The following is a 56,697-nucleotide window of genomic DNA, read 5'->3' as shown; positions in this document are numbered from 1 at the left end:
ACCACGGGGTATCCCCCACCTACCGCCGCGTCCTCGACCACTTCGCCCCTAAGGAACTACTTGGTCTGACGGCCACGCCGGAGCGCATGGATGGGCGGAACGTTCAGGATGAGTTCTTCGACGGCCACATCGCCGCGGAGATGCGTCTCTGGGAGGCGTTGGAGAACGATCTACTGAGCCCCTTCCACTATTTCGGCATCAGCGACAACACTGACTTCAGTTCCCTCCTCTGGAAGCGGGGGGCCTATGACAACGCCGCACTGAGCAATCTGGTGACCGGCAACGACGCCCGTGCCCGCCTGATCGTGCGGGCCGTGCGGGACAAGGTCTCCGATCCCGGCAACATGCGTGCGCTCGGCTTCTGTGTGTCCGTGCAGCATGCGGAGTTCATGGCCGACTATTTCCGCCGGGCCGGCCTCGCGGCGGAGGCAATCTCGGGTACCACTCCCCGGCCCGAACGTGAGGCTGCGCTGGAAGCGCTGCGCGCCGGCGAGATCCAAATCATCTTCTCCGTTGACCTCTTCAACGAAGGCGTCGATATCCCTGACGTGGACACCCTGCTCCTGCTCCGGCCGACCTCAAGCGCCACGGTCTTCCTTCAGCAGCTGGGCCGCGGTCTGCGCCGGACTGCTGAAAAGCCGGTGCTCACGGTGCTCGACCTGATCGGCATGCACCGTAAGGAGTTTCGGTTCGAGAACCAGTTCCGGGCGCTCACCAACCTCACCCGACGCAGGCTGCAAGATAGCGTCAGAAACGACTTCCCGCAGCTGCCCTCTGGCTGTCAAATCGTCTTGGAGCCCAAGGCCAAGGAGATCGTCTACGAGAACATCCGCAACCAACTCGCGGTGAATGTGAACCAGCTTGCCCGAGAAGTTGCCGACTACAACCAGCCTCGCCTGGCCGACTACCTGCGCGAGAGCGGGCGAGAGCTGAAAGAGATCTATCGGAGTGGCAACTCGTGGACCGGTCTTCTCCGCCGCGCCGGCATGCTCACCGATCCCGCACCGGACGGCGAGGCTGAGCTCCTCAAGCGCGCCGCCGCCTTCCTCCATGCAGCCGATCCCGCCCGCGTCGAGGCCTACACCCGCCTGCTGACTGACACGCCACCCGCGTACGCCGAGCTCTCACCGCGCGACCAGGCCTTCGCCCGCATGCTCTTCTACACGCTGTGGCCGCTGGCCAGCTACCCGGACTACCAGGCCGGACTGAACACCTTGCGACCTCAGGAGGCGGTACGCAGCGAGCTGCGGCAGGTGTTGGCATACGGCCTTGAGCACACCGACCACGTGCCGGTATCCCTCGTCGGGCCGCTGACTCAGCTCCCCCTGACGGTGCACGCTTCGTACACCCGCGAGGAGGCCCTCGCAGCACTCGGGGAGGCCGTGATCGGAGGGCTGAGGCCCGGGCACTTCCGCGAGGGAGTCCGCTGGTGCGAGGGGATCCAGGCGGATGCCCTCTTCGTGACCCTCGAGAAGGATGAGCGGGACTTCTCCCCGCAGACCCGGTATCGGGACTACGCTATGAGCGACTACCTGTTCCACTGGGAGTCGCAGAATCAAACGTCAGAAGACTCCCCCACGGGCCGGCGGTATCGAATGCACGCCGAGATGAACACCCATGTCCTGTTGTTCGTCCGTCGGTACAAGACGAATGACATCGGCGGGCCACATCCATGGATCTTCCTGGGGCCCGCATCGTACGTCGAGCACAAGGGGAGTCGCCCGATGGCAATCACGTGGCGCCTGCAACATCAACTTCCGGCAGACGTCTGGAGCTACTCCTCAATCACCGCTAACGCCGGGTAGCTCACCTGAGGCAGCCGGATCAGCGTGATCACGAGGGTTGCGAATCACATCACCGGCGATGTCCGCAAATACATTCGCCGCCTCGACCATCCTCATCCTGCCACCATCCCAAGCAGACCAGCCCACAGCGCCGGCCTGCAGCTTCTTCAGTCCATCAACCACTGTCACCAGCTCTTTCAGCAACAACTGCCCTGCCACCGTTACACGCCTTGGCCCGAGTAGCCTCAGGTTCCAGATAGCAGCGTTCAGCGCCGTTGTCCGTTGAACAAGATCCTCGAACTCGCTCTCCTGGACCTGTCCGCCGCGTCGCACTCGGTTTGCCAACTTCAGCAATGGATCCTTGACGTCAGAGTGGGCACTCAGCAAGGCCACATAGTTTTGCCTACGTTGCTCCCGCAGCCACTGCTCCTCGCTCAACGTGGCTTGCCCCTTCACCTGCAAGTCGGCCGCTTCCACGGTCTTCTGCCCGCCAAGAAGACCACCCACGAATGACCCGCCAATGGACCCGAGGAGACCAGCAATTCCAGCAAGCGCGGCGGCAATCCCCTGATCCATTACTCAGCTCCTCTTCGGACCCACGTCAAGGTTACTCGAAGGCAGGAAAGTTGCCCCGAGATCTACTGTCGAGCACTATCCTATCCAGCATGAGCATGCCCATCCCCACGTTCCAGCCAGGCGAGGTACGCACGCGCACAGAGATCCGAGGCGAGCTAGGGGGCAGCCCTCAGGGTGGCATCTGCCCATCGCCGTCGAAGGAAGCTGTACTGCTTTACTCAGATAGGAGCTCCGGCGAGCGATACGGCTACCGCGACGGGTGGTTGAGCGAGGAGGATGAGTTGGGACCCATCTTCGAGTACACCGGGCAAGGCCGGCGAGGGCATCAGAGTTTCCTTGGAACGTATGGCAGCGGAAACGCCGCCGTCCTCAATCACGCCCGGAATGGACATAGATTGTTCCTCTTCACCGCAGAGGGTCGGGCACCGGGTTCTGCCGCCAAGACGCATCGCTACATCGGATCGTTTAAGCTTGATGCCGCAATCCCCTACGACATTCGTGAAGCGTTAGACGACGATCGTCAATTGCGAAATGTCATCGTGTTTCGACTACGCCCCATCGGCACCTACGACCCCTCCCCGGCGGATGCCATTCCGTTGGTACACGAACCCCAAACGAGGTTCGTCCGCTATGCGCCAGAGAGCCGTCCAGTAGCGCCAGTAGATTTCTACGCCCAGCGCGAAAGCTCTACCGATCCTGCGGTTATCGCAGCTCAACTCCGCGCAGACCTAACCAACGAACTGGAAGCAGATCTCTACAATCGAAACCACGAGGTAGGCCGCCTGCAGCACACCATCGATTCAATGACAACGGATCTCTTCTACGATGCCGACCAGAACGACATCTACGAACCAGTTAGCAGTACCGCCCGTCACGCGATACAAGGCGCACTGGGCCAATTGCTCGATATCAGCCGTCAAGTGGTACTCCCAGGGCGCGACGAACCGGTCCGCCTCATGGTGCTCTCACCTGGAATTCCTAGCCCTAGTGTGCAGCAGTTGCTGGCAGACCACCAGATAGGCCTCACCTTCCGCAATGAGGACGGATCATTCACAGAGTTGCAGAGCGGCGGACGGATCCGCCGCTCCGACGGCAGCACCGACTTCTGCACATACTGCCCTGCCCTTCGCGCACCCGAGTGAGACGTCGCAAAGTCGATCAACTCGAGGCTTGCTGCAGGTTCACCAGTTCGCTAGCCGTCAACTCCAGATCCGCGACCTGGAGCAATGCTGGCAGCTGCTTCACCGTTCGTGCCGATGCAATGGGGGACACCACGGTCGGCTGCGCTGCCAGCCATGCAAGGGCAACCGTTGCCGGTTCCGCACCGTGAGCCGCGGCTACCTCGTCCAAGGCTGTCAGAACGCGCCTGCCTCGTTCGGTTTTGAGGTACTCCACCGCCTTGCCGGCTCGGGCACTCTCGACCTGGCCACCGCCCGGGCGGTACTTGCCCGTCAAGAAGCCCGAGGCCAGGGCATAATACGGAACTGCGCCCAGGTCCCACTTCGCTGCTACCGACTCTAGGTCGCCCTCGTATGTGTCTCGGGAGACCAAGTTGTAGTGCGGCTGGAGGGCTGTATAGCGGGCCAAGTTGGCGGATTTGCTTGCCTGGAGGGAGGCCTCCAGGCGGGACGGCGAGATGTTTGATGCGCCAAGTTCGCGGACCTTGCCTGCCTTCACCAGGTCGTCCAGGGCGGCCATGATCTCTTCTACCTCGACTGACTCATCGTCGAAGTGGGTGTAATAGAGGTCAATGTAGTCCGTTTGCAGGCGGCGGAGAGATTCTTCTGCGGCTGACTTAATGGTGGAGGCGGCTAGGCCCTTGTGGGAGGGGTGGGCCCCTACCTTTGTTGCCACGATCACTGAGTCGCGGGTGCGGGTACCGCGGGATGCTATCCAGTTGCCGATCAGGGTTTCTGACTCGCCGCCGGAGTTGCCTGGGACCCAGGCTGAGTAGGCGTCGGCGGTGTCGATGAAGTTGCCGCCAGCGGAGGTGTAGGCGTCGAGGACGGCGAATGACTGGGGTTCGGGAGTGTCCAATAGACGGCGGATCCGATGATCAAGGAGACGCCTGATGAGCGAGACCATCACCGAGCACGAGTCCGTGGAGGAGCCGGTCGTTGAGTCGGCCGCGGGGGCGGTGTCGGACGAGCAGTTGGTCGCGATGCTGGTCGATCGTGCCCGCTCCGACGGGCTGCAGCTGACCGGGGAGGGCGGGCTGCTGCAGCAGTTGACCAAGCGCGTGTTGGAGTCCGCCCTGGAGGGCGAGATCACCGATCACGTCGGCTATGACAAGCACGACGCGGCCGGCCGCAACAGCGGCAACTCCCGCAATGGCACTCGGTCGAAGACGGTGCTGACCGACGTCGGACCGGTCGAGGTGAAGGTGCCCCGTGACACCGCCGGCACGTTCGAGCCGCAGATCGTCAGGAAGCGGCAGCGGCGGCTGACCGGCGTGGACGAGATGGTGCTGTCGCTGTCTGCGAAGGGCCTCACGCACGGGGAGATATCGGCTCATCTGGCCGAGGTGTACGGGGCGGAGGTGTCCAAGCAGACGATCTCCACGATCACCGACGCGGTGATGGAGGGCATGGCGGAATGGCAGGCCCGCCCGCTCGATCGTGTCTATCCGGTCGTGTTCGTGGACGCCATCAACGTGAAGATTCGCGATGGTAAGGTCGCTAATCGGCCCATCTACGTGGCGATGGCCGTGACCGTCGAGGGCACCCGGGACATTCTCGGGATCTGGGCCGGCGACGGCGGTGAGGGCGCCAAGCACTGGCTCCAGGTCTTCACCGAGCTGAAGAATCGCGGAGTCGAAGACGTCCTGATGCTTGTCTGCGACGGCCTGAAGGGCCTGCCCGACGCGGTCGAGACCGTCTGGCCCTGCACTGTGGTGCAGACGTGCATCGTTCACTTGATTCGCAACAGCATCCGTTACTGCGCTCGCCAGGACTGGGACAAGGTCGCCAAGGATCTCAAGCCCGTTTACACCGCGCCGAGCGAGGCCGCCGCAACCGAGCGGTTCCTGGAATTCTCCGGGAAGTGGGGCGGCAAGTATCCGGCCGTGATCAAGCTGTGGTCCGACGCCTGGGCAGAAATGGTGCCCTTCTTGTCCTTCGACGTCGAGATCCGCAAGGTCATCTGCAGCACGAACGCGATCGAGAGCGTGAACGCCCGCATCCGCAAGGCGGTCCGGGCCCGCGGGCACTTCCCGTCCGAGGCCGCCGCGTTGAAGTGCGTCTACATGGCGCTGATGAGCCTGGACCCGACCGGCAAGGGGCGACGCCGCTGGACGATGCGCTGGAAGGCGCCGCTGAACGCGTTCCAGATCGCCTTCGACGGCCGCCTCACCCCCACCGACCAGCGATAACTCAACAACCAAGATCAGCCGTTTACTTGACACACCCACTCGACTCGACTCGATCGTCCACGTTCGTACTCGTCGTCGCTGGATCGGGTGGCGTGGGTAGGGGTGTTTGCGTGTATAGGTGCAGGCCGCATGCGGGGGGACGTTTCCGCTGGGTGGGGATTGGGTGACGGGGGGCTCGCCCGCTGTCAGTAGTCTCCGTGATCTGTGCTGGGCCTCGGAGCAACTCCCGTCGCAACTTGTAGGGCAATTCCTCCTCGGCGGCCGGGGTCCAGCACGGGTGACTTTGAGGGCGGGCTGCGTGGCGGCTACAGAGGCGGCGGACGTCTGGGCGTGGCTGCGGGACGCCGGCTTGTTGCTCGGCGTCCCGCAGGCTCACCTCCCCCGTTTCTGTTAAGGCGCCTTCGTCACCGGGCCGTTGAAGAGGTACGTCGCGCTGTCGGTCAGGGCGCCCCGCTTCACCGACGGGGGGCATTCCTCGTCTACGCCCTTCGAGGGTTTGCAGGTCGAGGCGTCGAAGGAGGCCGCTGCGGTGTGGCGGGTCTCCAGGAGTTGGCCCGTCCGCTGGTTGATGATCCAGTGGGGGTCCGTGTGGAGGCCCTCGCCTCTCAAGGGGCGTTGTTTCCAGGTCACCTCGATGCCCGGTCTGCCCTCGGTGTCGCGGGTCTTGCCTACCAGGTCCAGGCCTGGGGTGCGGGCGATGACGCGGTACAGGGTGGCGCGGGTCCTGGGGCTTGCCGGGGAGAACTCCAGTAAGTGCGTTGCCTGCTGGATTACTTGGCGGTCTGCTGCTTTGCCTGTAGCTCCTGCTGCGAGCTCCCTGCGTAGGGCCTTCGGGGTTGTGGGGAGCTGCTTCAGGGCGGACCAGTTGAGCTGCTTGTCGCCTACCTTCCAGAGCAGTTCCTTGCCGTTTGGGGCTCGCTTCTTCCCTATCGCCGTTGGGCTCAGGATGTGGGTTTCTGTGCGGTATGTGCCGTCCGCGGTTCGTTCCTTTGTGGTGATCTTCCAGTACGGGCCCGTGCCCGGCGGCTGTGATGCCGCGTTGTCGGCTGCGGAGTTGAGGAAGTCTGCCGCTGCTGCGCTGTTCGCCGGAGTGTTGGACCCGTCCAGGCTGATCACCGGGATCGCTGCCGCTCCCGCGGCCACCGCCGCCACCGTGATCGCAGCAGCGATCAATCGGCCTCGGCTGCCCAAGCGCTGCCTGGGTTCCTCCCCAACCGCCTCCTCACGCACCGCCATCCGTGCCGCCTCGACCACCTCCCCTCGCGGCGGCGCCACCTCCCCCGCCGTCACCAGTTCCGCTGCGCCCGGAAAGTCGAGTACGTCCTTACTCGTCGTCGTCATGAGAGTTCTCCCGTCAGCGGAGTGAGAATTGCGATGCCGGACAGCTCCGCGCGGAGCCGTGTGCGGGCCCGGTGCAGCCGGGAGCGGGCGGTGCCGGCGGGGATGCCGACTACGGCGGCTGCTTCCGTTGGCGTGAGTTGTTCCCAGGCCACCAGCAGGAGTAGTTCGCGTTCCACCGCAGGCAATTCGGCGAGGCTGCGGCGGAGCCGTGGGGCCATCGCCGCCGCGTCCAGGCGGGCGTCCACCGCCTCCCACGGGTCGCCCGGCGAAGACCCGCCTGTGAGACGGTGCGCGCCGCGAGCCGTCTGTTGCCAGTGTTGCACCAGTACGTTCCGCGCTATGCCGAAGAGCCAGGCTCTCGTCGAGCCGCGGGCGGCCACGTACGCGCGACGGCCTGCGAAGGCCCGTAACCACACCTCCGATAGCAGATCGTCGGCCGCCGCGGGAGCCCGGCGCGCGAGATAGCCGTGCAGCGCGGTGGAATGCCGGTCCACCAGGGGCTCGAAGGCCGATGGGTCGCTTACGGAGCGGGCCAACAGGTGGTCGTCGGTGCTGTCATCCATGCCACTCCCCTCCAACAGCCGCCACCACGGCGGCCTCACCCCTACTTGCATTCTGGGGCGGGGAGCGTTCGGGGAGAGCGTCCAAAGACGTATGCAGAAGCCGACGGCCCTGGTGTCGGGGGGTAGGCCACCAGGGCCGCCGGCGGTTTCTGGGGGCGCGGGGAAGCGCCAGCGGGGGACGGGGGTGTTGCGGGGGTGGTCGGCGGGCGGGACAGGGGTGAAGCCCGTCCCGCCTGCCGCCGTTCAGGCAGCGTTGAGCTGCCGCCCACCGGAGCCAAGCGGGGGAAGTTGCTCCGGTGTCGCGCCGTTCCTCAGTGGGACGGACGGGTGTGCGGCCCGGTCGTCAGATCCCCACGCCGTTCTTGCGCAGCCACGGCATCGGGTCGACCGGGTCGCCGCCGCCCGGGCGGACTTCGAGGTGGAGGTGGGGGCCGGTGACGTTGCCGGTCGCGCCTACGCGGCCGATGACGTCGCCGGTCGTGACCTTGCCGCTGGTCTTGATGATGGAGGACTGGTGGCAGTACCAGATCTCCGTACCGTCGTCGAGCGTCAGGATGGTGCGGTAGCCGTACGAACCCGCCCAGCCGGACTCCGTGATGGTGCCGGAGTGCAGGGCCTTGATCGGGGTGCCGGTGGGGGCGGCGAAGTCCTGGCCGGTGTGGGTGGTGGCCCAGTGGGAGCTGGTCTCGCCGAAGGTGGCGGTCAACGTGTAGTTCGAGACCGGGACGATGTACGACGCCGCCAGCTTGCGCAGGCGCTCCGCCTCCGCCTTGCGGCGGGCCTCTTCCTCGGCCTTGCGCTTGGCCTCGATCGCGGCCTTCTTCTTCTCCGCGAGTTCCTTCTTCTTGGCCGCCTCGGCCTCTTCGGTGGCCTTCTGCGCCGCCGAGGCCTGCATGGCGACGCGTTCCTTCTCGTCGGCCTGCGCCTGCTGCGCCTCGGCCTGCTCCATGATGCGGGCGCGCAGCGCCTCGCCGGAGTTGGCCTCGCCGGAGGCGACCTCTTCGCTGCTGAGGCCGGCCTGGGTGAAGGGGGTGGTGGTCTTGGTGCCGGGGGCCGGACCCTCGTCCTCCTGCGACGGCATCAGGTCGCCGACGCCCGGGAGGGATTCGGCGTCCGGGAGGCTGTCGTTGACCTTGCCCGCGACGTCGGAGACCGGGCCCATGTCCGGCATGGATATCGCGACCGGGGGCTTGGACTGCGCCTGGGATATGGAGGATCCCGCGCCGACCGCCGCTATGACACCGACGCCGAGGACCGCACCGCTGCGCGCCATCGAGCCGCGCTGCTTGGCAGGACGACGGCGGCGGGACGACGGGCGGAAGCCGTCGTCGTAACCGGGGTCCCAGTCTTCGTAGGGACCGTCGCTGTATCCCTCGTCATAGCCGTACGGGCCCGGCTCGTAAGGGTCGTACTGAGCCTCGGGACCGGGGCCACGCCTATAGGACGCCACGCGGGCGTACTCCTTTCCTTCCTTCTCGCCTACCGGGTTAGCTGACGGGTTCGGAGCAGGAAGGTCTCCTACGGGCGGCCTCTGGCGGGAGGCTGTCCGATTCACCCCAAGGAAGTTGGTTCCCCGGTTCCCTCGGTGTCGCAATGCATGGTGCTGGTCTTGCTGTTGTTGATCTGGCGTTCGCAGCTTCTGCAGTTGTTTCACTTACGGGATTCGGCGACGGCGCACGGTGCCGCCTCTTGCGGCGGCAGTGACGACCGCGCTGCGTTATCGAACGCTAGTAGAGAGAGGGGTCTGATTCCAAGTCGTTCAGGGGATTGACTCAGCCATCTGACAATGACGTTACGGATATCAGGCGGCAGAAGCGGACAAGTTGCCGCCACCGATGGCTAGAAGTAGGTCACGGCCGTTAAACGATCGTGCGGTACTTGTTATGCGGAGGGCGGGTGATCCGTCACGGTGCGTGATATCGCGAGCAGCGCCGTGTCGTCCGCGGTGAGCCCGCCGGTGTGCCGGGCCACATCCTCTATGAGGCCGTCGAGCAACTCCTCGGGCCCGCGGAAGATCCGACCGCCCAGCCGCTCGTACGGGTCGTAGAAGCACCCGCGCCGGTCCCGCGCCTCGGTGACGCCGTCGGTGAACAGCACGAGGGTGGCGCCGGGCGGGAAGTCCACCTCGACCGTTTCGTCCGGCCAGTGGCCGAGTTCGGTGACGCCGAGGGGCAGGGAGGCCTCCTCGGGCTCCACCTTGTGTACGGAGCCGTCGGCGTGGAGGACGAGGGGGGCGGGGTGGCCGCGGTTCACCACCCGGAGAACGGAGCTGCCCTTGGTGAACTCCGCCAGCACCGCCGTCGTAAAACCCTCGAAGCGGTCAAGTCCCTCCCGCCGCACGCCCTCCCGCAGCAGCGCCGCGTCCAGCCGGGCGGCGAGGCCGGCCTGGTCCGGCTCCTGCTCCGCCGCCTCCCGGAACGCGCCGATCACCACGGCCACCGCCTCCACCGCGCCGAGCCCCTTGCCGCGTACGTCGCCGACGATGGCACGGACGCCGTACGGGGTGTCCTGGACGGCGTACAGGTCGCCGCCGATGCGGGCGTCGGCGTCGGCGGCGATGTAGCGGGCGGCGACGTTCAGGCCGCCGATGCGGTCCTCGGGGGTGGGGAGGACGGCGCGCTGGGCGGTCTCGGAGACGTAGCGGGCGGAGGCGAGGCGGCGGTCGGCGCGGGTGGAGAGGCGGTTGACGATGATGGCGATGAGGCCGATGACGGAGGTCGTCGACATCTCGGTGATCGCGTCGGGCTGGACGGCGGTGCCGTTCCACACGTCGAGACCGATGTCGGTGGCGAGGGTGGCGACGACCACGGCGATGGTGCCGCGCAGCGTGTAGAGGGGCGCGGCGATGAGCGGTGCGGCGGCGAAGAAGGGGGAGGCGGTGAGGCCGGGCGGGGTTATCCGGTAGAAGATCGCGCCGGCGACGATGAGGATCGGCGGCAGCACCTGCAGGATCAGGCGGAGCGGCGTCAGATCGCCGGCATCGCCAGTGGGTCCGTCACCTCCTCTCTTCCGCACCCCTTTACCCTCGCCCGGGCTCGGGGGTGCGGCGAGTGGATGACCGCCAGCCGGGTCACCCGTATCCGCGTCCCGGCTGGCCGCGCACCCCGGCAAGGGCGAGCGTGGAGTGTGGCCACTGCACCCTCCTCGACACCCCGCGTCGTGCGCCGGCCGGTCGACCGGGCCCGGTTCCTGTTCGACGTCGCGGTGGTCGCCGCGCTGCTCGGCGGGGCCGTGCTGGTACGGGCCGCGCCCGGGCTGCTGATCGGGCCGATCGTCTTCGCGTCCGGGGTGGTGATGGCTCTCGCGCCCATCGCGGCCGCCACCGAGCGGCTGCTGCGGCGCGAGGGGCGGCTGGTCACCGACGGGGTGCTGGCGGCGCTGATCACGTATCTGGCCGCCTTCGGGATCAATCTGCTGGTGCTGGGGCCCGGCCCGGAGGCGCTGCGGGAGGCGGTCGCCGAGGTGCCGGGGACCGGCCGCGAGGTCGCGCCGCTGCACCTCTACATCGCCTGTGTCGTCGCCTTCATCACCCTCGTCGGCTTCGGCGACCGGCTCTGGCTGCGCAACGCCGCCTGGACCGGCCTCGTCGTGACCGCGGCCGCCGCGCTGGCCGGGCATGACGCGACGCTGATCGGGGTGGTGGCGTCGTTCGCGCTGGGCCGGGCGGTGGCGTTCGGGGTGCGGTGGCTACGCGGCAGCGTGGAGCTCAGGCCGACGGACGCCGATATCGAGGGGGCGCTCGCCGAGGAGGGTTACGGGCCCGGCGACCTGGATGTCGTCGTACTCGACCGGGACCGGGCGACGGCCGGGCTCGGCTACCGGCTGTACCAGTGGCTGCGGGTGCGCAGGGCGGCGCGCAGCGAGGGCTTTCTCGGCTCGCTGCAGGCCGCGGTGGAGCAGCGGACGCTGCTGTCGCTGGCGGTGCGCGACTCGGGCATCCGCACGCCGCGATTGCTGCTGGTGCGCAAGCTGAGCCCGGATGCTGTGCTGCTCGGGTACGAGCATCCGGACGCGCGGCCGCTCACGGAGGAGGAGGGGGAGGGGGAGGCGCCCACCGACGAACTGCTCCACAAGATCTGGGAGACCGTCGCCGAGCTGCACCGGCACCACATCAGCCACCGGCGGCTGTCGGCCGGGGCATTCCTCGTAGGCGAGGACGGCGCGGTCTGGGTGACCCGCCTCGAAGCCGGCAGCGTCGCCGCCGCCGACCTGCAGCTGCTGCTGGACGACGCCGAGCTGCTGCTCACCTCCGCGATGCTGACCGATCCGGTACGCGCCGTGGCCGCCGCCCGGGCCGCCATCGGGGACGAGCGGCTGGCCGCGCTGAAGCCGCTGCTGCGGCCGGCGGTGTTCAGCCATGAGACCCGTACCGAGCTGAGAAAGCACAAGGGCCTGCTCGACGAGATCGGCAAGCAGGTCGACGAGCTGGCGCCGGCCGCGCCCGAGCCCAGGGCGGCGTTGAAGGGGGCTGCGATTGAGCGGCTGCGGCCGCGGACGATCCTGTCCGGGCTCGGCGGGGCGATCGCGGTGTACTTCCTGATCGGGCAGTTCGCCGGGCGGTCGCTGGCGTCGATGTTCACCGGGATGTCGTGGCAGTGGGCGCTGCTGGCGCTGGCGGCGACGGCGGTGACGTATGTGGCCGCGGCGATGGGGATCGCCGGGTTCGTGGCGCAGCGGCTGCCGGCGGTACGGGTGCTGCTGACGCAGCTCGCCGCCTCGTTCATCAGCCTGGTGACGCCGGGGGCGGTCGGCAGCATCGCGATCAACACCCGGTTTCTGCAGCGGGCCGGGGTGCCCGCCGGCGTCGCGGTGACGAGCATGGCGGTGTCGCAGGTGGTGGCGCTGCTGGCGTTCGTGCTGCTGCTGATGCTGCTGGGGTCGATCTCCGGGTCGTCGCACGGGACCGGGCTGCCGCCGTCGTCGGTGATCATCACGGTGCTGCTGGTGGTGGCCGTGATCGCGGTGGTGGTGGCGGCGGTGCCGCGGCTGCGGCGGTTCGTTACGGAGAAGGTGCGGCCGTGGTTCGCCGGGGTGGTGCCGGCGATGCTGGAGCTGCTGCGCAAGCCGTGGCGGCTGGCGGTCGGGGTCGGTGGGGCGTTTCTGCTGCCGCTGGCCGGGAGCCTGGCTCTGTGGGCGTCGGTACGGGCCTTCGAGCACGACCGGCCGGTGTCGTTCGCGACGGTGGCGGTGGTCTATCTGATCGGGAAGTCGGCGGGCTCGGTGGTGCCGACGCCCGGGGGGCTCGGGGCCGTTGAGGCGGTGCTGTCCGGGGGTCTGGCGGCGGCGACCGGGGTGTCGGGGGCGACGGCGTTCTCGGCGGTGATGCTCTTCCGGCTGCTCACGTTCTGGCTGCCGATCCTGCCGGGGTGGGTGGCGACGACGTGGCTGCAGCGGCGGAATGCCGTATGAGCAGCGGTGTGCCTACTCCAGGAAGCTCAGCAGGTCGTCCGCGTGCTCCTCTTCCTTCGCCAGGACCTCCTCCAGCACCCGCCGGGTGGTGGGGTCCGCGGTGCCGATCCAGTTGATCATCTCGGTGTACGACTCGATGGCGATCCGCTCGGCGACCAGGTTCTCGCGGATCATCTCCGTGAGGTCGTCGGAGGCGACGTACTCCGAGTGCGCCCGCCCGGCCACCTTCGCCGGATCCATCTCCGGGGTGCCGCCGAGCTGGGTGATGCGGGCGGCGAGCTGGTCGGCGTGCGCCTGCTCCTCCTGGGAGTGCTCCATGAACTCCGTGGCCACCGGCTCCGCGTCCAGGCCCTTGGCCGCGAAGTGGTGCTGCCGGTAGCGCAGCACGCAGACCAGCTCGGTGGCGAGGGCGGTGTTCAGCAGCTCGATGACCTTGTCCACATCGGTGCCGTACGAGGCGGTCACCGGGCCCTTCATGATGTCGTCGCGGGCCTTGTCGCGGAGGGTCTGCACGTCAGTCAAGAAGTCAGCCATACGGCCACTCCACCCGATCCCGGGCCGCACTCGGGACAGCGCCGCGCACCTCCCCACCCGACTGGAGCACACCGCGCGGCTCCCGCCCTGCGGTCCACGGGCCGCCGCCCGACCCTGGACCCATGAGTAACGGGAGCCCCACCCAGCCCAGCTTCCTCGCCGAGGTCAAGGACGCGGTGGGGCCGCGGTCCGCGCTGCTGGTGCTCGGGGTGCTGGCGCTCGGGGTGCTGTTCATCGCCTCGTACGCGGGTGCCTTCCACGATCCGAAGCCGAAGGACGTCACGTTCGGGGTGGTGGCGCCGAAGGAGGCCAGGGGCGAACTGGTGGGCAAGCTGGCCCGGCTGCCCGGGCATCCGCTGAGCCCGCGCCCGGTCGGCTCGGTCGACGAGGCGGAGCGGCAGCTGAAGGACCGCAAGATCGACGGGGCGCTGGTGGTCAACCCGCTCGGCGGCAAGACGGATGAGCTGCTGGTCGCGAGCGGCGGCGGCTCGTCGCTCGCGGACGCGCTGCATGTGGTCGTCGGCGAGGTGGAGAAGGCCGAGAAGCGCGAGCTGAAGGTCGTCGACGTCGTCCCGGTCGAGAACCGCGACGCCCGCGGCCTGTCCGCCTTCTACCTGGTCGTCGGCTGGTGCGTGGGCGGGTATCTGTGCGCGGCGATCCTGGCGGTGAGCTTCGGGTCGCGGCCCGCGTATCCGCGGCGGGCCGTGATCCGGCTGCTGGTGCTGGCGGTGTACGCGCTGACTCTCGGGCTGCTCGGCGCGGTGGTGATCGGTCCGGTGCTGGGGGCGCTGCCCGGCAGCGTGGTCGGGCTGTGGGGGCTGGGCGCGTTGGTGGTGTTCGCGGCGGGTGCGACGACGTTCGCGTTCCAGGGCGCCTTCGGGGTGATCGGCATCGGGCTGACCGTGCTGGTGATCGTGATCGCGGGCAATCCGAGTGCGGGCGGCGCGTATCCGTATCCGCTGCTGCCGCCGTTCTGGCGGGACATCGGGCCGGCGCTGATCCCCGGGGCGGGTACGTGGGCGGCGCGGTCGATCGCGTACTTCGGCGGCCGGGCGATGACGGGTCCGCTGCTGGTCCTGGGCGCGTGGGCGGTGGCCGGGGCGGTGCTCACGCTGGTGCTGTCGGCGCTGCGTCACAAGGAGCCCCTCAGCAGATGAAGTCCGCCCCGGACGGCAGCGGCCGCGCATGCAGCACGTCGAGCCGGGAGACCGCGCAGGTCGCCACCGCCTGCAGGCAGTGCAGGCCGCGCGGGCCCGATTCGGCGATGGCGGCCGGCTCGACGAGCACCACGTGGTCGTAGCGGGTGCTCTTGCCGGGCGCGGGGGTGGCGGACAGCACGGTCACGCCGCTGAGGGCGATCTCGGCGTTCCAGAGCGCGCAGCTGAGCTGCTCCACCTCGGCGTCGGCCGCGATCACGGCGACCGGGCGGTGGTGGTGGAGCGCGGCGCGTACGGCCTGCACGGTGGCGGACACGACGTCCGGCACGCGGCGGACGGTGATGCCGGAGGTGGCGTAGGGGCGTTCCGGCATGGATATGACGGTCATCTGCGGCTGCCTCTCGTCGACGGGTCAAGGCGTGACTTGAGCCTCCGCCGGGCCGCCCACCGCGAACAACGACGGATTCGGCAACGGGCCATAACCGCTGGCTAATGACCGAGTTGGGATCGATAACCGGGCGCTAATGGCGCGTTGCCGAATTGGGCATTGCCGACGGCCCCGGGCCGCGCCGATCGTGGTCCCATGAGTCCCGCCAGCACCCCGGTGTCGATCACGTCCGTACGCACTCGTGATGATCAAGACGCGTGGTGTGCGGTGGTACAGGCCTCACTCGCCGCCGACCTGCCCGAGGAGCCGGTGCCGTCCCGGCAGCGGCTGCTGGCGCGGCTGGCCGAGCCGGGCGCCGGGGCCCGCATGCTGACGTGGCTCGCGGATACGGGTGAAGAGGCTGCGGCTGTCGCCTCCGCAAGGCTGATCGACCAGCAGGGACGCGACCACCTGGCCGAGATCGAGCTGCACGTCCACCCCGACCACCGCCGCCGCGGCATCGGCACGGCGCTGCTGCGCGAGGTCACCGCCGCGGTGGTGGCCGAGGGGCGCGGCAGCCTGGTCGGCACCGTGCCCGAGCAGTCCGCCGGCGATGTCTTCTGCCTGCGCCGCGGGTTCGCCCGGGAGCTGGTGCTGCATCATCTGCTGCTGCCGCTGAGCGATGTGCATCGCGCCTGGCTCGACGAGTTGGTGACGAATACGCGGCCCGGTTACGAGCTCACCGGCTGGGACGGGCCGGTGCCGGATGCGCTGGCGGAGTCGTTCGCGGCGGCCAAGGACGCGATGAATGACATGCCGGGTAGCGATGACACCCGTATCACCTGGACCCCCGACCGCCTGCGCGCCATGGCCGACGCCGTCGCCGCCCGCGGGGACCGGCTGCTCACCGTGGCGGCGGTGCACGACCGCGATGTCGCGGGCTATACGGAGCTGGCCGTCCCGGGCGACGGCGGCCGCCGGGCGCAGCAGTACGACACCGCGGTCGTGCCCGCGCATCGCGGCCACGGGCTCGGGGTGTGGGTGAAGGCGGAGATGTTGCGCCGGGTCCACGACGAGCATCCGGGGGTGGCCGAGATCGAGACGGACAACGCGGGCGCCAACGACCACATGCTCGCGGTCAACGAGCAGCTGGGCTTCCGCTCGTACCGCCGTAGCTACGTCTACCAGCTGGCGGTGGAGCGCCCGGGCTGAGTGCGGTGCCGGGCGGGTGGCACTGGGTTGCGATCACGAGAAGTGGCCCGGAGCCTCTGGACGTGCCCGACACCGCTGTCTCCGATACTGATGCATCGGTGTTGTTGTTGCAAGTGCTTCGCAATAAGCCGTTCAGGGGCGGTCAAGGCCCCACGTCTGCAGCCGGATGGCGCGCCCCTTCTCCTCGCCGTCGATCAGCGGCACGTCCAGCAGCCGGAAGCCGGCCTTGGTCGCGACCGCGACACTCGCGGCGTTCTCCGCCTCCAGCTCCAGGATCACCTGGTCCGCGCCGAGCTGCGTGAAGGCGTACTCCGCGAGCACCCGCACCGTCCGTACCGCAAGGCCCTGACCGCGGTGCGCGGGGCCGACCGCGTAACCGATCTCCCAGCCCTCGGGGGCGCGCCGTAGCATCCCCTCGCCGAGCGCGGCGCCGCCGTCGGTGGTGATGGCGAGCAGGATCGACGAGCCCTCGGCGCGCAGCTGCCGGGCGCGGTCGAGGCGGACCTGGGCCGCGGCGGCGTCGAAGGGGGAGACGATCGGGGTCCAGTACGCGATGTCGGGGTGGTCGAAGAGGTCGATCATCGGGGCCAGGTCCGCCTCGGTCCAGTCGCGGAGCACGAGGCCCTCGCCGGTGAGCCGCAGCTGCTCGGGGAACGGTGACGCGGTGCCGTTACTCATGACTGGGAGGCCTCCCTGACCTGGTCGGATACCGCAGAATAACTGGGCGTAGAGTGCGCCGTATGACAACCGGTGGGACGCCCTCTACGACGCCGCAGAACTACCTCTCGGACCTCTTCTCCCTGGAAGGCCGCGTAGCCCTAGTGACCGGCGGCAGCTCCGGCATCGGCCGGGCCATCACCGGCGCGCTGGCCCGCGCGGGCGCGGCCGTGGTGGTCGTGGCGCGCAAGGAGGCCGAGCTCGCGGCGACCGTGGACGAGCTGACGGCGCCCGGAGACAAGGGGGGCTGCAGGGCGGCCTGGGTCAGCGGGGATCTGAGCACGCGCGCGGGCGTACGGGCGGCGGCGGAGGCGGCGGTCGAGCCGTTCGGCGAGCCGGACATCGTGGTCAACTCGGCCGGCATCAACCTCCGGCCGCCGATGGGCGAGCTGAGCGACGACGTCTGGGACGCCACGATGGCGGTGAATCTGGAGGCCCCCTTCCTCCTCGGCGAGCGCTTCGGCCCGGGGATGGCCGAGCGCGGCTACGGGCGGATCATCCACATCACCTCGCAGCAGGCCCACCGGGCCTTTGTGCAGAGCGGCGCGTACGGGGTGTCCAAGGGCGCTCTCGAATCCCTCGCCCGCTCGCAGGCTGAGGCCTGGTCGCCGCACGGCGTCACCGTCAACACCCTCGTCCCCGGCTTCGTCATGACCCCGCTGAACCAGCGGCTGTCGTCCGACCCGGAGAAGGTGGCGGCGCTCGCCGCCCGTACGCTCATCGGCCGCAACGGCCTCGCGGACGACTTCGCGGGCGCCGCGGTCTTCCTCGCGAGCGCGGCTTCGGCGTACGTGACCGGGCATGCGCTCTTTGTGGACGGCGGCCTTTCGGTGCACTGAGGCACTCTGGCGCGCGTCACGCGTGCCCACCCTGACGCTATCTGGCAGCTTTTGCCCCATGTCAGCCACCGTCAAGGACACCGCTCCCCTGGCGCCGCGCGGCACGCCCCTGCGGCCGTGGCGGTCGAAGGTGCTCGCCTCCGGCGTGGCCGCGGTGTGCGTGCTCGCCGCGTACCACCTGGCCATGGTCTTCCTGGCGATCTCGCCGCCGAACATCCTCAAGGACCATGCGATGCGCCAGGTCAACTGGTGGATCTATCCGTGGTTCGAGCAGGGCTGGAAGATGTTCGCGCCGGAGCCGGTGGCCACCAATCGGGCCTTCGAGGTGCGCGTACGCGACGGTGCGCGCACCAGCCGCTGGCACAACCTCACCGCCGCCGACGACGCGCACATCCGCGGCAATCCGGTCACCAGCCGCCAGCACACCAACGTGCTCCGCCGCACCTGGGACGGCCTGCAGGGCCTGAAGCCGGCGAAGGGCCCGCGCAATGAGGCCGAGGCGATCCGGTTCGCGTACGCCCGCAATGTCGCCGTGCAGCGGATGACGGACCTCGGCTACCAGGACTTCAGCAAGATCCAGATCAGGGTGCGGCAGCAGCACGTCCCGCCGCACAACGCCATGAACAAGACCCAGCCCTGGGAGACGACGCGGCTGCCGTGGTGGGGCGTATGACCATCCGCGACCTCGCGAAGACCGGCGGCGGCGACCTGCTCGCCCTCCTCGACCGGCCGGTCGACTTCCTCCGCCGGATGACGCTGGAGCCGCTCGCGCTGTACTCGGCGGCGGCCATCCGGATCGGGCTCGGCGGCCTGTACGCGCTGTATCTGCTGCGCGAGTACCCGTACAACGACCTGCTGTGGGGGCCGGGTTCGCCCTGGTCGCCGGAGCTCGCCGAGCAGTGGCTGCAGAATTACGGGTGGCCCGGGTGGGTCGACGCCCTGTACTCGGTGATCATCACGGACAGCGAGGTCTGGTTCCAGGCGTTCTACCTGCTCGCGATCGTCGTCTCGCTGCTGTTCATGGCGGGCTGGCACACCCGGGCGCTGGCGGTCGCGCAGACCTGCTGCGTGATGGCGGTGTACACCCGCTCCTGGCAGGTCACCGACGGCGGCGACATGGCCATCATGCTGCTGACGTTCTACGCGGCCTTCATGGCGTCGGGCCGCCGCTGGTCGCTGGACGCGCGGCGGGCGCGGAAGCGGGACGTACCCAAGCAGTGGTCCGAGAACGAGGAGCTCCGCCGCCGCCTCGTCACCCTCCTCCACAACGGCGCCCTCGGCGTCTTCGCCGCGCAGGTCATGATGATCTACTGCGCCGCCGCGCTCGTGAAGGTGATGGGCCTGAAGTGGCAGGAGGGCACCGCCCTCTACTACATCCTGCACGTCAGCTGGCTGCAGCCGTTCCCGGCGCTGAACGAATGGCTGGCGGGCCCGGGACACCTCGTCCCGCTGGCGCTCCTCGCGTACGTCACCGTCTTCTCGCAGCTGCTCTTCCCGCTGGCGGTGCTGAACCGCACGGTGAAGTACTGCTGGCTGCTGGTGATGCTGGGCACGCACCTCGGGATCATCGTGACGATGGGGGTCTTCCAGTTCTCCGTCATCATGATCATCGGGGATCTGGTGTTCCTGCCGGACAGCTTCTGGCGCGGTGCCGCGCGCTATGTGCGGCTGCTGCGCAGCCCGGAAGGCTCGCGCCCGGCACCGCCCCCCGTGACGGTGCCGGGCCAGCCGCGGCTGGAGTCGCAGCCCGCGACTCAGCCCACCGGGCGCCGCCCGTAGACGTGCACCCGGTCGCCCTTCTTCAGCACCTTCCACAGCGCCTTGGACTCGGCGAAGCGGAGGTTGACGCAGCCGTGCGAGCCGGGCGGCTTGTAGACGCTCGAGTACGTGCCGTGCAGCGCCTGGCCGCCGTCGAAGAACTGGCTGTACGGCATCGGGGCGTCGTACAGCGACGACTGGTGGTCCTTGTGCCGCCAGTAGATGCGGTGCAGCCCGGTCCTGGTCTCGTAACCCGGCCTGCCGGTGCGGATCGGGACCGGCCCGAACAGCACCTTCTTGCCCTTCTGCACCCACAGCACCTGCCGGGTCATATCTACGCAGACGACGCGGGCGGCACCCGTCCGGCACCTGCCGTCCTTGTTGGGGTTCTTGCGGATCGTCGGCAGGAAGAGCTCGCCATGGGTGACGGGGCCCGCGTAGCCGGCGTCCGGCCAGATGTCCGCCTTCTTCTGGAAGGCCTGGATCGCCTTGCAGTCCGCCTTCGACTGCTTGCCGTCCACGGCCAGCCCCAGATAGCGCTCGACCTGCTTCTGGTACGGGCCGGACTGCCGCGTGCAGAACGGCGCGTGCTTGCCCGCCTCCCCCGGCGGCTCCGCCTCGATGTCCGGCAGCACCGGCAGCGGCTCGGGGGCCCGCTGGGCGCTCTCCAGGCGGGCGCGGCCGCGGGGGATCTCCGGGGCGATCGTGCCCTGGTCCGGGGTGTCCGCGTACGCGAACCGGTCGCTGCTGCCGCCGCCGGGCGGCTGCTGCTGGGCGTGGGCGGCCGGGGCGGCGGCGCCTGAGAACAGCAGGCCGGCCAGCAGCAGGCCGGTGAGGGCGGGGGACACGTGGGATGCTCCGGGCATCACAACTCCTCTCGGGGGTCCTACCGGAGTAGTTGTATGCCAGATATGCCGCTTTTCATCCTCTTTAGCCCGGGATCCGGCGTGTCCCCCCGCCCGCTACGCGGCCCTCGTCACGGGGCGAGCAGCAGGCTGTCGCCACGCTCCTTGGCGGCCGCGTAACGCCTGGCCACGTCCTGCCAGTTGACAACGGCCCACATGGCGTCGATGAAGTCGACCTTCTGGTTCTTGTACTGCAGGTAGAAGGCGTGCTCCCAGGCGTCGAAGACCAGGATCGGGGTGGATCCCTGACCGACATTGCCCTGGTGGTCGTAGACCTGCTCGACGATCAGGCGGCCGCTCACCGGCTCGTACGCGAGCACGCCCCAGCCGGAGCCCTGGGTGGTGGCGGCGGCCTTGGTGAGCTGCCCCTTGAAGCCGGCGAACGAGCCGAAGGACTCGGTGATCGCATCCGCCAGGTCGCCCACGCCGTCCTGCGCCAGCGGCTCGCCGCCGCCGTCGCCGGTCATGTTGTGCCAGTAGATGGAGTGCAGGATGTGGCCGGAAAGGTGGAAGGCCAGATTCTTCTCCAGGCCGTTGATCGAGCCCCACTGCTCCTTGTCCCGCGCCTCCGCGAGCTGCTCAAGGGTGTCGTTCGCGCCCTTCACGTAGGCCGCGTGGTGCTTGTCGTGATGCAGCTCAACGATCAGCGGGTTGATGACCGGTTCGAGCGCCGCGTAGTCGTAGGGGAGCTCCGGGAGCGAGTAGACCGCCATGTTCAACATCCTCCGACATTATTGCCACTGATGTGCAGTTGCACGCTAACAGCAACAGGTGGCGGGCGCCGATAAGGCATAGGTCCTAGGACCGGCGGATGGGTTCTTCCTGCGGCTCCGGGTTGCCGTGTTCGCCGAGCCAGCGGGCCAGCTTGCCGCGGCGGCCGATGGCCAGGAGGCGGCGTTCGGTGGCGTTGCGGGTCTGTGGGGTGGTGACGAGGAGGAGTTCGTCGCCGGCGCGCAGGACGGTGTCGCGGTCGGGGACCAGGCTGGTGCCGCCTCGGACGATGAGGGTGATGACGGTGGGCGGGGGCAGGCGGAGTTCGAAGATGGCGACGCCGTGCAGCCGGGAGCCGGCCGGGATGGTGATGGTGAGCAGGTCGGCGTCGAGGACGTCGAGCGGGGCGGTTTCGATGTGTACGTCCCGCAACGCGCCGGGTCTGGTCAGGCCGAGGGTGCGGGCGACGTACGGCAGGGCGGGGCCCTGGACCAGGGTGAAGATGACGACGAGCACGAAGACGATGTTGAGCAGGTGCCCGGCGCCGTCGACCTCGGCGACGATCGGGAACGTGGCCAGCACGATGGGCACGGCGCCGCGCAGACCGGCCCAGGAGATGAAGGCCTGTTCGCGCCAGGGGACGCGGAAGGGCAGCAGGCAGGCCAGTACGGACAGCGGCCGGGCGAGCAGCAGCAGGATCAGTCCGGCGCCGAGCGCGGGCAGGATGGCCGAGGGCAGGGTGCTGGGCGTGACGAGCAGGCCGAGCATGACGAACAGGCCGATCTGCGCCAGCCAGCCGGCGCCCTCGGCGAAGGACAGGGTGGCGGCGCGGTGGGGCAGTTTGGAGTTGCCCAGGACCAGGCCCGCCAGGTAGGCGGCGATGATGCCGCTGGCGCCCGCGGCGCCGCCGGCGGCGAAGGCGATGATGCCGAAGCCGACCGTGGCCAGGGGGTACAGGCCGGTGGCGGGCAGCGCGATGTGGCGTAGCGCGGCGACGCCGAGGCGGCCGATGAGCAGGCCGAGGGTGCCGCCGATGGCGAGCTGGTAGAGCACGTTGCCGGCGATGGCGGCCGGGTCGGGGAAGCCGTCGGCGGCGGTGCTGAAGACCAGGACGAGGATGATGGTGGGGGCGTCGTTGAAGCCCGATTCGGCTTCCAGCAGGCCGGAGACCTTCTGCGGCAGCGGCAGTGCGCGCAGTACGGCGAAGACCGCGGCCGCGTCGGTGGAGGAGACGATGGCGCCCAGCAGCAGGGACAGGTGCCAGTCCATGCCCAGCAGCAGGTGAGCGCCCGTGGCGGTGACGGCCACGGAGATCGCCACGCCGCAGGTGGCCAGCACCCCGGCGGGTGCCAGGAGCTTCCTGACGTCCTTCCACGGGGTGGTCAGGCCGCCGTCCACAAGGATGACGGCCAGGGCCGCGGTGCCCAGGGACTGGGCGAGTTGGGCGTTGTCGAAGTCCAGGCCGAGGACGTCCTCGCCGGTCACGATGCCGATGCCGAGGAAGAGCAGCAGGCTGGGCAGGCCGAGCCGGTTGGCCATACGGGCGGCGGCGATGCTGGCCAGCAGGACCACGCCGCCGATCAGCAGGCTGAAGTAGAGCTGCTGCAGCGTCATCTGTGAGCGCTTCTCCTGTGGCGCGAGGTGGCCTTTACCGTCCCTTGACTCGGGTTCATCGGCATCGGTGCTGACACCCATTTCGTACGTGGAATAGGTGCCATAACCCATGGACGCGGGCTCCCCGCGCAGGTCAGGTTGAGGGGGCGCCCGCAGCCGACGCGGCGCGAGAGGAAGTCGAGAGGTCCGGCATGAGCCCACCGGCACCCACCCGCATCCTGCTCGCCGACGACCACGCGCTCGTCCGCCGCGGCGTGCGCCTCATCCTCGACAGCGAGCCCGACCTCACCGTCGTCGCCGAGGCCGGCGACGGCGCGGAAGCCATCGACAAGGCCCGCGCCGAGCGCCCGGACCTGGCCATCCTGGACATCGCCATGCCCCGGCTGACCGGCCTGCAGGCCGCCCGCGAACTCAGCCGTGTCCGCCCGGACCTGCGCATCCTCATCCTGACGATGTACGACAACGAGCAGTACTTCTTCGAAGCCCTCAAGGCGGGGGCGGCCGGCTACGTCCTGAAATCCGTCGCCGACCGCGACCTCGTCGAAGCCTGCCGCGCCGCCATGCGCAACGAGCCCTTCCTCTACCCCGGCGCCATCAACACCCTCCTGCGCAACTACCTCGAGCGCGCCAGAGATGGCGAGGACATCCCCGTACGAGCCGTCACCCACCGCGAAGAGGAGATCCTCAAACTCGTCGCCGAGGGCAACTCCTCGCAAGAGATCGCCGACATGCTCTTCATCAGCATCAAAACCGTCGAACGCCATCGCGCGAACCTGCTCCAGAAGCTCGGCCTGCGCGACCGGCTGGAGCTCACCCGTTACGCCATCCGCACCGGACTCATCGAGCCATGAAGTGTGTCACCCTGCCCCGGCGATGCGGCGGTTGAGGTCCTGGACCAGGTTCCGCATCGAGATCCGGTAGATCTCGGCCCGGTGGTCGCCGACGAAGGACAGATGGCCGAAGACCTCCAGGACGACGAGGCCGTGCATATGGCCCCACGCGACCAGCAGCAGCGCGGCCGCGGCGGGCGGGAGGCCGTCGCCTGTGCCGTGCCGGCGCAGCTCGTCCAGGTGCGCCTGGAGTTCGGGTGAGAGCTCCGGGATGTCGGCCGCGGCGAGCTGCTCCTCGGTGAAGCCGCCGAACATCTCGCGCCGGAAGACGGCGCTCATCCGGTTCAGCGCCTGAGTGGTGGGCCCGCCGACAGGGGCCGCGTAGTAGCGCAAAGGCGTTCCGTAGAGCAGCTGGAAGAGCTCGGGATGGTCGATGGCCCAGCGGCGGTATCCCTCGGCGGCGACGACCACCCGCGAGAGTTCCGCATGCTCCGGCGCCGCGTCGACCGCCGCCTGCACCGCATCCGCCAGGCCGTCGTACGCCTTGGTGATCAGCACCGTCACCAGGTCGTCCCGGCTCGGGAAGTAGTGATAGAGCGCCTGCACCGTCATGCCGAGGCTCCGGGCGACCGCGCGCAGCGACAGCGCCGCGGGGCCGTGCTCGGCTATCTGCCGCTCGGCGGCTTCCACGATCTCCTGGGTGGCGGCGGCCCGGCGCCGCTCGCGCAGGGAGGGCAGGACGGCTGCGCGTTCATCGGCGGACATGCAGCGACCGTACGACGCCAACTCGGATCGGTCACCACCCTGTTGCCTGCCGCTCGAAAAATCTAACACTGCCAAAGATTCCCTACCCCCGTTAAATTTCCCGGAGGTTGCCCGCAGGACGCAAAGGAGAACGGGCGTGTTTGAACGCATAGCCGACCTGGCCATCCGCCGGTCCCGGCTGGTACTCGTCGTGGCCGCCGTGGCGGTGGCCCTCATGGGCGTCGCAGGCGCCGGCGCCTTCGGCAAGTTACTGGGCGGCGGCTACGACGACCCGGCCTCCCAGTCCACCCGCGCCGCCGAGGTCATCGAGGAGAAGTTCGGCGGCGAGACCAACCTGGTCCTGCTGGTCAGCGCCGCCGAAGGCCGTATCGACGCCCCGGCCGCCGAGCGGAGCGGCCGGAAGCTGGTGGCCGGCCTCAAGAAGGAGCGGCACCTGGAGAACGTGGTCGGCTACTGGGACACGAACAGCCCCAGCCTCCGCTCCAAGGACGGCCGCGAAGCGATGGTCCTGGTCCATGTGCAGGGCAAGGACGTCGAGCGCGACGAGAACGCCAAGGAGATCATCGACGGCTACACCGGTTCGTACGAGGGCGATCTCACCGTCAAAGCGGGCGGCGGCGCCGCCGTGACCAGCGAGATGGGCAAGCAGTCGGAAGCCGACCTGGTCCTGGCCGAGGCCATCGCGGTGCCGCTCACCCTCCTGCTGCTCCTGGTGGTCTTCGGCAGCCTGGTCGCGGCCCTGCTGCCGCTGGCGATCGGCTTCATCGCCATCCTGGGGACGTTCGCGGAGCTGTACGTCCTCGGCAGCGTCACCGATGTCTCCATCTTCGCGATCAATCTGACCACGGCGCTGGGCCTCGGCCTCGGCATCGACTATGCGCTGCTGATGGTCAGCCGGTTCCGGGAGCAGCTCGCGGCCGGGGCGAGCGTCGACGACGCGGTCCGGCGCACGGTGCACACCGCGGGCCGCACCATCGCCTTCTCCGCCGCCACGGTGGCGGCCGCGCTCGCGGCGCTGCTGGTGTTCCCGCAGTACTTCCTGCGCTCGTTCGGCTATGCCGGGGTCGGGGTCGTCGCCATCGCGGCGATCAGCACCCTGTTCGTCATGCCGGCCCTGCTCGCCGTCCTTGGCCCGCGCGTCAACAGCGGCCGGATGCCGTGGGCGAAGCCGGGCCGCGCCGCCAACCGGGCGCCGCTGTGGGGCCGGTTGGCCCGTACGGTCATGCGCCGGCCCGCGCTCACCGCCCTGCCCGTGCTCGCCGTGCTGCTCGCGGCGGCGAGCCCGCTGCTGGGCATCACCTTCGGCACCCCGGACGAGCGTGTGCTGCCCGAGGGCGCGGAGAGCCGCCAGGTCGCGGCGGCGCTGCGGGAGAACTTCACCGGCAGCGACGACGCGGCGGTCCACGTCGTCATCGACGGGCCGGTGGCGAAGGCCCGGCTGGGCTCGTACGCGACCGCGCTGTCCGAGCTCGACGGCGTGGTCCGCGTCGAGGCGAGCACGGGGACGTACGCCGACGGCCGGTCCGCGGCGGGGGAAGGGGCAGGGGCAGCTGGAGGGGCAGCGCAGACCGCCCTGGGTCGCCCGGACGCCCAGCGGCTCAATGTGGTGTCGACCCTGCCGCCGAAGTCGGAGGAGGCGCAGAGCCTGGTCAAGGAGATCCGGGCGCTAGACCCGCCTCCCGGATCACACCCCCAGGTGGGCGGCGTCGACGCCGTACTGGTCGACTCCAAGGACTCCATCGGCAGCCGCCTCCCGCTCGCGGTGGCGCTGGTCGCCCTCACCACCTTCCTCCTGCTCTTCCTCTTCACCGGCAGCGTGGTGCAGCCGCTGCGCGCCCTGGCCCTCAACCTGATCAGCCTCGGCGCCACCCTCGGCGTCATGACCTGGATCTTCCAGGACGGCCACCTCTCCGGGCTGCTCGGCTTCACCGCCCAGCCCATGGAGGTCTCGATGACGGTGCTGATGTTCTGCATCGCCTTCGGCCTGTCGATGGACTACGAGGTGTTCGTCACCAGCCGCATCAAGGAACTCCACGACGCGGGCGCCGACAACGAAACCGCCGTCACCGACGGCCTCGGCCACACCGGCCGCATCGTCAGCGCGGCCGCCTGCCTGCTGGCGGTGAGCTTCTTCGCCTTCGGCACAGCACAACTGAGCTTCATGCAGCTCTTCGGCCTCGGCAGCGGCCTGGCCATCCTGATCGACGCGGTGGCGGTACGGGGCGTCCTGGTGCCGGCCGCGATGCGCGTCCTGGGCCGCGGCGCCTGGTACGCCCCGGCCTTCCTGCGCAGCTTCCACAGCCGCTACGGCCTGAGCGAAGCCGCCCCGACACCGCCGACGGCCGCCCCGGGCCCGGCCGTGGCGCACGAAGGGCCTCCCCGCACCTTCCGCCGCACCGGCGTGGACGAGGCGCCGGACGTTGTTGAGTCCCCACAATGACCTGGAACGGCTGAGCCCGACGGTGGGCGTTTGTGCCTTGTCGCGTCCGCCTTGCAGTCAGCGCATGGGGCGGCGCACCCGACGGGCCCGTGGGCCGCCGCCGTCCAGCAGGCGCACGGCGCGGGAGACCGTCTCGTACGACACCGCGCAGACGTCGCACAGGTCCTGGGTGAGCAGCACATCCGGCGCGAGGGCGGCGAGGCGTTCGGTGTCCAGGGTGTACAACGATGAGCCGCGGTGCCTGGCGCCGCCGACCGCCTCGGAGATCTTCGAGCGTAGGGCGGCCCTCCCGGCGTCGGCGGCGGCCGTCCGCGCCCTACTCCCGCGCCACCGGATACGGGACGAAGGTGCTGGCGTTCTGATCGATGGCCAGCGCATGCCCGAGGGGTGGGGCGGAGCGTTGGGGGCATTCCAGGCGTTCGCAGACGCGGCAGCCGAGGCCGATGGGGGTGGCGGCGGCGGGGCTGTCGAGGTCGAGGCCGTCGGCGTAGACGAGGCGGTGGGCGTGGCGGATCTCGCAGCCGAGGCCGATGGCGAAGGTCTTGCCCGGCTCACCCCAGCCGCCGCGGTGCCGGGTGACCGCGCGGGCGGTCCACAAATAGCGCTGCCCGTCGGGCATTTCGGCGATCTGCACCTGGATCCGGCCGGGGGTCGTGAATGCCTCGTAGATGTTCCACAGCGGGCAGGTGCCGCCGGCGCGGGAGAAGGGGAAGCCGGTCGCGGACTGCCGTTTGGACATGTTGCCGGCCCGGTCGACGCGGACGAAGGAGAAGGGGACGCCGCGCAGCCTGGGGCGCTGGAGGGTGCTCAGGCGGTGGCAGACGGTCTCGTAGCCCAGGCCGAAGTGGTCGGTGAGGCGCTCGATGTCGTAGCGCGCTTCCTCCGCGGCGGCGTAGAAGGCGGTGTACGGCAGGATTGTCGCGGCGGCGACGTAGTTGGCGATGCCGATCCGGGCCAGGGCGTGCGCCGGTGTGCCGGGCGGGAAGTCCGCCGCGGCCTGGCGGTCGATCTCCGTGCCGTATTCGAGCAGGGCGAGCTGGGTGGCCATGCGGAAGGCCCGCTGGCCGGGGCGCAGTCGGGACGTCAGGTGCAGGGTGCGGCTGGTGGCGTCGTAGCGGTGGAGTTCGGTGCCCGGCTGGGTGTCGAGCCGGACGCCGTGCCCTTCGCTCAGCCGGGCGCTGAGCGCGGGCAGCACCTCGCCCGGGCGGATGCCGCAGTCCGCGGCCAGGTGCTCTGCGGCCAGGTCGAGGTCGTGCAGATAGTTGCGGTGGCGGTAGAAGAACTCGCGGACCTCCTCGTGCGGAGAGCGGGGCCGGTCGGGTACGACGGGCGCGCCGGCGCGCCCGTCCGCGGCGTCGGCGAGGCGCTCGGCGAGCTGCTGATTGCGGTGCCCCAGGTCGACGAGCGCCTGGGCGACGGCGGGCATGCGGGTGGCCAGCTCGGTCAGCTCACCGGCGGAGACAGGTGTCTCGGTCAGGCCGGCGGCGAGGGTCTCGCGCAGCTCCGCGACCAGGCGGGAGGTGTCGCGTTCCGAGAAGAAGCCGGGCTCGATCCCGAACTCCTCGGTCAGACGCAGCAGCACCGGGACGGTCAGCGGCCGTGAGTCGTGCTCCATCTGATTGAGGTAGCTCGCCGAGATACCGAGCCGGCGGGCCAGCGCCGCCTGGCTCATCGGGTGCTCCTCCCGCAGCCGCCGCAGCCGCGCCCCCGCGTAGATCTTCGACATGGTGCGCCCACCCCTGTCCTTCGCAAGCTTGGCAATCCGGGACCGGAAGATTTGCAGATCTTGGCATGGATCCAGCATTGATGGCACTGCGTGCCACTGCCAGAGTCACCTGTGCGGCCCGCTGGACAGACCCTGACCGGGCGGGCCGCGCCAGACAACGTGACACAGAGTGCCATGAGAATGCCGGGTGCGCGCAAGCGTTGGCAGCCGGCGAGAGAAATCCGAGGAGACGGTGACAGCCATGACCGAGGCACGTACGCAGGCAGCAGCACAGGAGCTCGCCCGACGCTGGGCCGACGACCCGCGGTGGCAGGGCATCGAGCGCACCCACACCGCCGAGGACGTCATCCGGCTCTCCGGCAGCGTCCGCGAGGAGCACACCCTGGCCCGGCGGGGCGCCGAGCGGCTGTGGCGCCAGCTGCACGACCTCGATTACGTGCACGCCCTGGGCGCGCTCACCGGCGGCCAGGCGGTGCAGCAGGTGCGGGCCGGGCTGCAGGCCATCTACCTCTCGGGCTGGCAGGTCGCCGCCGACGCCAACCAGGCCGGGCACACCTACCCGGACCAGAGCCTGTACCCGGTCAACTCGGTGCCGCAGGTGGTCCGCAGGATCAACAACGCGCTGCTGCGCGCCGACCAGATCGCCACCGCCGAGGACGCGGGCGACACCACCGACTGGCTGGCGCCGATCGTCGCCGACGCGGAGGCCGGCTTCGGCGGCCCGCTGAACGCCTTCGAACTCACCAAGGCGATGATCGCGGCCGGGGCGGCGGGCATCCATTACGAGGACCAGCTGGCCTCCGAGAAGAAGTGCGGCCACCTGGGCGGGAAGGTCCTGGTGCCGACCTCGCAGCACGTCCGTACGCTGGGCGCGGCCCGGCTGGCCGCCGACATCGCGGATGTGCCGACACTGATCGTCGCCCGGACGGACGCCCTGGCCGCGACGCTGCTGACCAGCGATGTCGACGAGCGGGACGCCGAGTTCGTGACCGGTGAGCGGACCGCGGAGGGCTTCTACCGGGTCCGTAACGGGATGGCGCCGGTGATCGCGCGCGGCCTGGCCTATGCCCCGTACGCGGACCTGATCTGGGTCGAGACCGGCACCCCGGACCTGGCGCAGGCGCGGGAGTTCGCCGAGGCCATCCACGCCCGGCACCCGGGGAAGATGCTGGCGTACAACTGCTCGCCGTCCTTCAACTGGAAGGCGGCGCTGGACGACGACCAGATCGCGAAATTCCAGCGGGAGCTGGGGGCGATGGGCTACAAGTTCCAGTTCATTACGCTGGCCGGCTTCCACTCGCTCAACCACGGCATGTTCGACCTGGCCCGCGGCTACGCCGAGCACGGCATGACCGCGTATGTGGACCTGCAGGAGAAGGAGTTCGCGGCGCAGGCGGACGGCTTCACCGCGGTCAAGCACCAGCGCGAGGTCGGCACCGGCTACTTCGACCTGGTCTCCACCGCCGTCAACCCGGCTTCCTCCACGACCGCGCTGAGCGGGTCGACGGAGGAGGAGCAGTTCCACTGAGCCGCACGCCGGCCGCCCTCCGCCACTGACCCGATCAGGAGAGACCCGTGTCCACTGTCGCCCCGCCCCGCGCGGTCCGCGTGCTCGCCCCGCCCGCCGAACGCCACGACGAAATCCTCACACCCGCCGCCCTCGCCTTCCTCGGCCGGCTGACCGCCGCCTTCCACGAGCGCCGCCTCGACGTCTTCAAGGAGCGCCGCCGGATAGCCCTGCGCCTGGCCGACGGCTCCCGCTACGACTTCCCGCTGACCGCCGCCGCCATCCGCGCCGACGACACCTGGAGGGTGGCCCCACCCGCCCCCGGCCTCACCGACCGCCGCGTGGAGATCACCGGCCCGCCGGACCGCCGGATGACCGTCAACGCCCTCAACTCCGGCGCCCGGGTATGGATGGCCGACTTCGAGGACGCCACCGCCCCCACCTGGGAGAACATCATCGGCGGCCAGCTGAACCTGCTCGACGCCATCGAGCGCCGCATCGACTTCACCACCGCCGACGGCAAGGAGTACCGACTGGCCCCGCGCGAGCAGCTCGCCACCATCGTCGTCCGCCCCCGCGGCTGGCACCTCGACGAGGAGCACCTGGAGTACGACGGCCGCCCGGTCCCGGCCGCACTGGTCGACTTCGGCCTGTACTTCTTCCACTGCGCCCAGCGCCAGCTCGACGCCGGCCACGGCCCGTACTTCTACCTCCCCAAGCTGGAACACCGCGGCGAGGCCCGCCTCTGGAACGACGTCTTCCTCCTCGCCCAGGAACTCCTCGGCATCCCGCGCGGCACCATCAGGGCCACCGTCCTCATCGAGACCATCACCGCCGCCGTCCAGATGGACGAGATCCTCTACGAGCTGCGCGAGCACAGCTCCGGCCTCAACGCCGGCCGCTGGGACTACCTCTTCAGCCTCATCAAGACCTTCGGCCACCGCACCGACTGCCTGCTGCCCGACCGGGCCAAGGTCACCATGACCGCCCCGTTCATGCGCGCCTACACCGAGCTGCTGGTACGCACCTGCCACAAGCGCGGCGCCCACGCCATCGGCGGCATGGCCGCGCAGGTCCCCGGCGGCGACCCGCAGGCCCGCGAGGCCGCACTCGCCAAGGTGCGCCTGGACAAGGAGCGCGAGGCAGAGGACGGCTTCGACGGTTCCTGGGTGGCCCACCCCGGGCTGGTCGAGGTCTGCCGCGACGTCTTCGACGGCGTCCTCGGCGGCCGGCCGCACCAGCTGGAGCGCACCCGCGACGAGGTGGAGGTGACCGCGGCCGACCTGGTCGACGTGCGCCGCACCTCGGGTCCGCCGACGCCGGAGGGACTCCGTACCAACATCGCGGTCGCGCTGCGCTACTTCGCCGCCTGGCTGAGCGGCCAGGGCGCGGTCGCGCTGTACGGGCTGATGGAGGACGCGGCGACCGCCGAGATCGCCCGGGTGCAGGTCTGGCAGTGGCTGCGGCACCGGGTCGTCGACCGGGAGACGGTGGAGCGGCTGCTCGACGAGGAGGTGGCGGCGCTGGCGGCCGAGCATCCGGAGGTGCTGGTGGCGGACGTCCGCGCGCTCTTCGAAAGTACGGCGCTGCGCGCGGAGCTGCCGGCGTTCTTCACGCCCGAGGCGTACTCGCGTCACCTGGTGCGCCGGGCGGAGGCGCGGTCATGAGCACGAGCTGCCAGAGGATCGGCGTGGTCGGCGGCGGGCAGATGGGCGCGGGGATCGCGGAGGTATGCGCCCGCGCCGGGCTCGACACGCTGGTGTGTGAGGTGGACGCGGTGGCGGCACGGGCCGCCCGCGAGCGCATCGCCGCCTCACTGGAGAAGGCGGCCGCACGCGGCAAGCTGACCCGGGAGGCGGCCGAGGCGGCCCTCGCCCGTACAACCGTCACCGGCGAGCTCGCCGACCTCGCCGACCGGCACCTCGTCATCGAGGCGGTGGTGGAACACCCCGACGTCAAGACCGAAGTGTTCGCCACCCTCGACAAGATCGTCGAGGACCCGGACGCCGTGCTGGCCACCAACACCTCCTCCCTCCCCGTCATGCGCCTCGGCATGGCAACCACCCGCGCCGACCGCGTCGTCGGACTGCACTTCTTCAACCCGGTACCGGTGCTGCCGCTCGTCGAGATCGTCACCTCCCTGCACACCGCGCCCGAGACCGTCGCCGCCGTGCAAGGCTTCGCCACCCAGACCCTGGGCAAGACCGCCATCCGCTCCAAGGACCGCGCCGGGTTCGTCGTCAACGCCCTCCTCATCCCCTACCTCCTGTCCGCGATCAGGATGGCCGAGTCGGGCTTCGCCACCCCTGCCGACATCGACGCCGGGATGGAGCAGGGCTGCGCCCACCCCATGGGACCGCTGAAACTCGCGGACCTGATCGGGCTCGACACCGTGGCCGCGATCGCCGAGTCCCTGTACGAGGAGTTCCGCGAGCCGGTATACGCGCCGCCCCCGCTGCTCCAGCGGATGGTGGAGGCAGGGCTTCTCGGGCGGAAGGCGGGGCAGGGCTTCCACATCTACGGCGGGATTGACGAGTAGCTGCCCACCTCTTATTGCACATATATTGCAACTACAGGCAATGCGCAGGAGGAGGCAGCGGTGGGCGGACCCGTGGTGCTGGGCATCGAGTCGTCGTGCGACGAGACCGGCGCGGGCATCGTGCGGGACGGGAAACTCCTGGCCCACGTGGTGGCGTCGAGCATGGACGAACACGCCCGGTACGGCGGCGTGGTGCCCGAGATCGCCGCCCGCGCCCATCTGCACGCCTTCACACCGGTCGTGCGACGCGCCCTCGCCGATGCCGGACTCCGGCTGCAGCAGATCGACGCCGTCGCCGTCACCACCGGGCCCGGCCTGGCGGGAGCCCTGCAGGTCGGCCTGGCCGGCGCCAAGTCCCTCGCCTACGCGGCCGGAGTTCCGCTGTACGGGGTCCACCACCTGGCCGGACACGTCGCCGCCGACACCCTGGAGCACGGGCCGCTGCCCGAACCCTGCGTGGTCCTGATCGTCTCCGGCGGTCACACCTCACTGCTGCTGGTCCGGGATCTGGTGCGGGAGCCGATCCTGCACCTGGGCGACACCCTCGACGACGCGGCCGGGGAGTGCTTCGACAAGGTCGCGCGCGTCCTCGGCCTGCCGTATCCGGGCGGTCCCGCAATCGACCGCGCCGCCCGCGCGGGCGACGCGCGCGCCGTGGATTTTCCGCGCCCGCTCACCCGCCCCGGCGACGACCCGTACGCCTTCTCCTTCTCCGGCCTGAAGACGGCCGCCGCCCGCTGGGCCGAACGGCATCGCCTCCGCGGCATCGAGCCGCCGGTCGCCGACGGCGCCGCCGCCCTGCAGGAGGCCATCGCCGACGTGCTGACCCGCAAGGCGCTCGCGGCCTGCGCCGCCTACGACGTGAACACCCTGGTCGTGGTCGGCGGCGTGGCCGCCAACTCCCGGGTGCGCGCGCTGGCCGAGCAGCGCTGCACCGCCGCCGGGATCGAACTGCGAGTCCCGTCCATGACGCTGTGCACCGACAACGGGGCGATGATCGCCGCCGTCGGCGACCTGCTGGTCCGCGCCGGCGCCGAACCCGCCCCACTGGACGTCTCGATCGATCCCTCCGCCCCGCTTGACTACGCGGCTCTCACTCCGAGCGCAGCCCGCTCTGTCCCGCAGGCCGCCTGATGGCACCGGCCGTCCAGCTCGTCTCCGGACAGCGGCTGCTTTCCCACCTCGACGGCGTGCGCGCCGTCTACACCGATGCCTTCTGCGCCCCGCCCTGGAACGAGGATGCCGGGCAGGCGGACATCTATCTGCAGCGGCTGGTCTCCGATGTCGACCGCGACGGATTCACGGCCGCCCTGGCCCTGGACGGGGACACGGTCCTGGGCTGGGCAACAGCCTGGACAACCCCGGCTCCCTTCCCTGACGAGCGCAGCTATCCGCAGATAGCGGCCGCCCTCGGACAGCGACGCACGCAGGCGTGGCTGTGCGACGCCCGCGAGATCGACGAGCTGGCCGTAGCCGCGTCGGCCCGACGCACCGGTCTGGGAGGCCGGCTGCTGAGAGCGGTCACCTCCGGCCGGACCGACGGCCGCTGCTGGTTGATCACCTCCGTCCAGGCCGGACAGACCGTCGCCTTCTACGAGCGGGCCGGCTGGCTGCAGGTGACCCACCCCGCTCCCACCGGCAAGGGCTACGTCGCGCTCCTTGGACCGCGGCATCCGGCCCAGGCTCTCGCCCCGCGGCCCCTGTGACACCGCACCGCCCGGAACGGGCTCCGCTCCCGACGGCCGGAGCGGCAAGGCAGCCGCCCCGGCCAGGATCGATGCGTCCCGCAGGTCAGGAGGTGGCGGTTCCCAGCTCCGTGCGGACGGTGCGGGCCGCGCTGACCAGGTTTTCCAGTGAGGTGCGGGTCTCGGGCCAACCGCGGGTCTTCAGGCCGCAGTCGGGGTTGACCCACAGCCTCGCGGCGGGGATTGCCTTGAGGCCGGTGCGCAGCAGCTCCGCGGCCTCGTCCGCGCCCGGGATACGGGGTGAGTGGATGTCGTAGACGCCCGGTCCGGCCTCGCGCGGGTAGCCGTGCTCCGCCAGTTCGTAGGCGACCTGCATGTGGGAGCGGGCCGCCTCCAGGCTGATCACGTCCGCGTCGAGGTCGTCGATCGCCTGCACGATGTCGCCGAACTCGGCGTAGCACATGTGCGTGTGGATCTGCGTCTCCGGGCGCACTCCGGCGGTCGTCAGGCGGAAGGACTCCGTCGCCCAGTCCAGGTAGGCGGCGTGGTCCGCGGCGCGCAGCGGCAGCGTCTCGCGCAGCGCGGGCTCGTCGACCTGGATCACCGACGTGCCGTTCGCCTCCAGGTCGGTCACCTCGTCGCGCAGGGCGAGCGCGACCTGGCGGGCGGTGTCGCCGAGCGGCTGGTCGTCGCGTACAAAGGACCAGGCGAGCATCGTCACCGGGCCGGTGAGCATGCCCTTGACGGGGCGGTCGGTGAGGGACTGGGCGTACGACGTCCAGCGCACCGTCATCGGCTCGGGCCGGGAGATGTCGCCGGCCAGCACCGGCGGGCGGACGTAGCGGGTGCCGTAGGACTGCACCCAGCCGTGCTGGGTGGCCAGATAGCCGGTGAGCTGCTCGGCGAAGTACTGCACCATGTCGTTGCGTTCGGGCTCGCCGTGCACGAGGACGTCGACGCCGGTCTTCTCCTGGAAAGAGATGACGTCGCGGATCTCGTTCTTGATGCGGTCCTCGTACGCGGCCGTGTCGATCCGGCCGGCGCGCAAGTCGGCGCGGGCCGTGCGCAGCTCCGTGGTCTGCGGGAACGAGCCGATGGTCGTGGTCGGCAGCAGCGGCAGGTTCAGGTGGGCGCGCTGGGCGGCGGTGCGGTCGGCGTACGGCTGCGTGCGGCGGCCGTCGGCGTCGGTGACGGCGTCGACGCGGGCCCGTACCGCCGGGTCGCGGGTGATGGGAGAGGTGGCGCGGGAGGACAGCGCGGCGCGGTTTGCGGCGAGCTCTGCCGTGATCGCGTCCGTGCCGCGCGCGAGGCCCTTGGCCAGCGTCGCGATCTCTGCGGTCTTCTGCCGGGCGAAGGAGAGCCAGCGCAGGATCTGCGGGTCGATGTCGCGCTCCAGAGCCGCGTCCAGCGGTACGTGGAGGAGCGAGCAGGAGGCCGCGACGTCGACACGGTCCGCAAGGCCGAGCAGGGTGCCGAGGGTGGTCAGTGACTTCTCCAGATCGCCCACCCAGATGTTGCGGCCGTTGACGACGCCGGCGACCAGCCGCTTGCCGGGCAGTCCGCCGGCGGCGGCGAGCGCGTCCAGGTTGCCCGCCGCGGCCTCGGTGAAGTCCAGCGCCAGGCCGTCGATCGGCGCCTTGGCCAGCACCGGCAGGGCATCGCCGAGCCGGTCGAAGTACGAGGCGACCAGCAGCTTCGGGCGGTCGGTGAGGGCGCCGAGGTCTCGGTAGGCGCGCGCGGCGGCGTTCAGCTCGGCCGGGGTGCGGTCCTGCACCAGGGCGGGCTCGTCGAGCTGCACCCACTCGGCACCGGCGGCCCGCAGATCCGCGAGCACCTCGGCGTAGACGGGCAGCAGCCGGTCCAGGAGGGTGAGCGGGTCGAAGTCCGCGGCCACGCCGGGCGCCGGCTTCGACAGCAGCAGATACGTGACCGGGCCGACCAGGACCGGGCGGGCGGTCAGGCCCTGGGCGAGGGCCTCCTTGAACTCCGCGACCTGCTTGCCGGAGTCGGCGGTGAAGACCGTGTCCGGGCCCAGCTCGGGCACCAGGTAGTGGTAGTTGGTGTCGAACCACTTGGTCATCTCCAGCGGCGCCACCTCCTGGGTGCCGCGGGCCATCGCGAAGTAGCCGTCGAGCGCGTCGGCGGCGACCGCGTCCCGGTGCCGCTCGGGGATGGCGCCGACCATGACGGTGGTGTCCAGGACGTGGTCGTAGTACGAGAAGTCGCCGGTGGGGACCTCGTCGATGCCGGCGTCGGCCAGCTCCTGCCAGTTCTGGCGGCGCAGGCTGGCGGCGGTGGCGCGAAGGGCGTCGGCGGTGCCGCGGCCCTTCCAGTAGCCCTCGATCGCCTTCTTGAGTTCCCGGTTCTGGCCCTGGCGGGGGTAGCCGTACACGGTGGCCCGTGCTGCCGCGGCTGCGGTCTTGGTGGTCACGGAGTTCTCCTTCGAGAGACGTATCCCTGTCGATCCCGTGGACCGGAAGGACGCGAAGGAGCAGCGAAACCAGCGGACGACCGCGCGGCAAAGGCGAGCCGAGTCCTGCCTGGTATGTACGCCGACCCGCCCTCGAGGTCACCGGGATATCCGCGCGCGGGACGGCCCGTACGCGGACAGCGGGCAGGTCTTCGGACTCGCGGGCACGTCCTCGTCGCGTCTTACGACTACGACGCGGACACCTACTGGCCGTCGCTTCCCGGGCCCGATGCAATCGGACCCAGTGCTTCATTGACGGCGGTCGTTCCCGCTCACCGCTGCGGGGCAGTCCCGGATTCCCACCGGGTTCCCTCTTACGGCACCCCGCCTGGCGGACGGGGCGAACCAGCTGCGCCTGCCAGCGTACGGGGCCGGCACTCCGTAACGGCACACTGAGGCAATCAAGGAGAACAACGTCACAGCTGTGCCCACTCCTGCTCACTTGTCAACTGTCCTAGCATCCGAACATGACGGTCCTGCCCGACGACGGGCTCTCCCTGGCGGCCGAGTTCCCCGGTGCGACGCATGCTCAATGGCAGCACCTCGTCTCCGGCGTGCTGCGTAAATCCGGGAAGGAAGTCCCGGACGCCGAGGTCGAGGCGGCGTTGTCCACCGGTGTGGAGGACGGGCTGCGGGTTCTCCCGCTGTACGCGGCGGGCGAGGGCGCACCGGACCCGGGTCTGCCCGGCTTCGCGCCCTTTGTCCGCGGCGGCCGCGCCGAGGGAAACACGACCGGCGGCTGGGATGTGCGCCAGCAGCACGCGGTCGCCGACGGCGGTTCCGTGCTCGCCGACCTGGAGAACGGCGTCACCTCCCTGTGGTGCACGGTCGGCGCCGACGCGATCCCCGTGGCGTCGCTGACCGACGCCCTCGACGGCGTCTACCTGGACCTGGCACCCGTCGTTCTCGACGCGGGCGCCGAGACGGAGGCCGCCGCCCGGGCGCTGTTCGCGCTGTACGCCGCGCAGGGCGTGGCCGACACCGCGGTACGGGGCAACCTGGGCGCCGATCCCCTCGGTTGGGAGGCGCGTACCGGCGCGGCGCACGACATCGCACCTGCCGCGGAGCTGGCCGAGCGGTGCGCCGGGCGCTATCCGGGGATGCGGGCATTGACCGTGGACGCCCTCGCCTATCACGAGGCGGGCGGCTCGGCGGCGCAGGAGCTGGCCTGCTCGCTGGCGACTGCGGTCGGCTATCTGCGCGAGCTGACGGCGGCCGGACTCGGCGTCGAACAGGCGTGTGCCCAGCTGGAGTTCCGCTACGCCGCCACCGCCGACCAGTTCCTGACCATCGCGAAGCTGCGCGCGGCCCGCAGGCTGTTCGCCCGGGTGGCCGACGTGTGCGGCGCGCCGCAGGCGGGCGCCCAGCGGCAGCACGCGGTGACCTCGCCGGTGATGATGAGCGGCCGCGACCCTTGGGTGAACATGCTGCGTACCACCGTCGCCGCGCTCGCCGCCGGGGTGGGCGGGGCGGAGGCCGTCACCGTGCTGCCGTTCGACCACGCGCTGGGGCTGCCGGACGGGTTCGCCCGCCGGATCGCCCGTAACACCTCGACCATCCTCATCGAGGAGTCGCATCTGGCCCGGGTGATCGATCCGGCCGGGGGTTCCTGGTACGTGGAGCGGCTGACCGACGAGCTCGCCCACGCCGCCTGGGGCTTCTTCCAGGAGATCGAGCGGGCCGGCGGGCAGGCGGCGGCGCTGCGCTCCGGCATGATCCGCGAGCGGCTGGCCGAGACCTGGGCAGCGCGCAGCAGCAAGCTCGCCACCCGGCGTGAACCGGTCACCGGGGTCAGCGAGTTCCCGAACCTCGCGGAGCAGCCGGTCGTCCGCGCCCCCGCACCCCAGGCGCCCGGCGGCGGGCTGCCGCGGGTGCGCCGGGACGAGGCGTACGAGGCGCTGCGGGCCCGCTCCGACGCCCACCTGGCGGCCACCGGCAGCCGGCCCCGTATCCACCTGGCCGCGCTCGGCCCGGCCGCCGCCCACACCGCCCGGCTCACCTTCGCCGCCAACCTCTTCCAGGCCGGCGGCATCGAGACCGTCACCGACGGCACCTTCGCGGAGAGCGGGGCGGTCGAGGCGTGCCTGTGCTCCAGCGACGGCGTGTACGAGGAGGAGGCGGAGGCTGCCGCGCAGACGCTGCGGGAGGCCGGGGCCCGGCACGTCTTCCTCGCCGGTCGCCCCGGTTCGTACGCGGGTATCGATAGCTATGTCTTCTCCGGTTGTGACGCCGTCGCGGTGCTCTCGGCCGCGCTGGACCGTATGGGAGTGTCCCGATGACCATCCCCGACTTCTCCTCGGTCGAGCTGGGGGCGCCCGCCGCGGCCGGTGGGCCCGACGAGTGGCGCGGCGCGTTCAAGAAGGCCGCCGACGGCGCCGACCTGCTCTGGGAGACGCCGGAGGGGATCACGGTCAGGCCGCTGTACACCGGGCAGGACCTGGAGGGCCTGGACTTCCTGGAGACCTATCCGGGCATCGCGCCGTATCTGCGCGGCCCGTATCCGACGATGTACGTCAACCAGCCCTGGACGATCCGGCAGTACGCGGGTTTCTCCACCGCCGAGGAGTCCAACGCCTTCTACCGGCGCAACCTGGCCGCCGGCCAGAAGGGCCTGTCGGTCGCCTTCGACCTGCCCACGCACCGCGGCTACGACAGCGACCACCCGCGGGTGACCGGCGACGTCGGCATGGCGGGCGTCGCGATCGACTCGATCTACGACATGCGGCAGCTCTTCGACGGCATCCCGCTGGACAGGATGACGGTCTCGATGACGATGAACGGCGCCGTGTTGCCGGTGCTGGCGCTGTACATCGTGGCGGCGGAGGAGCAGGGGGTGCCGGCGGAGAAGCTGGCAGGGACCATCCAGAACGACATCCTCAAGGAGTTCATGGTCCGTAACACCTACATCTATCCGCCGAAGCCGTCGATGCGGATCATCTCCGACATCTTCGCCTTCACCTCGCAGAAGATGCCGCGCTACAACTCGATCTCCATCTCCGGCTATCACATCCAGGAGGCCGGGGCGACGGCCGATCTGGAGCTGGCGTACACCCTCGCGGACGGTGTCGAGTATATCCGGGCGGGCAGGGAAGCCGGCCTGGACGTGGACGCGTTCGCGCCGCGGCTGAGCTTCTTCTGGGCGATCGGCATGAACTTCTTCATGGAGGTCGCCAAGCTGCGCGCGGCCCGGCTGCTGTGGGCGAAGCTGGTGAAGCAGTTCGAGCCGCAGAACACCAAGTCGCTGTCGCTGCGCACCCATTCGCAGACCTCGGGGTGGTCGCTGACCGCGCAGGACGTGTTCAACAACGTGACCCGGACGTGCGTGGAGGCGATGGCGGCCACCCAGGGCCACACCCAGTCGCTGCACACCAACGCCCTGGACGAGGCGCTCGCCCTGCCCACCGACTTCTCGGCCCGCATCGCCCGCAACACCCAGCTGCTGATCCAGCAGGAATCGGGCACCACGCGGGTGATCGACCCGTGGGGCGGCAGCGCGTACGTGGAGCGGCTGACGTACGACCTGGCGCGGCGCGCCTGGCAGCACATCCAGGAGGTCGAGCAGGCCGGCGGCATGGCGCAGGCCATCGACGCGGGCATCCCCAAGCTGCGGGTGGAGGAGGCCGCGGCCCGCACCCAGGCGCGGATCGACTCCGGCCGGCAGCCGGTGATCGGGGTGAACAAGTACCGGGTGGACAGCGACGAGCAGATCGAGGTCCTGAAGGTCGACAACTCCTCGGTGCGCGCCCAGCAGATCGCCAAGCTGCGCCGGCTGCGCGAGGAGCGCGACGAGCAGGCCTGCCAGGACGCGCTCGACGCCCTGACCCGGGCGGCCAGTGGCGAGGGCAACCTGCTGGAGCTCGCGGTCAATGCGGCCCGCGCGAAGGCCACGGTCGGCGAGATCAGTGACGCGCTGGAGAAGGTGTACGGACGGCACGCCGGGCAGATCCGTACGATCTCCGGTGTGTACCGAAACGAGGCCGGCGAGTCCGCGGGCGTGACGCGCACCCGCGCCACGGTGGACGCCTTCGCCGAGGCCGAGGGGCGCCGTCCGCGCATCCTGGTCGCGAAGATGGGCCAGGACGGCCACGACCGCGGCCAGAAGGTGATCGCGACGGCCTTCGCCGACCTGGGCTTCGACGTCGACGTCGGCCCGCTGTTCCAGACCCCGGCCGAGGTGGCGCGGCAGGCCGTCGAGGCGGACGCGCACATCGTCGGGGTGTCCTCGCTCGCCGCCGGGCATCTGACGCTGGTGCCGGCGCTGCGGGAGGCGCTGGCCGAGGAGGAGCGCGAGGACATCATGATCGTCGTGGGTGGGGTGATTCCGCCGCAGGACGTGCCGACGCTGCTGGAGATGGGCGCGGCGGCTGTGTTCCCGCCCGGCACGGTGATCCCGGACGCCGCCGGCGACCTGGTCGCCCGGCTCGCGGCCGCGCTCGGCCACGCCCGGTGAGCGGGTAGCGCCGGTGGCCATGGATCTCGACGCGTACGTCAAGGGCGTCCTGGACGGCAAACGGTCGGTCATCGCCCGCGCCATCACGCTGGTGGAGTCCACCCGCCCGCAGCACCGGGCGCTCGCGCAGCAGTTGCTGACCGAGCTGCTGCCGCACAGCGGCCGCTCCCGGCGACTTGGGATCAGCGGGGTGCCCGGCGTCGGCAAGTCGACGTTCATCGACGCCTTCGGTACGCAGCTGACCGGGGCCGGGCACCGGGTGGCGGTGCTCGCCGTGGACCCGTCGTCCAGCCGCACCGGCGGCTCCATCCTCGGCGACAAGACCCGCATGGAGCGTCTGGCCGTCGACCCGGCCGCGTTCGTCCGCCCCTCCCCCACCTCCGGCACGCTCGGCGGCGTCGCAAAGGCCACCCGCGAGTCGATCGTGGTGATGGAGGCCGCGGGCTACGACGTGGTGCTGGTGGAGACCGTCGGCGTCGGCCAGTCGGAGACGGCCGTGGCGAACATGGTGGACTCCTTCCTGCTGCTCACCCTCGCCCGCACCGGCGACCAGCTGCAGGGCATCAAGAAGGGCGTGCTGGAGCTCGCGGACGTGATCGCCGTGAACAAGGCGGACGGCCCGCACGAGCGCGACGCGCGTGGGGCCGCCCGTGAACTCGCGGGCGCGCTGCGGCTGATGTACGGCAAGGACGCCTTCTGGACCCCACCGGTCCTGAGCTGCAGCGCCCGCGAGTCCACCGGCCTGGACGCGGTGTGGGAACGCCTCGAACAGCACCGCACACTGCTGGACTCCACCGGCCGCCTCGCCACCCGCCGCCGCGACCAGCAGGTGGACTGGACGTGGACGATGGTGCGGGACGAGCTGCTCGGCCGGCTGCACGCGGACTCGTCGGTCCGGTCCCTGGCGCCCGGGCTGGAACGCCAGGTGCGGGACGGCGAGATGACGGCGACCCAGGCCGCCGAACGCATCCTCGAAGCATTCGGCGGCGGGCCGCGGCCACCGGGCTAGGTCCTGCCGGCGAGCACCGCCTCGATCGACGCCTCCAGGATGTCGATGCCGGCGTGCAGCTCGTCGTCGGTCGTGGTCAGCGGCGGGGCGATACGGAAGATGCCGCCCATGCCCTGCAGTTGAACGATGTTGAGGTGCAGTCCCCGCTCCAGGCAGGCCGCCGTGACCGCCTGGCCGAGCGCGTCGGCCGGCGCCTTGGTCACCTTGTCCTGCACCAGCTCCAGGCCCTGCAGGAGGCCACGGCCGCGGACATCGCCCACGACGTCGTACGCGTCCCGCAGGCCGCCGAGCCGCTCGGTGAGCTGCTTGCCCAGGTGCGCCGACCGGTTCACGAGGTCGTCCCGCTCGATCACGTCTAGGACCGTCAGCGCGACCGTCGCCGCCAGCGGGTCGGAGGCGTGGGTGGTGAAGAACAGGTAGCCGCGGTCCCGGCAGGTCTGCTCGATCTCGTCGCTGGTGATCACCGCGGCGGCCGGGAGCCCGGCGCCGAGGGTCTTGGAGAGGGTGAGGATGTCGGGCGTGATGCCGTCGCGCTCGAAGGCGTACATGTGCCCGGTGCGGCCGAGCCCGGTCTGGGCCTCATCGAGGATGAGCAGCATGCCGCGGGCCGCGCACAACTCCTTCAGGCGGGCGAGATAGCCGGGCGGCAGGTCGATGATGCCGCCCGACGACAGGATCGGCTCGATCAGGCAGGCCGCGAGCGCACCCGTCGACTGCTGGTCCACCAGCGCCATGCCGTAGTCCAGCTCGGCCTCCCAGTCGTACGAGCCGTCGGGGCGGCGGAAGGGCGAGCGGTAGGCGTTGGGGGTCGGGAGGGTGAGGTTCCCGGGGACGGGCGGGCCGTAACCGCGGCGGCCGGCGGAGAAGGTGGCCGCGGAGGCGGCGGCGGTCATGCCGTGCCAGGAGCGATCGAAGGAGACGACCTCGTACTTGCCGGTGGCCAGCTTCGCCATCTTCAGGGCCGCCTCGTTGGCCTCCGCGCCGGTGGTCAGCAGCAGCGTCTTGGTCAAGGGCGCGGGCAGCGTACCCGCCAGCCGTGTGGCGAGGTCCACGACCGGGCGGCTCAGCATCCCGCTGTAGAGGTGGTCGAGCGTGGCCACCGACTGCGAGACCGCGCGCACAATGTCCGGGTGCGCATGCCCCAGCACCGCGCTCATCTGGCCGGAGGTGAAGTCGAGGATGGCGGCGCCGTCGCTGTCGTGGACGTAGGCGCCGCGGGCGCTCTCGATGATGCGGGGCGTGAAGTCCGGGCCGTACCGCACCAGATGGCGGTCGGCGTGCTCCCAGAAGGTGATGTCCGTGGCCATGGGGAGGCTCCTCAGGTCGTCGCTGCGGCATAGGGTGCTATGCCGTTGATCCGGCCATTGGTTAGGCCGTACTTGACCGTGTGACCTGAAGAAATGCAGGCAGAACGACGGGCCGACGGTGCCCCGCCAGCCCGGAAGATCGCGCCGACCCGCCCTCGGGGTCACCGGGAAAGCCGCGCGTGGCTGCACGCACGGGCAACGGGCAGGTCTTCGGACTCGCGGGCGTGACCTGCACATACGTGCAGGTCTCCTACTGGCCGTCGCTTCCCGGCCCCCGAGCTGCGGGGCCAGTGCTCAATGACGGCGGTCGTTCCCGCTCACCGCTGCGGGGCAGTCCCGGATTCCCACCGGGTTCCCTCTTACGACACCCCGCCTGGCAGACGGGATAGAACCAGCTGCATAGGCCAGTCTACGGGGCGGGTGCCCAAGGGAGGCCCGGGTGTTCGCGATTGCCTTATGGACGCGTCGGCTCGATGCGCGGCGGCGGGTTGGTCTCCGCGGTCTTGTCCTTGGAGAAGGACCAGCCCTCGAAGGAGCCCAGCGGCGGCTTACGGTTCATCACGCCGTACTGGCTGTACGTCCAGGTGCCGGCGTTCGGCGCGTGCCAGTACGACCAGTACGCGGAGGCCGGCGGGGTGTCGCGGCAGGGCTCGGTGTCCGCGCCGGGCTTGCCTTCGATGCGGCAGATGAAGGCCTCGCCCCAGCGGTCGGTGCCCTGGATCTGGATGCCCGCGTTCTTCAGCGCGGTGAGGCCGGTGGCCTGGTCGCCTGGGGCGCAGCGGATGATGGTGTCCCCGCCGAGCTCCTGGAAGTCGATGATGACGGTGACGCCGTCCGCGTCCGGGCAGTAGCCGGGCGTGCCCTTGCTGGGGTCGATGGCGTACGCCTTGGCCGGCGCGGCGACGTCGGTGGCGACGCCGACGGCCGCCGAGGTGCCGACCAGCGCCAGGGCGAGCGCCGCCGCGCGCAGGGCTCGTGCCGTACGGGGGGCGGGTCTTTGCTTTCGCTTCAGCTTGGTGAACTTCACGCCTGAGTTCCTTCCGTTCCGGCCTTGCGCCGGTTCGCCGTCCGATAGGTCACATAGCCGCCGCCGATCAGCAGCGCGGAGCCCGCCGCCCACGGCAGGACCGCGGCGCCCGTGGCGGCGAGGCCGCCGCCGGAGCCGGAGCCGCCGGTCGAGCCGCCCGTTCCGCCGCCGACGGAGGCCGGGGAGGGGTGGCCGGACGGGGGCAGGCCGCTGGGGTTCGCGCCGCCTGCGTCGCCCGGGGTGGCCGAGTCGGACGGGTCCGGGCCGCCGCCGGAGCCGCCGTTGTCGCCGGAACCGCCGTCGCCCGCGCCGCCGTTGTCGCCCGTACCCCCGTTGTCGCCGGGGCCAGGGCCGGGGTCGGGGTCGGTCTCGCCGATCTTCCCGAGCGGCACCTGGGCGAGCGCGAGCAGCGCCTGCGGGGTGGCCCGGCGCCACTGGTCGCGCTGGAAGTCTTCGATGCCGTCGCTCTGCGCGGAGGTCAGCGAGTCGTTGTTGTACGCGATGGCGCCCGCCTCCGCCTTCGCCTTGCCGCCGTTGGCCTCGGTGAGCTGGTGGCCCGCGACCCAGTCCGCGGCCTTGTCCGCCTCGGCCTGGTGGCCGGCGGCGGCGAGGGCCTGGCCGGCCAGGCCGGTGCTGTTGGTGTTGGCCGCGGCGGTCGGTCCCGAGCCGCCGAAGGAGCCGTTCGCGGCCTGCTTCTGCCGCAGCCACTTGGCGCCCTTGTCGGCGGCCGCCTGCGCCCCCGGCACTCCGGCATCGGCGGCTGCGATCAGTGCATGCACGGCCATCCCCGTCGAGTCGGGGTCGATGACCGCCTTGCCGTTCTCGGCGTCGCAGTCGCCGGTGACGGCCGAGCCGCCGAAGGCGTACGGGTAGAGGCGGAAGCCGCCCGCCGAGCACTGCTGGTCGATGAGGAAGTCGACCGCGTTCTGCGGCACGCCGCCGCTGCGGGCGAGGCCGAGGACGGCCAGGGACTGGCCGAAGGTGTTGGAGTTGTCCACCGACGGGGCGTTGACCTTGTCCTTGACCCGGCCGTCCTCCAGGCCCTTGTCGGAACCGGCGATCAGGTCGAGGGTCTCCTGGCGGAGGTTGTACGCGCCGAACTTCTCCGGGTCGGACTTGGTGATCACGGCGGCGTACAGCAGCTTGGCGGTGGCGCCGGCGACGCGCTGGCCCTTCTCGCCCCAGGCGTCGAGGCTGTTGTAGTCGCGTACGTGAACCTTGAGCGCGTCCGTGATCCTCGTGGCCGTGTCCGGCTCGGCGCCGGTGGCCTTCAGCGCCATCAGCGTGTCGACGGTCAGGCCCCAATCGGCGCCGGCGAAGCCGGGTATGCCGCCGTCCTCCCCCACCTCGCCCGCCTGCCAGCGGGCGGCGGCCACGGCCGCGTCGGCGTTCGCGTCGGCCTGTGCGTCGTGCGCGCCGAGCAGTGGCAGCGACAGCGCGAGTGCCGCCGCGCCTGCTGTGCCGGCGGCCGTGCGCACGCCGGGTCTGACCCCGACCATGCGGGTTCCCCTCCCAGGAAGGATCCGCAGCCGGAGAAGGGCCGGTCCCGCAAAAAGGCCCCTGCGCGCGCATTCGCCGGGCGAATGACGGCAAGGGGCCGCGGTGCGGGGGACCGGGGCTCCATGCTGCAGACCGTGACAGTAAGAAGCGGTGCACGTGCCGCGGCAGGCATTCCGACTCGCGGCAAGTGGTGCGGTGCCGCTCACGGTTGCAGGTCAGTGCCGGATTTCCACCGGCTTCCCCTGTTCGCGTACGCATTCAGTTGTAAGTCCGCCCGCAGGCGGATCAGGCGTAGCATACGCGCCTTTGTGCGAAGACCGCCACAGTGCCCGAAAGCGCTGTCACAGCGGCTTCAACTCCAGGTCGTCCTGGCGCCCGTAGGACGCCCGTCGGGTGGCCCGGCGCAGGATCGCCAGGACCGCCGGGCCCAGGGTCAGGATCGCGGCAGTGTTGGTGATGGCCCGACCCGTGTCCCAGCCCGCGGTGGAGGTGAGCAGGGTGAAGACGGCGAAGCGGTGCAGGTTCTCCAGCACCGGATCGCCGGGGACGTAGGAGATGTGGCCGTCGTGGTACGGGACTTCGGCGTGGGTGATGAAGGGCCAGAACCACAGGTTCATCAGGAAGCCGAAGACGTACGAGACGGCGATCCCGTACCCGACCAGCATCGCGATCTCCGCCTTGCCGCTGACCCTGCGCGGCAGCAGCCCCGCCCCCATGCCGATCCACGCCGAGCACAGCATCTGAAACGGCAGCCACGGCCCGACCCCGGCGGTCAGCAGCGCGGAGGCGAACAGCGACGTACATCCGAGCACGAAGCCGAAGCCGGGCCCGAAGACCCGGCCGGCCAGGACCAGCATGAAGAACACTGTCTCGATGCCCGCGGTCCCGGCGCCGAGCGGCCGCAGCGCGGCGTTGATGGCGGAGAGCACCCCGAGCATGGCCAGGGCCTTGGAGTCCATGCCGTTCTCGGAGAGTTCGGCGAGCACCACGATGATCAGGATCGGCAGGATGCCCATGAAGACGAACGGGGCGTCCGGGCCGTGCTGCATGCTCTGCGGCTTCACCCGTACCAGCAGCGGCCAGACGAACATCATCAGCCCGGCGAGGGAGGCGAGCGTGAGCACGACGGCGGACCGGGGGCCGACGCGGATGACCTGGTCGGCGCGGTCCCACCGGCGCAGCTTCTTCGGCGTTTCCTCCGCCGCCGTGCGCGGCGTCATCGCAGCTCCCCGGCCAGTGCGGTACGGACATCGGCGACCGTGAGCCAGTCCGCCCCGAGGATCTTCGCGACCTGGGGTGCGAAGGCCGGGGAGCCGCCCAGCACTTCGGTCGTCGACCCGTCGGAGACGATCTCGCCCTCGGCCATGACCACCACCCGGTCGGCGACGGTGGCGACGAACTCGACGTCGTGGGTGGCGACGACGACGGAGCGGCCCTCGGCGGCGAGCGCGGCGACGGTGCGGCCCAGCGCCGCCTTGGCCTCGTAGTCCAGGCCGCGGGTCGGCTCGTCCAGCAGCATGACGCGTGGTGCCGCCGACAGTTGCACGGCCAGCACGAGCGCGAGCCGCTGGCCTTCGGAGAGGTCGCGGGGGTGGGCGGCGGCGTCGATGCCGGGGGCGATCCGCTCCAGCAGCGCCCGGCAGGTGCCCGCCGCCGCGTCGGACTCGGCGTCCGCGGCGTCGCACTCCGCCCCGACGGCCTCCAGGAACAGCAGGTCGCTCGCGGTCTGCGGCACCAGCCCGACCGTCTTCCTCGCCTTTGCGGCGGGCAGGTCGTGCGGGTCGGCGCCGTCGACGCGGACGCTGCCGCCCTGGCGCGGGCCCGAGCCCTGCAGCGCCCACAGCAGCGAGGACTTGCCGGAGCCGTTGCGGCCCATCATGCCGACGACGCGACCGGCGTGCAGGTCGAGTTCGACGCCGCGGACGGCGACGTGACGGCCGTAGCGGACGACGATGCCGGAGCCGGTCAGCAGTGGCTTCTCGCCGCTGGGCGGCGCGCCCCGCTCGGGCTGGGGCGCCGCGGTCAGCTCGGACCGAAGCGGGGCGGCGGCCCTGCGGGCGTCGCGTACCGACAGCGGCAGCGGCTCCCAGCCGGCCAGCCGCCCGAGGCCGACGATCGGCGGGGCGATCGGCATTTGCCGCAGCACCTCGGCGGGGCTGCCGTCGCGGACGCCGCCGTCGCCGGGGACGTAGAGCATCCGGTCGGCGAACGGGATGACCCGCTCCATCCGGTGCTCGGCCATGATCACGGTGGTGCCGAGGTCCTGGACGAGGCGGGCGAGGGTGGCCAGGACGTCCTCGGCGGCGGTCGGGTCCAGGGCGGAGGTGGGTTCGTCCAGCACCAGCACCTGCGGGTGGGTGGTGAGTACCGAGCCGATGGCGACGCGCTGCTGCTGCCCGCCGGAGAGGGTGCGCAGGGTGCGTCGGCGCAGTTCGGCGATGCCGAGCAGGTCGAGGGTCTCCTCCACCCGACGGCGCATCACCTGCGGGGCGAGGCCGAGTTGCTCCATCCCGTACGCGAGCTCCTCCTCCACGGTGTCGGTGACGAAACCGGCGAGCGGGTCCTGGCCGACGACGCCGACGAGGTGGGCGAACTCGCGCGGCGGGCGGGAGCGGGTGGAGGTACCGGCGACCGAGACAGTGCCCTCCAGATGGCCGCCGGTGAAGTGCGGGACCAGGCCGTTGAAGGTGCCGAGCAGGGTGGACTTGCCCGCGCCCGTACGGCCGGCGACCAGCACGAGTTCGCCCTCGCCGATGGACAGTTCCACGTCCGCGAGGACGGCCTCGGAGCGGCCGTGGTACCAGAAGGAGACCTCGTTGAGTTCGATCACGCGGGCACTTCCTCGGGGCGGTGTTCCCGGTCGTCGTCGTCGGACTCGGGCGTGACGTGAGCCGACTCGTCCGGCGGCTCGGGCGGCGGGGTCAGGAATGCGGGCAGCACGCCGATCAGCACCCCGACCAGCGGCACCCAGGACAGCAGCGGCCAGGACAGGTTGGTCAGCGACGGGTTGAGGTTGACCGGGTTGACGCTGGAGGTGGTGTAGAGCACCGCGGCCACGGCGACGCCGCTGGCGACGACCGCGAGCTCCGGCAGCCGCCACCGGTCGGGGCGGTAGCGGGTGCGCTGCACCCGCGCCCCGGCGGTCCGGAAGCCGACCAGCGCGATCAGCAGGCTGGGCACGAGCAGCGGCCCGGCCAGATAGCGGGGCGTGAAGCCGTCGAGGGTGGCGTAGACGCCGACGCACATCCCCAGCAGGCCGACGATCATCAACAGCCCCGTGATCAGACGGGTGCGGCGGGATGCCTTGCCCGCCCTGCCGTAACCGCGCGAATCCATGGACGACGCCAGCCGCAGCGACCGGTCCAGGGCATCCGCCAGTACGGGAATGATCACGGCCCGCAGCGCATGCAGCCGCCCGTCCGCGGCCCCGCCGCGCAGCTTGCGCGCCCGCCGCACCCGCTGCACGCTCTCCGCCAGCTGCGGGAAGACGGACAGGGCGATGACGACGGCGGTGCCGACCTCGTACAGCGCCGAAGGCATCGACTTCAGCAGCCGCTTGGGGTTGGCGAGGGCATTGGCGGCGCCGATGCAGATCACCATGGTGGCCAGCCGCAGCCCGTCGTAGAACCCGCCCAGCAGCGACTCGGCCGACACGTCCCCGAACAGCCGGATGCCCGCCGCCCACTCCGGCAGCGGCACCTCCGGCAGCCGCACCACGATCGTCTCGCCCTCGCCGCCGCCGAAGACAAACCGGAAGAACAGCCGGATCGCCACGATCAGCGCCCCGAGCCAGAGATACATCCGGAAGGCCAGCGCCCAAGGCGCCTCCGAGCGCCGGGAGACCACGACGAAGCAGGCCACGGCGATGACGGTGAGCAGCAGCCACGGATTGGTGGTGCGGCTGGCCGCGACCGCGAGGCCCAGCGCCCAGATCCACCAGGCGGCGGGGTGCAGGTCGCGGGGCAGAAAGTAGGTGCTGAAGGCGCCCTTGCCGATCACCCTTCGCGCGCCTGCTTCCGGCGCCGGGCCATGACATACGTACCCGCAGCGAGCAGCACCACCGCGCCGCCCGCCGCCCAGGGGGCGATGTCGCTGGCGCCGGACTGCTCCTTGATGGCGTCGTTCACGTTCTTCCTGTCCTCACCGCCGGTGAACTTCGCGTTGTCCTTCGGGTCGGCGGCTGCCTCCGGATCGGCAGAAGAGCCGTCGCGGGGCTTCGGCGGCGGCAGCTTCCCGTCCTTGTCCTTCTTGCCGCCCTTGCCATCGTCGCCCTCGTCGCCCCCGTCGCCGGCGGACCCGGGCGCACCTGAGTCAGCGCCGGAACCGGAGCCGGAGCCGGCGGAGCCACCGGACGCGGCGCCCCCATCACTGCCGCCCGAGCCGCCGCCACCCACACCCGGCTGCTGCTCCATGGGGTTGTCCGACGTCGGCGGCGGCTCGTCCGGCGCATTGCAGGCCCGCCCGCCGGTCCCCGGGCGCACCGCCGCGATCCGCGGCTTCGGATTCGTATCAGCGGTGGCATTCAGGGAGAACGACCAGCCCTCGAAACCGCCGCGGATGAACTTGCGGTTCTTGACCCCCCACTGGCTGTACTCCCACGCGCAGTTGTTGCCCGCGTGCCAGTACGACCAGTAGGCCGCCGCCGGCGGGGTGTCGATGCAGCGCTCCTTGTAGCCGGAGTTGCCCTTGACGGGGACGGACTGGGCGGCCGAAGGCCGGTTCTCGATACGGCAGATGAACGCCTCACCCCACCGCTGCACACCCTCGATCTGGAAGCCCGCGCCCTTGAGCGCGTCCAGCCCCGTCCCCGGCGCCTTGCCCGGGTAGCAGCGCACGATGGTGGTGCCGCCCAGCTTCTGGAAGTCCACCACCACCGTGACGCCGGTGGAGGTCTTGCAGAAGCCCGGGGTGCCCCTGCTCTGGTCGATCGCGTGCGCTCCGGTGGCGCCGGGCCCGAGGGTGGCGCCCGCGAGCAGGGTGGCGGCCAGCAGCCGCACGCCGCGCAGGCGCCGCCGCTGCCAGAAGCGGGAGGGGGTGCGGCGCCATCGTGCGCCGCCGGAGCCCGGGTGCGTACGGGAGATCATCATGCGGTCACCGCCTTACGGCCGTTGGTCTTACGGACGAAGCGCCGGAGCGCGAGGAAGGCGGCGAGGGCGAGCAGAACCCCGCCGCCGGAGAGCGCGGCCACCGCCCAGACGGGCAGGCCGCCGTCCGCGCCGTCGTGCGCCTTGCCTGCGGCGCCCGGGCCGAGGCCGGCGGCGGGCAGCGATACGGCGGGAGCCACCGGGGAGCCGGGCGCGCTCATCCACGAGGCGCCGGCGACGCCGGGCGCGACGGCGATGCTGGTTCTGGGGTCGCTACTGGTCTTGGGGTCGCTGCCCTTGCTGCCGGGTGGAGCGCTGCCGCTTGGGGCTGCCATGCCGCCGTCGGCCCGGAGCAGCTTCCCCAGCGCACGTGCGGTGACGGTGGCGTCCAGCCCGGCCGCCTGCCGTCCGCCCGCGACGAGCGCGCTGAGGACGGCATCCGGGGCATCGCCGCGGCTACGGACCAGACCGTCCGCGCCGACCTTGCGCTGCAGCGCCGTGGCCGCCGCGTTCAGGGCGTCGATCCGGCCGGGCGCCCAGCCGTCCGGGACGGCGCCTTTGGGCTTGGCGTCTCCCTTGGCGGGCACCGCCGGCTGTGCGTTGAGCGCAACGGCGGCGGCGGCGGTAGCCGCCAGGTCGCCGGTACGGCAGTCGTCTGCGCCGGGCAGCAGCGCCTTGGGGAACGTGCCGTCCTTGCACTGGTGCTTGATCAGCGTACTGAGCGCCGCCTTGGCCGCCCGCCCGTCCTTGGGGTCGGCGATGGTGGCCACGGTCGCCCACACATGCCGCGTGGCCGAGCCGGAGCCGTCGCCGTGCTCGCCCTTGTCCGTGAACCACCCGCCGCCCGTACGCAGCGCGGCCAGCTCGGCGTCGAGCCGCTCGGCGGCGACTCCCGCCGGCGCGCCTGCCGCGGCCGTACGGAAGCCCGCGATGACGCGCAGCTTCCCCAGCGGCTCGGCGTAGGCCGCCGGCCCCTTCTCGTACGGCACGCCGTGGGCGTACGCCCGCACCGAGTCCTGCGCCAGCAGGAAGCGCGTGGCGCGGGCCACCGCCTGCGGCTGGGCGTCGAGGACGTGCAGCGCCAGCACCAGGTCCGCGGTCTGGTCGTAGTCGACGAACTTGTGCCCGTCCTGGGTGACTTCCACGTGGTCGCCGTCGACGAGCCGGCCGGCCAGGTAGCGGCCCAGCCGCCCGGCCGGGGTGTCGGGAGCGGGCTCGGCGTTCGCGGTGGCGGGCTGCACCACGGCACCGCCGGTGGACCCCGGCGGCGGGGCGGGACGCCCGGTGTCCGGGTCACCGTCCGTGTCGGGCACGGAGCCTGGAGCCGTGGCGCTACCTGGTGACCCGCCGGCTATACCGCCCGAACCGCCGTGCCGCGGCGGGTCCTTCGGCCCTCCTGAGCCGCCCGGGGGCGGTTCCTGGCCTCCGCCGCCGGGCGGGGGCTCCTCGCCGCCGCCCGGGGGTGTCTCGCCCTGCGTCAGGTCGTAGAACCCGGTCTGCGCGAGCCCGAGCGACGCCTGGGCGCCGGCCCGTATCCAGGTGTCGAGGCCGACGATGCCGCCCGACCGCGCGGCCTGGTAGTCGGCGGGGGTATAGGCGATGGCGCCGATCTCCCCCGCGAGCGAGTTGCCGCCGTCGGCGGCCGCGGTGACCTGGGCGGAGGCAAGGTAGTCGGCGCCCTTCTCGACGGCCTGACCGGCACCGCCTGCCTCGGCGAGCGCCTGCACGATCAGCCCGGTGCTGTTGGTGTTCGGCGCCTCGGTGCTGACCCCACCGCCCCAGCCGCCCCCCGACGTCTGGTGCTGCTTCAGCCAGTCGACCGTACGGTCAATGGCACCATCGAGCCCGCCCGCCCCCGCCTTCCGCGCGGCCAGCAGGGCCGACAGCGCCAGCCCGGTCGTATCCCCGTCGGGCGCGGACTGCCCGTACTCCTTGCCCTCGTCGCAGGTGGAGACCTTCTGCCCGTTTGGGGTGACGTGGTCGCCGGTCTCGTCCGTCGGTATGTAGCCGAAGAAGACCCGGAAATATCCCTCGGAACACTGCTGGGACAGCAGCGTGTCAATCGCCGGCCGGTCGTTCTCGCGGACTCCCGCCAGCCCGATGACGGCAAGCGCCTGCCCGAACATGTTGGCGTTGTTACTGACGAAGTCCGCGAAGTCGGGGTTCTTGGAGTAGTCGCTGACCCGGCCCTTGTCGGGCCCGGAGCGCATGATGGCGCTCTTGGTCTCGGCGACCATGTCGTACCCGCCGAAACGCCGCGGATCCCGCCCGGCGACCTCGGCCGCGACCAGCGTCTTGGCCGCCGCACCGCCGGTGATGATGGCGTCGTACCCCTGATCAGGGACGAGGCCGTCCCAGGTGAAGTAGTCGGAGGCGTGCTTGCCCTGGTCGAGATAGTCGGCGATGGGCTCGGCCGCCGCGCCGTCGCCGGACGCGTGCAGGGCAAACAGCACATCGATCATCAGCCCATGGTCGGGAAGAGCCCCGCCCAGCGGATTCTGCAGGGTCCCGTCGTCATCGAGCTGCTTCGCGAGCCATCCAGAAGCGGAGGAGGCGGCAGCGGCATTGCTGGAGTCGGGGTCGAGGGCGGGCGCAGCCCAGGCGGTCGGCAGCAGCAGCGAGAACAGCAACGCCGCCGCACCGGCTATGCCGGCTGCCGAACGCGCGCCGGGTCTGACCCCGACCATGCGGGTTCCCCCTCCAGGAAGGCCCGCACCCGAAGCGATCCCACGAAAAAACCCCTGGCGCGCGTTCGCTGGGCGAACACGGCAAGGGGCCGCGGAACGGAAGACCGGGGCTCCATGCTGCAGACCGTGACAGTAGAAGCAGTGCACGTGACGCAGTGGGCGGTCCGACTCGCGGCACAAGGCCACTCACGGTTGCAGGTCAGTGCCGGACTTACACCGGCTTTCCCCAGTTGCGTACGCATTCAGTTGTACATCCGCCCCCAGGCGGATCAGGCGTAGCATACGCGCCTTTGTACGAAGGTCGCCACGGCACCGGATGGAACGCTCGTCACCAGACACCCGCCACCGATCGACGTTTTCGCAGGTCAAAGCGACCTGGCGGCGGGTCAAAGTAGGCCGTGTGGGACTCGAACCCACAACCAACGGATTAAAAGCACAGCAGAGATCGTGCCGGTCCATGCCGAGCCCTGCCGCCTCGTGCCGTTCCTGCTGATCAGACCACCCAAGCCGTGCCGCCGGGTGTCGTCCCATGTCGTCCGGTCCGAAGGCGTCCGGCCTCCCCGTGGCCTCCCCCGGCCCCGGGCCGACCGGTACCCCCACCGCACCGGCGGTGTTGTAGATTCCCAACAAAGCCCTGCCTGCCGCAGGCTCACGAGCCTGAATCCGCCAGGAGCTCACACCGCCATTCCTCGCACCGCTGCCGAATCGCCGCCGCTCCGCCCGCATCGATGCCGTAAGCCGCGTACCGTTCGTCGCCAAAGCGCCGGATCGCGCCCAGCGAATCGGCGAACATTCGCAGGTCAAAGCCAGCATCTCGCTCGGCTGCGAGCCCCAGCAGCCGTTCCTTGGAGTAGCCCGCGCGCAGCAGCCCGTCCACATCGATCGCGTCCCGCAGCTCAGCGCGGCTGAACAGTGCCGACATCTTCCCGGCCGCCACATCATCGCGATGCAGCATCGGACCGTACTCGGATTCGACCGGCGGGTGTCCAAGGAACTCGGCGACAAGCTCCACCTTGCTCTGCGCCCCGGACTCCGCATCGCTCACCATCAGCCGCGTATAGGTCTCCGCCTGATGATCGAGCTCCACCTGAAGACCCGCCGCCGCGTATGCCGCCGTGACGCATACCATGGCCGCCGGCATCTCGCCCCGGCGGTCCATCGGGGCAAAGAGATCCACGTCCTCGGAGAGCCGGTCCACGATCCGGTGCGCCCTGATCGCATATCCCCCGGCCAGCGCATATCCGAAGCGTTCGCCGAGTGCGTCGAGTCCGATCCGGATCAAACGCTCGTGGAACTCGTCCACTACGCGGCAGCCGACGAAGAGTCGTGGAGTTCAGGGAAGCGCGACTGCCACAGCGACCGGACCGCAGGTGGGAGCACCAGTCGTGACCACAGCCGGCGCAGCCTGTCAGCGTCGAGGTATGCGGTGAGGTCCTCGACACGATGGGCCTCTCGGATCACCCGCTCGTACATCACCGCCGCATCGCCGTCATCGCCGAGGTCGTAGCGGTTGTCCGGACCCCAGTGCAGGCGAACGGGCAGCATGACCACACCGCTCGTCGGGCCGGTCAGCTCGGACAACGACGTCGGCACAGCGTGATGCCTCGCTTCGGCGTACCTGCTGCTCATACGCTCAAGTCTGCCGCACCGCGATCCAGCCTGGCATCCCGCATCACGAAGAGGTGAAGCGGGAGTACGGCCAATGCGCGGCGGATGGCCAGGGAGCTCACCTCGTACAGTCGTCCGCTGACAGGTGCTCCACGGTCCTCAAGCCTGGATGGCTGCGCCCCTGGCTCCGGGGTCGCCGCTGGTGCTTCCGTTGTTCCGGCAGTCCGGGGCGGCGGCACGGACCGAGCGATATGGCGGCGGCGCGGGCCGGCCGCCGGCCGCTGCTGACCGCGGCCCAGGTTGTTCAGGTGGCCGAGGTATCCATGGTCACGACGATCTTGCCGTTCGCGCGGCCTTTCTCCACGTACGCCATCGCCTCCGGGGTCTGGTCGAACGGGAACGCGCGGTCGAGCACCGGGAGCAGCGCGCCCGAGTCGTAGAGGGCGGCCAGTGTCTTCAGCTGCCTGCCGTCGGCTCGCATGAAGAAGAACGAGTATCGCACCCCGAGCTTCTTGGCCTGCGCCCGGACCTTGCGGCTCAGCAACGCCATGACGGGTTTCATCACTCGCCGGCCCAGCTGCTCGGCGAACGCGGCGTCCGGCGGTCCGACGAGGCTGATCGCCAGGCCTCCGGGCCTGAGAACGGTCAGCGACTTCGCGAGGTTGTCGCCGCCGACGGAGTCGAGTACGACGTCGTAGCCGGAGAGCGACTCGGTGAAGTCCGTCGTCGTGTAGTCGATGACTTCGTCCGCGCCGAGGCTGCGGACCTTCTTCTCGTCCTCGCCGCGCGCCGTGGTCGCTACGTACGCACCGAGATGACTGGCGAGCTGGACCACGGTCGACCCGAGTCCGCCCGCGCCGGCGTGGACGAGGACCTTCTGGCCGGGCTTGACCTGTGCGAGGTCCACCAGCGCCTGCCATGCGGCGAGAGCCACCAGCGGGACCGCGGCCGCCTCCTCCATGGTGAGTCTGGCCGGTTTGAGGGCGACGTCGGCCCGGTCGATGGCGATGCGCTCGGCGAAGGTACCGATACGCAGGTCACGGGGACGGGCGTAGACCTCATCGCCGGCTTTGAAGTCGCTGACCTCCGCGCCGACCCGCGTCACGACACCCGCGACGTCGTGTCCGAGTACGAACGGGGTCCTGTACTTCAGGAGTTGCCTGAACTCGCCGTTGCGGACCATCTTGTCCAGTGGGTTGATGCCGG

46 protein-coding genes and 5 riboswitches (2 of these 51 only partly in view) are annotated in these 56,697 nt (G+C 70.6%); of the genes, 19 read left to right on the top strand and 27 right to left on the bottom strand.

Going from position 1 to position 56,697, the window contains the following annotated elements:
* Positions 1–1,805, top strand: partial view of a DUF3427 domain-containing protein gene (locus ACNNMR_RS25390; protein WP_419996990.1) — the 3' portion only. 1,336 nt of this gene lie to the left of the window's left edge; the window shows 1,805 of its 3,141 coding nt (coding positions 1,337–3,141); its start codon lies off the left edge, out of view; the stop codon is at positions 1,803–1,805.
* On the opposite strand, the gene ACNNMR_RS25385 is transcribed toward ACNNMR_RS25390, so the two are convergent.
* The gene (locus ACNNMR_RS25385) at positions 1,782–2,360 is read right to left on the bottom strand and encodes a hypothetical protein (protein ID WP_419996989.1); all 579 of its coding nucleotides are present in this window, start codon (positions 2,358–2,360) and stop codon (positions 1,782–1,784) included. The two genes, ACNNMR_RS25390 and ACNNMR_RS25385, sit on opposite strands and share 24 nt — an antisense overlap.
* An 89-nt stretch (positions 2,361–2,449) precedes the next feature.
* On the opposite strand from ACNNMR_RS25385, the gene ACNNMR_RS25380 reads away from it, so the two are divergent.
* Positions 2,450–3,502: a hypothetical protein gene (locus tag ACNNMR_RS25380; protein WP_419996988.1), complete on the top strand. Its 1,053-nt coding sequence runs from the start codon at positions 2,450–2,452 to the stop codon at positions 3,500–3,502.
* A 16-nt stretch (positions 3,503–3,518) separates the two neighbouring features.
* On the opposite strand, the gene ACNNMR_RS25375 is transcribed toward ACNNMR_RS25380, so the two are convergent.
* Complete coding sequence (locus ACNNMR_RS25375; RefSeq protein WP_419996987.1) at positions 3,519–4,445, bottom strand: aldo/keto reductase; 927 nt, start codon at positions 4,443–4,445, stop codon at positions 3,519–3,521.
* A 76-nt stretch (positions 4,446–4,521) separates the two neighbouring features.
* On the opposite strand from ACNNMR_RS25375, the gene ACNNMR_RS25370 reads away from it, so the two are divergent.
* Complete coding sequence (locus tag ACNNMR_RS25370) at positions 4,522–5,730, top strand: IS256 family transposase (RefSeq protein WP_420000461.1); 1,209 nt, start codon at positions 4,522–4,524, stop codon at positions 5,728–5,730.
* A 390-nt stretch (positions 5,731–6,120) separates the two neighbouring features.
* Here ACNNMR_RS25370 and ACNNMR_RS25365 read toward each other — a convergent pair whose 3' ends face one another.
* The 4 genes from ACNNMR_RS25365 to ACNNMR_RS25350 all read right to left on the bottom strand — a co-directional run bounded on the left by ACNNMR_RS25365 (position 6,121) and on the right by ACNNMR_RS25350 (position 10,649).
* The gene (locus tag ACNNMR_RS25365) at positions 6,121–7,071 is read right to left on the bottom strand and encodes a hypothetical protein (RefSeq protein WP_419996986.1); all 951 of its coding nucleotides are present in this window, start codon (positions 7,069–7,071) and stop codon (positions 6,121–6,123) included.
* Positions 7,068–7,634, bottom strand: a complete 567-nt coding sequence (locus ACNNMR_RS25360) for an RNA polymerase sigma factor (protein WP_419996985.1) — start codon at positions 7,632–7,634, stop codon at positions 7,068–7,070. The genes ACNNMR_RS25365 and ACNNMR_RS25360 overlap by 4 nt, the downstream gene beginning before the upstream one ends.
* Before the next feature lie 343 nt (positions 7,635–7,977).
* Positions 7,978–9,084 (bottom strand): M23 family metallopeptidase, encoded by a 1,107-nt coding sequence (locus ACNNMR_RS25355; protein WP_419996984.1) that lies wholly within the window; start codon positions 9,082–9,084, stop codon positions 7,978–7,980.
* A gap of 11 nt (positions 9,085–9,095) precedes the next feature.
* Positions 9,096–9,247: riboswitch (cyclic di-AMP (ydaO/yuaA leader) on the bottom strand.
* A gap of 268 nt (positions 9,248–9,515) precedes the next feature.
* The gene (locus ACNNMR_RS25350) at positions 9,516–10,649 is read right to left on the bottom strand and encodes a PP2C family protein-serine/threonine phosphatase (protein WP_419996983.1); all 1,134 of its coding nucleotides are present in this window, start codon (positions 10,647–10,649) and stop codon (positions 9,516–9,518) included.
* Positions 10,650–10,760: 111 nt separating this feature from the next.
* Between ACNNMR_RS25350 and ACNNMR_RS25345 the strand changes: the two genes are divergently transcribed.
* Positions 10,761–13,043 carry a lysylphosphatidylglycerol synthase domain-containing protein gene (locus ACNNMR_RS25345; RefSeq protein WP_419996982.1) on the top strand — a complete coding sequence of 761 codons (2,283 nt, stop codon included), beginning with the start codon at positions 10,761–10,763 and terminating at the stop codon, positions 13,041–13,043.
* Between the two features lie 12 nt (positions 13,044–13,055).
* Here the strand turns inward: ACNNMR_RS25345 and ACNNMR_RS25340 are convergent, their stop codons facing one another.
* Entirely contained in the window at positions 13,056–13,577 is a 522-nt protein-coding gene (locus ACNNMR_RS25340; protein WP_419996981.1) for a ferritin-like domain-containing protein, read from the bottom strand.
* A gap of 122 nt (positions 13,578–13,699) precedes the next feature.
* Between ACNNMR_RS25340 and ACNNMR_RS25335 the strand changes: the two genes are divergently transcribed.
* A complete protein-coding gene (locus ACNNMR_RS25335) occupies positions 13,700–14,734 on the top strand; it encodes a DUF3533 domain-containing protein (RefSeq protein WP_419996980.1) in 1,035 nt (344 codons plus the stop codon).
* Here ACNNMR_RS25335 and ACNNMR_RS25330 read toward each other — a convergent pair.
* Entirely contained in the window at positions 14,724–15,122 is a 399-nt protein-coding gene (locus ACNNMR_RS25330; protein ID WP_419996979.1) for a hypothetical protein, read from the bottom strand. The two genes, ACNNMR_RS25335 and ACNNMR_RS25330, sit on opposite strands and share 11 nt — an antisense overlap.
* 195 nt (positions 15,123–15,317) lie before the next feature.
* Here ACNNMR_RS25330 and ACNNMR_RS25325 point away from each other — a divergent pair, with 195 nt between their 5' ends.
* Positions 15,318–16,313 (top strand): GNAT family N-acetyltransferase, encoded by a 996-nt coding sequence (locus ACNNMR_RS25325; protein ID WP_419996978.1) that lies wholly within the window; start codon positions 15,318–15,320, stop codon positions 16,311–16,313.
* Between the two features lie 132 nt (positions 16,314–16,445).
* Here the strand turns inward: ACNNMR_RS25325 and ACNNMR_RS25320 are convergent, their stop codons facing one another.
* Positions 16,446–16,991, bottom strand: coding sequence for a GNAT family N-acetyltransferase (locus ACNNMR_RS25320; RefSeq protein ID WP_419996977.1), 546 nt, complete (start codon positions 16,989–16,991; stop codon positions 16,446–16,448).
* 62 nt (positions 16,992–17,053) lie between these two features.
* Between ACNNMR_RS25320 and ACNNMR_RS25315 the strand changes: the two genes are divergently transcribed.
* Genes ACNNMR_RS25315 through ACNNMR_RS25305 form a run of 3 tightly spaced genes read left to right on the top strand, consistent with a single transcriptional unit; the run spans position 17,054 to position 19,648 of the window.
* Positions 17,054–17,869, top strand: coding sequence for an SDR family NAD(P)-dependent oxidoreductase (locus ACNNMR_RS25315; protein ID WP_419996976.1), 816 nt, complete (start codon positions 17,054–17,056; stop codon positions 17,867–17,869).
* A gap of 58 nt (positions 17,870–17,927) precedes the next feature.
* Positions 17,928–18,542 carry a DUF5819 family protein gene (locus tag ACNNMR_RS25310; protein WP_419996975.1) on the top strand — a complete coding sequence of 205 codons (615 nt, stop codon included), beginning with the start codon at positions 17,928–17,930 and terminating at the stop codon, positions 18,540–18,542.
* Positions 18,539–19,648, top strand: coding sequence for an HTTM domain-containing protein (locus ACNNMR_RS25305; protein WP_419996974.1), 1,110 nt, complete (start codon positions 18,539–18,541; stop codon positions 19,646–19,648). The genes ACNNMR_RS25310 and ACNNMR_RS25305 overlap by 4 nt, the downstream gene beginning before the upstream one ends.
* On the opposite strand, the gene ACNNMR_RS25300 is transcribed toward ACNNMR_RS25305, so the two are convergent.
* From ACNNMR_RS25300 to ACNNMR_RS25290, 3 genes are all read right to left on the bottom strand, one after another.
* Positions 19,624–20,493, bottom strand: coding sequence for a L,D-transpeptidase (locus tag ACNNMR_RS25300; protein WP_419996973.1), 870 nt, complete (start codon positions 20,491–20,493; stop codon positions 19,624–19,626). The genes ACNNMR_RS25305 and ACNNMR_RS25300 overlap by 25 nt on opposite strands.
* A 110-nt stretch (positions 20,494–20,603) precedes the next feature.
* Positions 20,604–21,245, bottom strand: coding sequence for a superoxide dismutase (locus ACNNMR_RS25295; protein ID WP_420000460.1), 642 nt, complete (start codon positions 21,243–21,245; stop codon positions 20,604–20,606).
* Between the two features lie 85 nt (positions 21,246–21,330).
* Positions 21,331–22,857 (bottom strand): potassium/proton antiporter, encoded by a 1,527-nt coding sequence (locus ACNNMR_RS25290; protein ID WP_419996972.1) that lies wholly within the window; start codon positions 22,855–22,857, stop codon positions 21,331–21,333.
* Between the two features lie 191 nt (positions 22,858–23,048).
* On the opposite strand from ACNNMR_RS25290, the gene ACNNMR_RS25285 reads away from it, so the two are divergent.
* Positions 23,049–23,708, top strand: a complete 660-nt coding sequence (locus tag ACNNMR_RS25285; RefSeq protein ID WP_419996971.1) for a response regulator — start codon at positions 23,049–23,051, stop codon at positions 23,706–23,708.
* 6 nt (positions 23,709–23,714) lie between these two features.
* Here the strand turns inward: ACNNMR_RS25285 and ACNNMR_RS25280 are convergent, their stop codons facing one another.
* Entirely contained in the window at positions 23,715–24,452 is a 738-nt protein-coding gene (locus ACNNMR_RS25280) for a TetR/AcrR family transcriptional regulator (protein ID WP_419996970.1), read from the bottom strand.
* A 136-nt stretch (positions 24,453–24,588) separates the two neighbouring features.
* Between ACNNMR_RS25280 and ACNNMR_RS25275 the strand changes: the two genes are divergently transcribed.
* Positions 24,589–26,892, top strand: a complete 2,304-nt coding sequence (locus ACNNMR_RS25275; RefSeq protein WP_419996969.1) for an MMPL family transporter — start codon at positions 24,589–24,591, stop codon at positions 26,890–26,892.
* A 57-nt stretch (positions 26,893–26,949) separates the two neighbouring features.
* Here ACNNMR_RS25275 and ACNNMR_RS25270 read toward each other — a convergent pair whose 3' ends face one another.
* Both ACNNMR_RS25270 and ACNNMR_RS25265 read right to left on the bottom strand, forming a co-directional pair.
* The gene (locus ACNNMR_RS25270) at positions 26,950–27,117 is read right to left on the bottom strand and encodes a hypothetical protein (RefSeq protein ID WP_419996968.1); all 168 of its coding nucleotides are present in this window, start codon (positions 27,115–27,117) and stop codon (positions 26,950–26,952) included.
* A gap of 91 nt (positions 27,118–27,208) precedes the next feature.
* Complete coding sequence (locus ACNNMR_RS25265) at positions 27,209–28,618, bottom strand: short-chain fatty acyl-CoA regulator family protein (protein WP_419996967.1); 1,410 nt, start codon at positions 28,616–28,618, stop codon at positions 27,209–27,211.
* A 241-nt stretch (positions 28,619–28,859) separates the two neighbouring features.
* Here ACNNMR_RS25265 and aceA point away from each other — a divergent pair, with 241 nt between their 5' ends.
* Genes aceA through ACNNMR_RS25240 form a run of 5 tightly spaced genes read left to right on the top strand, consistent with a single transcriptional unit; the run spans position 28,860 to position 34,370 of the window.
* The gene (gene aceA / locus ACNNMR_RS25260) at positions 28,860–30,146 is read left to right on the top strand and encodes an isocitrate lyase (RefSeq protein WP_419996966.1); all 1,287 of its coding nucleotides are present in this window, start codon (positions 28,860–28,862) and stop codon (positions 30,144–30,146) included.
* Between the two features lie 47 nt (positions 30,147–30,193).
* Complete coding sequence (aceB, locus tag ACNNMR_RS25255; protein WP_419996965.1) at positions 30,194–31,792, top strand: malate synthase A; 1,599 nt, start codon at positions 30,194–30,196, stop codon at positions 31,790–31,792.
* A complete protein-coding gene (locus ACNNMR_RS25250) occupies positions 31,789–32,664 on the top strand; it encodes a 3-hydroxybutyryl-CoA dehydrogenase (protein ID WP_419996964.1) in 876 nt (291 codons plus the stop codon). The genes aceB and ACNNMR_RS25250 overlap by 4 nt, the downstream gene beginning before the upstream one ends.
* Before the next feature lie 60 nt (positions 32,665–32,724).
* Positions 32,725–33,798 carry a tRNA (adenosine(37)-N6)-threonylcarbamoyltransferase complex transferase subunit TsaD gene (gene tsaD, locus ACNNMR_RS25245; protein WP_419996963.1) on the top strand — a complete coding sequence of 358 codons (1,074 nt, stop codon included), beginning with the start codon at positions 32,725–32,727 and terminating at the stop codon, positions 33,796–33,798.
* Positions 33,798–34,370, top strand: coding sequence for a GNAT family N-acetyltransferase (locus ACNNMR_RS25240; protein ID WP_419996962.1), 573 nt, complete (start codon positions 33,798–33,800; stop codon positions 34,368–34,370). The genes tsaD and ACNNMR_RS25240 overlap by 1 nt, the downstream gene beginning before the upstream one ends.
* Before the next feature lie 85 nt (positions 34,371–34,455).
* Here ACNNMR_RS25240 and metE read toward each other — a convergent pair whose 3' ends face one another.
* The gene (gene metE, locus ACNNMR_RS25235) at positions 34,456–36,780 is read right to left on the bottom strand and encodes a 5-methyltetrahydropteroyltriglutamate--homocysteine S-methyltransferase (RefSeq protein WP_419996961.1); all 2,325 of its coding nucleotides are present in this window, start codon (positions 36,778–36,780) and stop codon (positions 34,456–34,458) included.
* A 164-nt stretch (positions 36,781–36,944) separates the two neighbouring features.
* Positions 36,945–37,184, bottom strand: a riboswitch (cobalamin riboswitch).
* 102 nt (positions 37,185–37,286) lie between these two features.
* Here metE and ACNNMR_RS25230 point away from each other — a divergent pair.
* From ACNNMR_RS25230 to meaB, 3 genes are read left to right on the top strand one after another with little or no spacing between them, the layout of a single operon-like run.
* Positions 37,287–39,098, top strand: coding sequence for a methylmalonyl-CoA mutase family protein (locus tag ACNNMR_RS25230; RefSeq protein WP_419996960.1), 1,812 nt, complete (start codon positions 37,287–37,289; stop codon positions 39,096–39,098).
* Positions 39,095–41,269 (top strand): methylmalonyl-CoA mutase, encoded by a 2,175-nt coding sequence (scpA, locus tag ACNNMR_RS25225; protein ID WP_419996959.1) that lies wholly within the window; start codon positions 39,095–39,097, stop codon positions 41,267–41,269. The genes ACNNMR_RS25230 and scpA overlap by 4 nt, the downstream gene beginning before the upstream one ends.
* A gap of 19 nt (positions 41,270–41,288) precedes the next feature.
* Positions 41,289–42,278, top strand: coding sequence for a methylmalonyl Co-A mutase-associated GTPase MeaB (meaB, locus tag ACNNMR_RS25220; RefSeq protein ID WP_419996958.1), 990 nt, complete (start codon positions 41,289–41,291; stop codon positions 42,276–42,278).
* On the opposite strand, the gene ACNNMR_RS25215 is transcribed toward meaB, so the two are convergent.
* From ACNNMR_RS25215 to ACNNMR_RS25165, 11 genes are all read right to left on the bottom strand, one after another.
* Positions 42,275–43,585 (bottom strand): aspartate aminotransferase family protein, encoded by a 1,311-nt coding sequence (locus tag ACNNMR_RS25215; RefSeq protein WP_419996957.1) that lies wholly within the window; start codon positions 43,583–43,585, stop codon positions 42,275–42,277. The genes meaB and ACNNMR_RS25215 overlap by 4 nt on opposite strands.
* A 183-nt stretch (positions 43,586–43,768) precedes the next feature.
* A riboswitch (cobalamin riboswitch) is annotated at positions 43,769–43,996 on the bottom strand.
* 43 nt (positions 43,997–44,039) lie between these two features.
* The gene (locus tag ACNNMR_RS25210; protein ID WP_419996956.1) at positions 44,040–44,612 is read right to left on the bottom strand and encodes a flagellar hook-length control protein FliK; all 573 of its coding nucleotides are present in this window, start codon (positions 44,610–44,612) and stop codon (positions 44,040–44,042) included.
* Positions 44,609–46,111, bottom strand: a complete 1,503-nt coding sequence (locus ACNNMR_RS25205) for a hypothetical protein (RefSeq protein ID WP_419996955.1) — start codon at positions 46,109–46,111, stop codon at positions 44,609–44,611. The genes ACNNMR_RS25210 and ACNNMR_RS25205 overlap by 4 nt, the downstream gene beginning before the upstream one ends.
* A gap of 146 nt (positions 46,112–46,257) precedes the next feature.
* Positions 46,258–46,406: riboswitch (cobalamin riboswitch) on the bottom strand.
* 47 nt (positions 46,407–46,453) lie between these two features.
* On the bottom strand, positions 46,454–47,332 hold the full coding sequence (locus tag ACNNMR_RS25200) for an ECF transporter S component (protein ID WP_419996954.1): 879 nt from the start codon (positions 47,330–47,332) through the stop codon (positions 46,454–46,456).
* Positions 47,329–48,942 carry an ABC transporter ATP-binding protein gene (locus ACNNMR_RS25195; protein WP_419996953.1) on the bottom strand — a complete coding sequence of 538 codons (1,614 nt, stop codon included), beginning with the start codon at positions 48,940–48,942 and terminating at the stop codon, positions 47,329–47,331. The genes ACNNMR_RS25200 and ACNNMR_RS25195 overlap by 4 nt, the downstream gene beginning before the upstream one ends.
* The gene (locus ACNNMR_RS25190; RefSeq protein WP_419996952.1) at positions 48,939–50,111 is read right to left on the bottom strand and encodes an energy-coupling factor transporter transmembrane component T; all 1,173 of its coding nucleotides are present in this window, start codon (positions 50,109–50,111) and stop codon (positions 48,939–48,941) included. Before ACNNMR_RS25190 ends, ACNNMR_RS25195 begins: the two co-directional genes overlap by 4 nt.
* The gene (locus ACNNMR_RS25185; RefSeq protein WP_419996951.1) at positions 50,108–51,199 is read right to left on the bottom strand and encodes a hypothetical protein; all 1,092 of its coding nucleotides are present in this window, start codon (positions 51,197–51,199) and stop codon (positions 50,108–50,110) included. The genes ACNNMR_RS25190 and ACNNMR_RS25185 overlap by 4 nt, the downstream gene beginning before the upstream one ends.
* Positions 51,196–53,883: a hypothetical protein gene (locus ACNNMR_RS25180; RefSeq protein ID WP_419996950.1), complete on the bottom strand. Its 2,688-nt coding sequence runs from the start codon at positions 53,881–53,883 to the stop codon at positions 51,196–51,198. The genes ACNNMR_RS25185 and ACNNMR_RS25180 overlap by 4 nt, the downstream gene beginning before the upstream one ends.
* Before the next feature lie 139 nt (positions 53,884–54,022).
* A riboswitch (cobalamin riboswitch) is annotated at positions 54,023–54,157 on the bottom strand.
* Between the two features lie 375 nt (positions 54,158–54,532).
* Positions 54,533–55,186 (bottom strand): nucleotidyl transferase AbiEii/AbiGii toxin family protein, encoded by a 654-nt coding sequence (locus ACNNMR_RS25175; protein ID WP_419996949.1) that lies wholly within the window; start codon positions 55,184–55,186, stop codon positions 54,533–54,535.
* Positions 55,186–55,512: a hypothetical protein gene (locus ACNNMR_RS25170; RefSeq protein WP_419996948.1), complete on the bottom strand. Its 327-nt coding sequence runs from the start codon at positions 55,510–55,512 to the stop codon at positions 55,186–55,188. The genes ACNNMR_RS25175 and ACNNMR_RS25170 overlap by 1 nt, the downstream gene beginning before the upstream one ends.
* A 283-nt stretch (positions 55,513–55,795) precedes the next feature.
* Positions 55,796–56,697: the 3' portion of an NADP-dependent oxidoreductase gene (locus tag ACNNMR_RS25165; protein ID WP_419996947.1), read on the bottom strand. 106 nt of this gene lie beyond the right edge of the window; only the last 902 of its 1,008 coding nucleotides appear in the window; the start codon falls outside the window, past its right edge — the gene reads right to left on this strand; it ends in the stop codon at positions 55,796–55,798.

Origin of the sequence: Streptomyces boninensis, from assembly GCF_048572725.1 — a bacterium.
GTDB lineage: Bacteria > Actinomycetota > Actinomycetes > Streptomycetales > Streptomycetaceae > Streptomyces > Streptomyces boninensis.
The sequence above is the reverse complement of the archived record's forward strand: the minus strand, read 5'-3'. Positions and strand labels throughout refer to the sequence as shown.

Excerpts from the sequence above, each read along its gene's own strand:
- ACNNMR_RS25300 (WP_419996973.1), bottom strand. The coding sequence starts at position 20,493 with ATGCCCGGAGCATCCCACGTGTCCCCCGCCCTCACCGGCCTGCTGCTG.
- scpA (WP_419996959.1), top strand. The coding sequence starts at position 39,095 with ATGACCATCCCCGACTTCTCCTCGGTCGAGCTGGGGGCGCCCGCCGCG.
- ACNNMR_RS25285 (WP_419996971.1), top strand. The coding sequence starts at position 23,049 with ATGAGCCCACCGGCACCCACCCGCATCCTGCTCGCCGACGACCACGCG.
- ACNNMR_RS25360 (WP_419996985.1), bottom strand. The coding sequence starts at position 7,634 with ATGGATGACAGCACCGACGACCACCTGTTGGCCCGCTCCGTAAGCGAC.
- ACNNMR_RS25180 (WP_419996950.1), bottom strand. The coding sequence starts at position 53,883 with ATGGTCGGGGTCAGACCCGGCGCGCGTTCGGCAGCCGGCATAGCCGGT.
- ACNNMR_RS25290 (WP_419996972.1), bottom strand. The coding sequence starts at position 22,857 with ATGACGCTGCAGCAGCTCTACTTCAGCCTGCTGATCGGCGGCGTGGTC.
- ACNNMR_RS25205 (WP_419996955.1), bottom strand. The coding sequence starts at position 46,111 with ATGGTCGGGGTCAGACCCGGCGTGCGCACGGCCGCCGGCACAGCAGGC.
- ACNNMR_RS25325 (WP_419996978.1), top strand. The coding sequence starts at position 15,318 with ATGAGTCCCGCCAGCACCCCGGTGTCGATCACGTCCGTACGCACTCGT.
- ACNNMR_RS25265 (WP_419996967.1), bottom strand. The coding sequence starts at position 28,618 with ATGTCGAAGATCTACGCGGGGGCGCGGCTGCGGCGGCTGCGGGAGGAG.
- ACNNMR_RS25280 (WP_419996970.1), bottom strand. The coding sequence starts at position 24,452 with ATGTCCGCCGATGAACGCGCAGCCGTCCTGCCCTCCCTGCGCGAGCGG.
- ACNNMR_RS25215 (WP_419996957.1), bottom strand. The coding sequence starts at position 43,585 with ATGGCCACGGACATCACCTTCTGGGAGCACGCCGACCGCCATCTGGTG.
- ACNNMR_RS25375 (WP_419996987.1), bottom strand. The coding sequence starts at position 4,445 with ATGGTCTCGCTCATCAGGCGTCTCCTTGATCATCGGATCCGCCGTCTA.
- ACNNMR_RS25330 (WP_419996979.1), bottom strand. The coding sequence starts at position 15,122 with ATGACCGTCATATCCATGCCGGAACGCCCCTACGCCACCTCCGGCATC.
- ACNNMR_RS25230 (WP_419996960.1), top strand. The coding sequence starts at position 37,287 with ATGACGGTCCTGCCCGACGACGGGCTCTCCCTGGCGGCCGAGTTCCCC.
- ACNNMR_RS25295 (WP_420000460.1), bottom strand. The coding sequence starts at position 21,245 with ATGGCGGTCTACTCGCTCCCGGAGCTCCCCTACGACTACGCGGCGCTC.
- ACNNMR_RS25240 (WP_419996962.1), top strand. The coding sequence starts at position 33,798 with ATGGCACCGGCCGTCCAGCTCGTCTCCGGACAGCGGCTGCTTTCCCAC.
- ACNNMR_RS25320 (WP_419996977.1), bottom strand. The coding sequence starts at position 16,991 with ATGAGTAACGGCACCGCGTCACCGTTCCCCGAGCAGCTGCGGCTCACC.
- ACNNMR_RS25370 (WP_420000461.1), top strand. The coding sequence starts at position 4,522 with ATGCTGGTCGATCGTGCCCGCTCCGACGGGCTGCAGCTGACCGGGGAG.
- aceA (WP_419996966.1), top strand. The coding sequence starts at position 28,860 with ATGACCGAGGCACGTACGCAGGCAGCAGCACAGGAGCTCGCCCGACGC.
- ACNNMR_RS25365 (WP_419996986.1), bottom strand. The coding sequence starts at position 7,071 with ATGACGACGACGAGTAAGGACGTACTCGACTTTCCGGGCGCAGCGGAA.
- ACNNMR_RS25315 (WP_419996976.1), top strand. The coding sequence starts at position 17,054 with ATGACAACCGGTGGGACGCCCTCTACGACGCCGCAGAACTACCTCTCG.
- meaB (WP_419996958.1), top strand. The coding sequence starts at position 41,289 with ATGGATCTCGACGCGTACGTCAAGGGCGTCCTGGACGGCAAACGGTCG.
- ACNNMR_RS25335 (WP_419996980.1), top strand. The coding sequence starts at position 13,700 with ATGAGTAACGGGAGCCCCACCCAGCCCAGCTTCCTCGCCGAGGTCAAG.
- ACNNMR_RS25200 (WP_419996954.1), bottom strand. The coding sequence starts at position 47,332 with ATGACGCCGCGCACGGCGGCGGAGGAAACGCCGAAGAAGCTGCGCCGG.
- ACNNMR_RS25385 (WP_419996989.1), bottom strand. The coding sequence starts at position 2,360 with ATGGATCAGGGGATTGCCGCCGCGCTTGCTGGAATTGCTGGTCTCCTC.
- ACNNMR_RS25185 (WP_419996951.1), bottom strand. The coding sequence starts at position 51,199 with ATGATGATCTCCCGTACGCACCCGGGCTCCGGCGGCGCACGATGGCGC.
- ACNNMR_RS25340 (WP_419996981.1), bottom strand. The coding sequence starts at position 13,577 with ATGGCTGACTTCTTGACTGACGTGCAGACCCTCCGCGACAAGGCCCGC.
- ACNNMR_RS25380 (WP_419996988.1), top strand. The coding sequence starts at position 2,450 with ATGAGCATGCCCATCCCCACGTTCCAGCCAGGCGAGGTACGCACGCGC.
- ACNNMR_RS25305 (WP_419996974.1), top strand. The coding sequence starts at position 18,539 with ATGACCATCCGCGACCTCGCGAAGACCGGCGGCGGCGACCTGCTCGCC.
- ACNNMR_RS25310 (WP_419996975.1), top strand. The coding sequence starts at position 17,928 with ATGTCAGCCACCGTCAAGGACACCGCTCCCCTGGCGCCGCGCGGCACG.
- ACNNMR_RS25250 (WP_419996964.1), top strand. The coding sequence starts at position 31,789 with ATGAGCACGAGCTGCCAGAGGATCGGCGTGGTCGGCGGCGGGCAGATG.
- ACNNMR_RS25170 (WP_419996948.1), bottom strand. The coding sequence starts at position 55,512 with ATGAGCAGCAGGTACGCCGAAGCGAGGCATCACGCTGTGCCGACGTCG.